Genomic DNA, 55976 nt, shown 5'->3' on the forward strand with positions numbered 1-55976 from the left:
GTGTCAGTGGAACTTTGGCAGCAGTGCGTGGAGCTTCTGCGCGATGAGCTGCCTGCCCAGCAATTCAACACTTGGATCCGTCCACTACAGGTCGAAGCCGAGGGCGATGAGTTGCGTGTTTACGCACCGAATCGTTTTGTTCTCGACTGGGTCAACGAAAAGTACCTGGGCCGCGTGCTCGAGTTGCTCGATGAGCATGGCAACGGCCTGGCGCCTTCGCTTTCCTTATTAATAGGCAGCAAGCGCAGTTCGGCACCTCGTGCGGCTCCTAATGCGCCTTTGGCGGCCGCGGCTTCTCAAGCGCAGGCTGCTGCTGCACCTGTGGCCAATGCTCCGGCCCCAAGTGCGCCCGCCAAACGGGCTACGCAAAAGACCGCCGAGGTCAGTGAAGAGCCCTCTCGCGACAGCTTCGACCCGATGGCGGGCGCCAGCTCGCAACAAGCCCCGGTACGCTCCGAACAGCGTACGGTGCAGGTTGAGGGCGCGCTCAAGCACACCAGCTACCTGAACCGCACCTTCACCTTCGAGAACTTCGTCGAAGGTAAGTCCAACCAGTTGGCCCGGGCTGCGGCCTGGCAGGTGGCCGACAATCCCAAGCATGGCTACAACCCACTGTTCCTTTATGGCGGTGTTGGCTTGGGTAAAACTCACTTGATGCACGCTGTGGGTAACCACCTATTAAAGAAGAACCCGAATGCCAAGGTCGTATACTTGCATTCCGAGCGCTTCGTGGCGGACATGGTCAAAGCGTTGCAGCTCAATGCGATCAATGAATTCAAGCGCTTCTACCGTTCGGTCGATGCGTTGCTGATCGATGACATTCAGTTCTTCGCCCGTAAGGAACGTTCCCAGGAAGAGTTCTTCCACACGTTCAACGCACTGCTTGAAGGTGGCCAGCAGGTCATTCTCACCAGTGACCGCTACCCGAAAGAAATCGAAGGCCTTGAAGAGCGCCTCAAATCCCGCTTCGGCTGGGGCCTGACGGTAGCCGTGGAGCCGCCGGAACTTGAAACCCGGGTTGCGATTCTGATGAAGAAGGCAGATCAGGCCAAAGTCGATCTGCCCCATGACGCTGCGTTCTTCATTGCCCAGCGTATTCGCTCCAACGTGCGTGAGCTCGAAGGTGCACTTAAACGTGTTATCGCCCACTCGCACTTCATGGGCCGCGACATCACCATCGAGTTGATCCGCGAATCCCTGAAGGACCTGCTGGCACTGCAGGATAAACTGGTCTCTGTGGATAACATTCAGCGCACGGTCGCCGAGTACTACAAGATCAAGATTTCCGACTTGCTGTCCAAGCGCCGTTCGCGCTCGGTCGCACGTCCACGTCAGGTAGCGATGGCATTGTCCAAAGAGCTGACCAACCACAGCCTGCCGGAAATCGGCGATGTGTTTGGTGGCCGAGATCACACCACGGTCTTGCACGCATGCCGCAAGATCAACGAGCTCAAGGAATCCGATGCGGACATCCGCGAGGACTACAAGAACCTGCTGCGTACACTGACCACTTGATGAACACCAGCGCAGCTTATTAAGGCAAGGGACGAGACCATGCATTTCACCATTCAACGCGAAGCCCTGTTGAAACCACTGCAACTGGTCGCAGGCGTCGTCGAGCGCCGCCAGACCTTGCCGGTGCTTTCCAACGTGCTGTTGGTTGTCGAAGGCCAGCAACTGTCGCTGACCGGTACTGACCTGGAAGTCGAGCTGGTCGGTCGCGTGCAACTCGAAGAGCCTGCCGAGCCAGGCGAGATCACCGTCCCGGCGCGCAAGCTGATGGACATCTGCAAGAGCCTGCCAAACGACGCCCTGATCGATATCAAGGTCGACGAGCAGAAACTGGTGGTTAAAGCCGGCCGTAGCCGCTTCACCTTGTCCACCTTGCCGGCCAACGATTTCCCTACGGTCGAAGAAGGCCCGGGTTCGCTGACCTGCACGCTTGCGCAAAGCAAACTGCGTCGTTTGATCGAACGCACCAGCTTCGCCATGGCTCAGCAGGACGTGCGCTACTACCTCAACGGCATGCTGCTGGAAGTGTCTGCCGGCATCATCCGCGCCGTAGCCACCGACGGTCACCGTCTGGCCATGTGCTCGATGCAGGCCGATATCGGTCAGCCGGACCGTCATCAGGTGATCGTGCCGCGCAAAGGTATCCTTGAACTGGCGCGCCTGCTGACTGAGCCGGAGGGTCTGGTCAGCATCGTCCTGGGTCAACACCACATCCGCGCCACCACGGGCGAGTTCACCTTCACCTCCAAGCTGGTTGATGGCAAGTTCCCGGATTACGAGCGTGTGCTGCCTAAAGGCGGTGACAAGCTGGTCCTCGGTGATCGTCAGGCACTGCGTGAAGCCTTCAGCCGTACCGCGATTCTCTCGAACGAGAAGTACCGTGGCATTCGTCTGCAACTGGCCAACGGTCAGCTGAAGATCCAGGCGAATAACCCTGAGCAGGAGGAAGCTGAAGAAGAAGTGGGAGTCGAATACAACGGTGGCTCGCTGGAGATTGGTTTCAACGTGAGCTATTTGCTCGATGTGCTGGGTGTGATGACTACCGAACAGGTCCGCCTGATTCTGTCCGACTCCAATAGCAGTGCATTGGTGCAAGAGTCTGACAACGACGACTCGGCTTACGTTGTAATGCCGATGCGCCTGTAACCATGCTCAGCAGAAGCTAGATGTCCCTCAGTCGCGTCTCGGTCACCGCGGTGCGCAATTTGCACCCGGTGACCTTCTCCCCTTCCCCCCGCATCAATATCCTGTACGGCGCCAACGGCAGCGGCAAAACCAGTGTTCTGGAAGCCATCCATCTGCTGGGGCTTGCCCGTTCGTTTCGTAGTGCCCGCTTATTGCCGGTCATTCAGTACGAGCAATTGGCATGCACCGTATTCGGCCAGGTTGAACTGGCTGAAGGTGGGCACAGCGCTTTGGGGATCTCACGTGATCGCCAAGGTGAGTTTCAGATTCGTATTGATGGACAGAACGCCCGCAGCGCGGCACAGCTGGCTGAAATACTGCCCCTGCAACTGATCAATCCCGATAGCTTCCGATTGTTGGAAGGTGCTCCGAAAATCCGTCGGCAGTTTCTGGACTGGGGTGTGTTCCACGTGGAACCACGTTTCATGTCCACGTGGCAGCGGCTGCAGAAGGCCCTTCGGCAGCGGAACTCATGGCTTCGGCATGGTACACTTGACGCCGTTTCACAAGCGGTTTGGGACAGGGAACTGTGTCAAGCCAGCGCTGATATTGATGAATACCGCCGCGCTTATATCAAAGCCTTGAAACCAGTCTTTGAACAGACCCTGAGCGAACTGGTTGAGCTCGAGGGCTTAACGCTTAGCTATTACCGGGGTTGGGACAAAGAGCGAGAGCTGAGTGCAGTGCTCGCCACGTCCCTTCACCGGGATCAGCAAATGGGCCACACCCAGGCCGGACCACAACGCGCTGATTTGCGTCTTAGATTGGGCGCACATAATGCCGCGGATATCTTGTCCCGTGGTCAGCAGAAGTTGGTGGTCTGTGCATTGCGAATCGCCCAAGGGCACTTGGTCAGCCAAGCCCGGCGTGGCCAGTGTATTTATCTAGTGGATGACTTGCCGTCCGAACTGGACGAGCAACACCGCCGCGCACTTTGCCGCTTGTTGGAAGACTTACGCTGCCAGGTGTTTATCACCTGTGTAGATCACGAATTATTGAGGGAAGGCTGGCAGACGGAAACGCCAGTCGCTTTGTTCCACGTGGAACAGGGCCGTATCACCCAGACCCACGACCATCGGGAGTGAAGGCATGAGCGAAGAAAATACGTACGACTCAACCAGCATTAAAGTGCTGAAAGGCCTGGATGCCGTACGCAAACGTCCCGGTATGTACATTGGTGACACCGACGATGGCAGCGGTCTGCACCACATGGTGTTCGAGGTGGTCGATAACTCGATCGACGAAGCTTTGGCCGGCCATTGCGACGACATCAGCATCATTATCCACCCGGATGAGTCCATCACCGTGCGCGACAACGGTCGCGGCATTCCGGTAGACGTGCATAAAGAGGAAGGCGTTTCGGCAGCCGAGGTCATCATGACCGTGCTGCACGCCGGCGGTAAGTTCGATGACAACTCCTACAAAGTATCCGGCGGTTTGCACGGTGTAGGTGTGTCGGTAGTGAACGCTCTTTCCGAATTGCTGGTGCTGACGGTTCGTCGCAGCGGCAAGATCTGGGAACAGACCTATGTCCACGGTGTTCCTCAAGAACCGATGAAAATCGTCGGTGAGACTGAATCCACCGGTACCCAGATTCACTTCAAACCTTCTGACCAGACCTTCAAGAATATCCACTTCAGCTGGGACATCCTGGCCAAGCGGATTCGTGAACTGTCTTTCCTGAACTCCGGTGTTGGTATCGTCCTCAAGGATGAACGCAGCGGTAAGGAAGAACTGTTCAAGTACGAAGGTGGTTTGCGTGCGTTCGTTGAATACCTGAACACCAACAAGACTGCGGTCAACCAGGTGTTCCACTTCAACATCCAGCGTGAAGACGGCATCGGTGTAGAAGTCGCTCTGCAGTGGAACGACAGCTTCAACGAGAACCTGCTGTGCTTCACCAACAACATCCCGCAGCGCGACGGTGGTACTCACCTGGTGGGCTTCCGTTCGGCGCTGACGCGTAACCTCAATACCTACATCGAAGCGGAAGGTCTGGCGAAGAAGCATAAAGTCGCGACCACCGGTGACGATGCCCGTGAAGGTTTGACGGCGATCATTTCGGTCAAGGTGCCGGATCCGAAGTTCAGTTCCCAGACCAAAGACAAGCTGGTTTCTTCTGAAGTGAAGACTGCTGTCGAACAGGAAATGGGCAAATACTTCTCCGACTTCCTGCTGGAAAACCCGAACGAAGCCAAGCTGGTTGTCGGCAAGATGATCGACGCGGCGCGTGCTCGTGAAGCGGCGCGTAAAGCCCGTGAGATGACCCGTCGTAAAGGCGCGCTGGATATCGCCGGCCTGCCGGGCAAACTGGCGGACTGCCAGGAAAAAGACCCTGCCCTTTCCGAACTGTACCTGGTGGAAGGTGACTCTGCTGGCGGTTCCGCCAAGCAGGGACGTAACCGCAAGACTCAAGCGATTCTGCCTCTGAAAGGTAAAATCCTTAACGTTGAGAAAGCCCGCTTCGACAAGATGATTTCCTCGCAAGAGGTTGGCACCTTGATCACTGCGCTGGGTTGCGGCATCGGTCGCGACGAGTACAACATCGAGAAACTGCGTTATCACAACATCATCATCATGACCGATGCTGACGTCGACGGTTCGCACATCCGTACCCTGCTGTTGACCTTCTTCTTCCGTCAGCTGCCTGAGTTGATCGAGCGTGGCTACATCTACATCGCTCAGCCACCGCTGTACAAAGTGAAGAAAGGCAAGCAAGAGCAATACATCAAAGACGACGACGCCATGGAAGAGTACATGACGCAGTCGGCCCTTGAAGATGCAAGCCTGCACCTGAATGAGGAAGCCCCGGGTATTTCCGGTGAGGCGCTGGAGCGCCTGGTAAATGACTTCCGCATGGTGATGAAGACCCTCAAGCGTTTGTCGCGTCTGTATCCACAGGAACTGACCGAGCACTTCATCTACCTGCCTGCCGTCAGCATGGAACAGCTGTCCGATCACGCTGCGATGCAGGATTGGCTGGCCCAGTACGAAGTCCGCCTGCGTACCGTGGAAAAATCCGGCCTGGTCTACAAAGCCAGCCTGCGTGAAGACCGTGAACGTAATGTCTGGCTGCCGGAGGTCGAACTGATCTCCCACGGTCTGTCGAACTACATCACCTTCAACCGCGATTTCTTCGGCAGCAATGACTACAAGACCGTCGTCACCCTTGGCGCTCAATTGAGCACCTTGCTGGACGAAGGCGCTTACATTCAGCGCGGCGAGCGCAAGAAGCCCGTCACCGAGTTCAAGGAAGCCCTGGAATGGCTGATGGCCGAAAGCACCAAGCGCCACACCATCCAGCGCTACAAAGGTCTCGGTGAGATGAACCCGGACCAACTCTGGGAAACCACCATGGACCCAAGCGTGCGCCGGATGCTCAAAGTGACGATCGAAGACGCCATCGGTGCCGACCAGATCTTCAACACCCTGATGGGTGATGCGGTCGAGCCACGTCGTGACTTCATCGAAACCAACGCCTTGGCGGTGTCCAACCTGGACTTCTGATCAGGTAGGTTTGCAAAAAATTCGGCCCGCCCTAGGCGGGCCTGAATGAAGGCCAGCGCAGAGCGCTGGCTTTTTTTTGCAAAAAAATTGCCATCGATAAATTGCGAATAGCGATAAATGAACCGCGGACCTGGGTTCGCGCCGATGCAGTTTCATCAGGTTCAAGCGGGTCGATGGGTCACTTATCGGCCCAATAAAAACCCGCTCAAGATCAGCTCGCTTGAGCCGATGAAGTGTTTATGAACGGGACTGCGGGGGTTCATTCATCAAAGTTCAAATCAAAGTGCTACCATCGCCCGCCGATAAATGCTCGAGGGCAGTTATCCCCTGAAAAAGCGAAACCGTCATTTTCCTTACCGCAACTCTATCGCTTGGATTTTATGCGACTCATTCTTGATCCCAAACGAGATATCGATGCTGCCTTGCTGCGTTATCAGCGCCTTTTCGGGGTGCTTGCATTATTCAGCGGGGTGATCAACTTGCTGATGCTGGTCCCCTCGATCTACATGATGCAGGTCTTCGACCGTGTCCTGACCAGCCGTAACGAAACCACTCTGCTGATGTTGAGCCTGATTCTGCTTGGGTTCTATGTGCTGAGCTGTGCGCTGGAGTGGGTCCGCGGCCAGGTGATGATCAAGATGAGCGCGGGCCTCGACGCCCAGCTCGGCGAGCGGGTATTCGGCGCGGCTTTCGAGCGCAGCCTGAAGGAACACAGCGCCAACCCGGCACAGGTGTTGAGTGATCTGAACAACCTTCGTCAGTTCGTCACGGGCCCAGGGCTGATTGCCCTGTTCGATGCACCCTGGCTGCCGATTTACCTGATCGTCACCTTTCTCTTTCACCCCTGGCTGGGGCTGTTTACGGTAGTGGGCTGCATCCTCCTCGCCGCTCTTGCCATCTGGAACGAGCTGACCACGCGCAAAAGCATGGCTGAAGCCAACCGACTATCCGTCGCCTCTGCCAACTATGTGAACAGTACTCTGCAGAACGCCGAAGTCATCCAGGCGATGGGGATGCTCACTGCACTGCGTCGCCGCTGGTTCAATGTGCAACAGCGCATCATCACGGCACAGGCCGAGGCCAGTAACCGCAGCGCACGGATTTCCGCAATGACCCGCTTTGTGCGAATGACCTGGCAATCCCTCTCGCTGGGGTTGGGCGCTGTGTTGGTGATGGAAAACCAGATATCGGCCGGGGTGATGATTGCCGTGTCGGTGCTGTTGGGACGGGCCATGGCGCCGGTGGAGGCGCTCATTGGCTCGTGGAAACAGATGGGCAATACCAAGAGCAGCTATGAGCGCCTGAATCGCCTGCTCAATGAGTTCCCCAAGCCTGAACCGCGAATGGCGCTGCCGGCGCCGACCGGTGCGGTGAGCATCGATAAACTGGTGGTCACCCCGCCCGGCATGCAACGGCCAGCAGTAAACGGGGTGACGATTACCTTGGCCAAAGGTGAGGTATTGGCGGTGATCGGCCCCAGTGCTTCGGGCAAGTCCTCTCTGGCCCGGGCCATGGTCGGTATCTGGCCAGCGAGCCACGGCTCGGTACGACTGGACAATGCAGAAGTCAGTCAGTGGTCACGTGAGACGCTTGGCCCTTATCTGGGCTACCTGCCGCAGGACATCGAGTTGTTCGACGGCACCATCGCCGAAAACATTGCACGTTTTGGCGAGGTGGACTCGCTCAAGGTGATCGAGGCTGCACGTCTGGCCGGCATTCACGAGATGATTCTGCACTTCCCCAAAGGCTACGACACGATGCTCGGCGTCGGCGGTCTGGGGCTGTCCGGTGGGCAGAAACAGCGTATTGGCCTGGCCCGTGCGCTCTATGGCCAGCCAGCGCTGGTGGTGCTGGATGAACCTAATTCCAATCTTGACGACGCCGGCGAAGCGGCCCTGGTACAGGCTGTCCGCCTGTTGAAGGCCGCCGGTTCTACCGTGGTGCTGGTGACGCATAGACCGAGCATTCTCGGCGTGGTCGACAAACTCTTGTTCCTCAGGGACGGTGTGCAGCAGCTGTACGGTCCTCGGGATCAGGTACTTAAAGCCCTCGTGCCACCACCGGTGCAGAAAGTCGCCGAATCCAGCAACCAAGAAGCCTGAGACCTCGATGCAACCCATTCAGAATGACATGTTGCCCGACACGCCGGCGCCCGATGCCGATGCCGCGGGCATTGCCCGAATCGGCATGTGGTTTTTGGCCGTTGGCTTGGGTGGATTTTTCCTCTGGGCCGGCCTCGCGCCGCTCGATCGAGGCGTGGTTGGCAGCGGCACCGTGGTGGTGTCCGGCGAGCGAAAGACCGTTCAGTCGCGCTCGGGGGGTGTGATCGAGCATATCCTGGTGCGTGAGGGTGACCTGGTGCAGCAAGGTCAGGTGGTGGTGCAACTCAATATTGTTCAGGCACAGTCCCAACTTGACGTGGCTCTGGGGCAATGGTCGAGCGCACGCGCCGTCGAGGCGCGACTGATGGCCGAACGTCTGGATCGCGACAGTATCGATTGGTTCCAGGATCTGCAGGTCAAGGCGAATGACCCGCACGTTCAGGCAGCAATGGAGTTGCAAGGCTATCTATTCGCCACCCGCCGCGCGGAACTCGCCAGCCGGCTGAAAATCAGCCAGCACGAAGTGGCTTCGCTAACCGAACAACTGGCCGGTTACCAAGAGATCAAGCGTAACCACTCGGTACAATTTCAGTATCAACAGCAAGAACTCAAGGGGCTGCGCGAACTGGCGCAGGAAGGTTATCTGCCACGCAACCGCCTGTTCGAAGCAGAGAGAAATGCAGCGCAACTAGGTGCTCAGCTGGCCTCGGCGATTTCCGATATCGGCCGCACGCGGCAGGCGATCAACGAAAGCAAGCTCAAGGCACTGCAGCAGACTCAGGCTTTCCGCAGCGAAGCCGAGTCACAACTGACTCAGGTCTCGGCGCAAACCTCGAGCCTCATAGAGCAGATCAAGGCGCTCGAGTTCGAAGTGCGCAATGCCTCCATCCTCGCACCGGTCGCCGGCCAGGTGATGGGGCTGGCTGTGCACACCGTCGGCGGTATCGCCCCGGCGGGCCAACGGCTGATGGACGTTGTCCCGCAAGGTTCCAGTTGGGTGGTCAAGGCGCAGTTTCCCCCCATGATGGCCGACCGACTTAAACCGGGACTGCCGGTTGATATCCGCTTTGGCTCGTTGCAGCGGGTCCACACCCCCGTCATCACCGGTACGGTCAGCACTGTGTCGGCTGACCAGCTGATCGACGAACATACCGGGGCGCCCTACTTCTCGGTCGAAGCGGCGGTCAACCCGCAAGACATTATCCAATTGCGCGATGCCGGGCTCGATATCAAGCCGGGGATGCAGGCCGAAGTGCTGGTCAAAACCGGTGAGCGGACGCTGGCGAACTACCTGATGCAACCCATTACCGAGCGTTTGGTTGGCGCCTTCAAGGAAGAATGACAGTGCGCGGACGTATAGCCTTACTCTCTCTATTCTGCTCATGCCGGCTCTGGGCCAGTGATGGTCAGTTGTCGCTGGTTGACCTCTATGACGCCTCCCGGCAAAACGATGCGACCTATCAGGTTGCCAACCACGACTATGAAGCGTCTCGCCAGGAACCGGCGATCGGCCGCAGCGGCTTGCTGCCGCAGGTTGGCATCAACTCCCGATATGGCCATGGCGGACAGTTCGAAAAAGAGACCCGGTCCAGCGGCCAAAACGATCAGTTTGCCGCTGATAGCATCACTCTGTCCGTCAGTCAGCCTTTGTTCGACAAAGGCCGCTGGGCGTCCTACGAGCAGGCCAAAGCTCGCGCAAAGTTGGGCGAAGTACAGTACGACGGCGCCGGGCAAGGAATTTTCGACCGTGTGGTAGAAGCTTATTTCGATGCCGCTCAAGTGGAAAACGAACTGAAGCTGACGGCCCAGCAAAAAGCCTCGATCGAAGCGCTGGCCAAACAATCCAAGCGTCTGTTCGAAGCCGGTGAAGGTACCATCACTGATATTGAAGAGGCCCAAGCCCGACTGGACCTGGTCCGCGCCCAGGAAATCGAATTGCAAGCCAGGCGCCTGGCGGCACTGCGCAAGCTCGCGGGGCGTGCCGGTATTGCCGTGGAAAATATCCCCGAGATGCAGGAGCAATCGCCTGTCACTGGCTTGTTGGCACCTGAGGAAGATCTCAACTATTGGATGCTCAAGGCCGACCAGGCCGGGCCAACGCTGGGGGCTAGTCGTGCCTCGATCCAACTGGCCGAGGCAAATCTCAAACTGCAAAAGTCCGGGCACTACCCGACCCTGGCACTGACCGGCCAACTCGCCCGTGTCGACCAGAGCGACCTCAATGAGTTTTCCCAGCGCCAATCCACTTACTATGTAGGCGTGGTGCTCGACATTCCTCTGTATCAGGGCGGAGGGGTCAGCGCCTCGACCGAGCGCGCTCGTTCGACCCTGGACAGCGCCCGCTCGGGGTACGACGCTCAAGTCCAGCAATCGGCCGAAGACATCGAGGCCAATTATCTCGGCGTGGTGGCAGGTTTCGAGAAGAGTAAGGCACTGGTGACCGCCGTGCGCTCTAACCAGAGCTCCCTGCAGTCGGCGGAAAAAGGCTACCAGGCCGGAGTACGTTCAACGGTGGACATTCTTGACGCACAGGAACGCCTGTACTCCGCCAAGCGTGACCTGCTCGATACCAAACTGGCAATGCTGCAAAGCTATGTCAACCTGCACACCCGCACCGGGCAAATGACCCGCAGCGAGCTGCAAAAGGTTCAGGGGTTGTTTTAACAACCCCCCTGCCCTTACGCGCTTCTTAGCGCGACGCTGCTGATCGAATTTTCGAAATCCTTGACGAAGCGTGGCATATCGAACAGCGGCGAATGCTCTCGCCCCTGATTGAGACGTTGGCGCAATCGCGGCAAAAGATCCGTTTGCGTCGCCAGTTGAACGGCGCGTTCCTCATATTCTTCCAAGGTGGTGGTAATAAGCTCCGGCAACTCAAGCGTGGTCAACAGACTGCCTGCCATGCGCGAGGCGAAGGTACGGCCCGAGCGCGTGAGTACTGGAAGGCCCATCCATAGCGCGTCATTGGCCGTAGTATCGGCGTTGAACGGGTAGGCGTCGAGAAACAGATCCGCAGCGGCGTAGCGAGCCAAGTATTCGGGCGGCGCCACGCGCGGGGCGAACAACAGACGTGCCGGGTCTACATCCTGTAGCTCAGCCCTGGCGCAGAGGTTGCTCTGCGCCCAAGGGTTGTCGGCCAGCAACCACAGCACACTGTCAGGCGCTCTCTGGAGAATACGCATCCAGCAATCGAACACCTCTTCACTGAATTTGTAATTGTTGTTGAACGAGCAGAAGACAAACCGGTTTTCCGGCAGCCCGCACTGAGCCCGGGTCGGCAGCGGCGCTACCGGGCGTTGCCGGTCGCTGCTTTGATAGATCTGAGGCAAGTACAGCGGTGTTTCGCTGTAATAGGATTTCTCGTTGTCGGGAATCAGGTAGCGGTCGGCGATGACGTAATCAATGCAGGGCAGCCCGGTTGAACCGGGAAAGCCGAGATAGGTCATCTGCACCGGAGCGGGTCGATAGGCCGGGATATTCGGCCGGGCACCGGAGGTCAGGCCATGCAGATCGATCAGAATATCAATCTCGTGATGACGGATGCATTGGGCTGCCGTTGCATCGTCCATATCGACGATCCGCACGAAATGGTCCATGGCGTTTTTCACTCGCTGACGCAATGGCGTGCCATCTTCCGGGCTCCAGCAAAAGCCATAGAGCCGGGTCGACTTCCAGGCTGGTCCGCAGTATGGCTTCGGCCGGTTGCAATTGGCGCGTTTCTTCCAGCAGCCGACCCAGGGCGTTGCAGACCATCAGGTACAACTCGCGGGTTTCTTGTGCGCTGACCAGTTTTTTGTCCAGCATCGACTGGCAGGTTGCCAAGGCGTCCTGAGGTTTTTTCTGACGCTCCAGTACTGACCCAAGGTTGAACCAGGCCTGGGCGAACTCCGGGCTCTGGGCAATGGCAGCGCGGTAGGCATTTTTGGCTGCCGACAGCTGCTCCAACTGCGAAAGCGTGACCCCCAGATTGAACTGAATGATGTAGTTGACCGACGATTGGCAGTGTCCGAGCCAACGCTGGTAAAGAGCAGCAGCATCGGCAAAGCGTAACGCGGTATTCAGCCGATCGACGGTCGAGAGCAACTTCAGAGGTTCCAGTGCAACACGTTCAGCCAACTGCAGGGCAGTCGCAAGCACGACATCGAGGTCCGGGCTGTCAAGATTGTCTGTAAGCATTCGCAGATAGGTCTCCACCAATAAAAAAATACCGAGCTCTTGCGAGCTCGGTATCGGGTCAATCAAGGTTTAACACTGAATTTTATTGAATCCAAGTGTTGACGTCCGTTGCGACCAGCAATTGAACCTCACCATCGTTGAATACGTTGTAGTTCGCGCCATCGACCGTAGCAGTGCCTCCCTCGTGCCACTGACCATTGGATCCGGCAATGTTCACCGCATCGTTTTGGTCACCGTTGATGATCATCTGCACAGGCGCTGCGGCCCCGCTTGCCGAGTCGACCTGACCGGCCTGACCGAACTGGCTGACGGCCTGGGCATCGACCGTCAATGTGCTCGCCTTGCCGTTATCGGCCGTGAGGTCGATTTGGCCGAGGCTATGAGCACCAACGATCTCCGGATTCAGCTTCGTCAGGTCGATGGACTGGCCATCGCTACCACCGGTGCGGAACCAGACATTGGCAATGGTGTGGGGTCTGACCATCGCTGGTTTCAAAGCTGCCCTCCAGCCCGATCAAATTCCCATGGTTGACCTGCGAGGTCTTGCCGGCATCGAGATTGATCTGGGTGATACCCAGATCGGTGAGGCTGTGCAATTCACCTTTTGCGCTGATCCCGTCCTGGTTCGTGTCGACCCAGACTTGCAGGGCCGAGAAGAGCGTGTCTGCCCCACTGACGACGCCGTCGTGGTTGCCGTCCAGGCTCTTCAACGCAGCGAAGCCATCGTGTGCCAGCGAGCCATCGGGCAGCTGGAAGGAGGAACCGAAGAGTTCGGAGCCATTGTTGATCTGACCATCGCCATTAAGATCAATGGAGAGCAGACCATCGCCCCCTGCAGTCCAGCCGGTGCTCTCCTTGCTGCCATCGGCGTTCAGGTCGAACTGAGTACCTGCGACCAGGTGCGAGGTTTGGATACCGTCACCATTGAGGTCCAGCACCAGCGGCGTGGACAGGGCCAACGCGTCGAGCTGGGTACCGGTCATTGCCCCGTACTGTGCGCCGGTGAACGCATCCACTTGGGTCATGCTCAGGTGAGACAGTTGCGCAGTGGTCAATACGGCCACTTGAGCGGTGGTCAACGCAGCCATGTCGGCCGTTTCGATAGCAACGATCTGAGCAGTCGTCAGTGCCGCTACGTCGGCAGTATGCAGCGATGCGAACTGGCCGGTAGTCATGGCCACGATCTGCGCGGTGGTCAGCGCGACGGTCTGCGCGGTAGTCAGAGCGCCGATCTGGTCACCCGTCAAGGCAGTGACTTGAGCGGTGGTCAATGCTGCCACATGCGCAGTGGTCAGCGCCGCGACATCCGCGCTTTCCAGTGACGCTACCTGAGCGGTCGTCAAGGCTACGACCTGGGCAGTGGTCAGCGCCTGGAGTTGAGTTGCGGTCAACGATGCGACTTGACCGGTGGTCAGGGCCACCACTTGTGCAGTGGTCAAGGCAACGACATCGGCGGTGGTCAAGGATTTGACCTGAGCCATAGTCAGGGCCTGAATCTGACCGGTGGTCAGCGCGGCGACCTGCGTCGCTTTCAAAGCACTGGCTTGAGCGGTGCTCAGGGCCACGACTTGGGCGGTGGTCAGGGCGGCCACGTCAGCGTTGGTCAGCGCACCTACCTGCGCGGTGGTCAGCGCCGCGACCTGTGCAGTCGTCAGCCCCGGGATGGCGGCAGTCGCCTTGGTAGCTGAAGATAAGTTGACCGATGAGGCCTACCTCTCGCCGGCCGGCCCGATTGCGCCGATCGACATCCTGTACGGCCACCGCCCGGCAATGGCCAACGGCAATCTGTACATGGCGCATCGTTGCGGCTTCACCAAGAAAGTCCTGACCGGCACCTTGCAGGCCGCAGGCTTTGAAATGGTGGTGCCATTTCAGCGAGCACACCCGGCCTATGATCTGTGGGCAATTGCGGCCATCCCACCGATGACCGGTGAGGAAATCGTGGCAATTGCCCAGGAACATTTTCCTGGCTGACCCTCGCTGACCGCATCCACGGCTAGACAAGCTGTTTTCAACAGGCAAAAAAAAACCGGCTATAAAAGCCGGTTTTTTTATCGTCATAAAAAACTTATGCACGTTTTTCGCTATTTTATGAGCTTAAGAAATATATATATAAATCATAGAGTTACATAAAGAATAAGCCGGTTTTCAACGAAGTTGCACACAGCTTATCCACAGACGCTCAGATAACCACTTTTTCCGGTTCCGCAGTGATAGGCGGCAACGAACCCATGTCCCGCTGAGCCTGCTCGTTCCAGGCGGCAACCCGGTCATTGAGCTCGGCGATAGCGCGCGGTCCGGTGCCTTCGGCATACATCGGCGCGCCGATCACCACGCTGATGGTGCCAGGCTTTTTAGCCCAGCCAGTCTTCGGCCAGAACTTTCCGGCGTTGTGCGCAATCGGCAGTATCGGCAACGCAGCGTTGACGGCCAATGCAGTACCACCACGCGAGAACTTGCCGACCTCACCAAAAGGAACCCGTGTGCCTTCCGGGAAGATCAATACCCAGACGCCATCCTTGAGCAGTTCGTCGCCCTTCTTCGCCACATGCTTGAGCGCCGCCTTGGGGTTGTCACGATCAATGGCGATCGGTCGCAGCATGGCCATCGCCCAACCGAAGAACGGCACGTAGAGCAGTTCGCGCTTGAGCACCTGGCTCAACGGCTCGAAGTAGGCCGAGAGAAAGAATGTCTCCCACGTGCTCTGGTGGTTCGCCAGAATCACGCAGGGTTGTTCAGGTACATTCTCGGCGCCCTGCACTTCATAGCGGATACCGAGGAATACTTTGCTCAGCCACAGCGCGCAACGGCACCAGTACACGTTGATAAAGCGATAACGTGCCTTGAACGGTAAAAAAGGAGCAATAAAAAAGCTCAGGCTGCACCAGAGCAACGAGGTGGTGCCCAGCAGCAGGTAAAAGAGAAAGGTCCTGATTGCCTGCAAGATCGACATAGCGGCATTTGCCTATTAAAAGCGCACTCCGGAACCCCTTGGTCAGGATGTCAGAAGAGCCCTATTTATTGATAAGTTCAGTTATTGATAAGTTCAGTGGTGGACAAGCTCAGCAGCAACCGCCGCCAGATCGTCAAAAATCAAGGTGCCTGCCGGTAGGGTTTTACCCAGGGTTTTTTCACCTTTCCCGGTTTTTACCAAAACTGGCTGACAGTCGACGGCTGTTGCGGCTTCCAGGTCACCGAGAGTGTCGCCGACAAACCATAGATGGGTCAGCGCCACGTCGTAATGCGCGGCAATGGCTTTCAGCATGCCGGGTTTAGGCTTACGGCAATCGCAACCATCATCGGGTCCGTGGGGACAATGAACGATCAGCCCGAGCTCGCCACCCTGCTCCGCCACCAGCGAGCGCAGGCGCTCGTGCATGGCATCCAGGGTCGCGACATCGTAGTAGCCGCGAGCGATGCCGGACTGGTTGGTAGCGACCGCTACCGTCCAGCCGGCCTTGCTCAACTGCGCGATGGCTTCGATCGAGCCTGGGAGTGGAATCCACTCCTCGACCGACTTGATATAAGCGTCGGAGTCGTAATTGATCACCCCGTCCCGATCGAGAATCAGCAGTTTCACACTTCGTCCCTTAAACAAATCAACCCAGCAGCGAAATATCGGCGACACCGAGGAACAGCCCACGCAGACGCGCCAGCAACGCATAACGGTTGGCACGTACCTTGGCATCTTCAGCGTTGACCATCACCGCTTCAAAGAACGCATCGACAGGCTCGCGCAACGCTGCCAGCCGGGCCAGCGATTCGCGGTACTGACGCGCCGCAGCCATAGGCTGGACGGCCTGGTCAGCCTGCTGGATCGCCGAGTACAGCGAAAACTCGTTGGCGTTGTCGAAGTATTTGGCTTCGACGACGCTCGGGATCGTGCCTTCGGCCTTGCTCAGCAGGTTCGATACACGCTTGTTCACTGCAGCCAGTGCCGCGGCCTCCGGCAGTTTGCGGAACGCCTCGACAGCTTGCACGCGTTGATCGAAGTCGAGTGCCGAACCCGGTTTCAGGGCACGAACCGACAGGTAGGTCCCCACATCCACGCCTTCGTCTTCGTAACGTGCACGCAGACGGTCGAAGATGAACTCCAGCACCAGGTCGGCCAGACCGGCCGACTTGACCTTGGTGCCGAATGCGTTGACGGCGGACGCTACCGCATCGGTCAGGTCCAGATCGAGTTTCTTGTCGATGAGGATCCGTAGTATGCCAAGGGCAGCACGGCGCAAGGCATAAGGGTCTTTGCTACCGGTCGGCAGCATGCCTATCCCGAAAATACCCACCAGAGTGTCGAGCTTGTCGGCGATCGCTACGGCCGCACCGGTAACAGTGGTCGGCAGTTCGGCGCCGGCACCGCGCGGCATGTATTGTTCGTTCAGCGCCAGGGCCACGTCTTGCGGCTCGCCGTCGTTGAGGGCGTAGTAGTAACCGGCGACACCTTGCATCTCCGGGAACTCACCGACCATCTCGGTCGCCAGGTCGCACTTGGACAGCAGGCCGGCGCGAGCTGCACGGGATGCGTCGCCGCCGATGCGTTGAGCGATGAACGCTGCCAGTTTGGAAACCCGCTCGGCTTTGTCGAACACACTGCCCAGTTTTTCCTGGAACACCACGTTCTGCAGGCGCAGGTTGAAGCTTTCGAGTTTCTGCTTCTTGTCTTGCTTGAAGAAGAACTCGGCGTCGGTCAGACGCGGGCGAACCACCTTCTCGTTGCCCGAAATGATCTGCTGCGGGTCTTTGCTTTCGATGTTGGCCACAGTGATGAAGCGTGGCAGCAACTTGCCGTCGGCATCCAGCAGGCAGAAATACTTCTGGTTGTCCTGCATGGTGGTGATCAGGGCTTCCTGCGGCACCTCGAGGAACCGCTCTTCGAACGAGCAGACCAGCGGCACCGGCCATTCCACCAGCGCGGTCACTTCGTCGAGCAGGCTCGGCGGAACGATCGCCGTACCTTCCTGCAGCGCGGCCAACTCGGCAGTGCGCTTGCTGATCAGCTCGCGACGCTCGTTGGAATCCGCCAGCACGTAAGCGCCACGCAGGTCTTGCAGGTAGTTGGCCGGCGCGGTGATACGCACGCTTTCAGGGTGATGGAAACGGTGGCCGCGGGAGTCGCGACCGGCTTTCTGGGCGAGGATGGTGCAATCGATAACCTGGTCACCGAGCAGCATGACCAGCCACTGGGTCGGGCGAACGAATTCTTCCTTGCGCGCGCCCCAGCGCATGCGCTTGGGAATCGGCAAGTCATTCAGGGAATCTTCGACGATGGTCGGCAGCAGACTGGCGGTCGGCTTGCCAGCGATGCGTTGGCTATAACGCAGTTTCGCGCCGCTCTGATCGATTTCGCTCAGATCAACGCCACATTTCTTGGCGAAACCCAGGGCGGCCTGGGTCGGATTGCCTTCGGCATCGAACGCAGCCTGACGTGGCGGGCCGTCGAGGTTGATGCTGCGATCCGGCTGGTGAGTGGCCAGTGCGGTGACCAGCACGGCCAGACGACGCGGCGCGGCGTAGACGGTTTTGGTCTCATAGTTCAGGCCAGCGGCCTGCAGACCTTTATCGATACCGGCAAGGAACGCCTCAGCCAGAGTATTCAGGGCTTTGGGTGGCAGTTCTTCGGTGCCCAGTTCGACCAGAAAATCTTGAGCACTCATTGTGCAGCCTCCAGCTTAGCCAACACTTCATCACGCAAATCCGGGGTCGCCATCGGGAAGCCCAGCTTGGCGCGAGCCAGCAGATAGGCTTGTGCAACGGAACGCGCCAGGGTGCGTACACGCAGAATGTATTGCTGACGCGCAGTGACCGAGATCGCCCGGCGAGCATCCAGCAGGTTGAAGGTATGGGAGGCCTTCAACACCATTTCGTAGCTCGGCAATGGCAGCGGCTGGTCGAGTTCGATCAGACGCTTGGCTTCGCTTTCATAGAAGTCGAACAGTTCGAAGAGCTTCTCGACGTTGGCGTGTTCGAAGTTGTAGGTCGACTGCTCCACTTCGTTCTGGTGGAACACGTCGCCGTAGGTCACTTTGCCGAACGGGCCGTCAGCCCAGACCAGGTCGTAGACCGAATCCACACCCTGCAGGTACATGGCCAGACGCTCGAGACCGTAAGTGATCTCGCCGGTCACTGGGTAGCACTCGATACCACCCGCCTGCTGGAAGTAAGTGAACTGAGTCACTTCCATGCCGTTGAGCCAGACTTCCCAGCCCAGACCCCAGGCACCGAGGGTCGGCGATTCCCAGTTGTCTTCGACGAAGCGGATGTCATGCACCAGCGGGTCGAGACCCACGTGCTTGAGCGAGCCCAGGTACAGTTCCTGGAAATTGTCCGGGTTCGGCTTCAGGACTACCTGGAACTGATAGTAGTGCTGCAGACGGTTCGGGTTTTCACCGTAGCGGCCGTCAGTCGGGCGGCGACTGGGCTGCACATAAGCGGCGTTCCAGGTTTCCGGGCCGATGGCGCGCAGAAACGTGGCGGTATGAAAAGTGCCGGCGCCTACTTCCATATCGTAGGGCTGAAGTACCACACAACCTTGCTCGGCCCAGTATTGCTGGAGGGCGAGGATCAAGTCTTGGAAGGTACGCACGGCTGGCGTAGGCTGGCTCACGAAATTCACCTGTTTCTTGGGCTGCGATTTAAAGAGCGGGAGTATACCCGATTCGGTCCTGCGCACGCCCCCTGGAGCCTTATGCCACGCTGCTTTTGGTGTTCCGAAGATCCGCTGTACATGGCTTATCACGATCAGGAGTGGGGCGTGCCGCTACAAGATGCGCAGCGCTTGTTCGAGTTGCTTTTGCTTGAAGGGTTCCAGGCGGGCCTATCGTGGATCACTGTGCTAAGGAAACGCGAGCGTTATCGTGAGGTGCTGTTTGGTTTCGACGTACAGCGCGTGGCACAGATGAGCGATGCCGAAATCGACGATTTGATGCTCGATCCGGGGATTATCCGCAATCGCCTGAAGCTCAACGCCGCCCGGCGCAATGCCCAGGCCTGGCTGGCGCTGGAGGACCCGGTGGCGCTGCTGTGGTCGTTCGTCGGCGGCCAGCCCAGGGTCAATCACTTCAAGGATCGCAGCGAAGTGCCGGCGGTAACGCCCGAGGCCGAGGCGATGAGCAAAGGCTTGAAGAAAGCCGGCTTCACTTTCGTCGGTCCCACCATCTGTTATGCATTGATGCAGGCGTCCGGGATGGTCATGGATCACACCACCGATTGTGATCGCTACGCCATCTTGCGCAGTGGGCGGTTAGAATAGCCGGCTCGCGACAAGGTTCATGACGTCGGTTTATAGATCAGGAGTGACCTGTGGATAAGTTGAAAGGCGCCTTGCTGGTAGGCGCTCTGCGGTTGTTTGCCCTGCTGCCCTGGCGCGCGGTGCAAGTGGTGGGTTCGGCCATTGGCTGGATGATGTGGAAATTGCCCAACCGCTCGCGCGATGTGGTGCGGATCAACCTGGCAAAGTGCTTTCCTGAAATGGACGCGGCTGAGCGCGAGCGTCTGGTCGGGCAGAGCCTGAAGGATATCGGCAAGTCGCTGACCGAAAGTGCCTGCGCCTGGATCTGGCCGGCCCAGCGCTCTATTGACCTGGTGCGGGAAGTCGAAGGTCTCGACGTGCTGAAGGAGGCGTTGGCCTCAGGCAAAGGGGTTGTTGGCATCACCAGTCACCTCGGCAACTGGGAAGTGTTGAACCACTTCTATTGCAGCCAGTGCAAACCGATCATTTTCTATCGTCCGCCCAAGCTCAAGGCGGTCGACGACTTGTTGCGCAAGCAGCGGGTGCAATTGGGTAACCGCGTCGCCGCGTCCACCAAGGAAGGCATTCTGAGCGTCATCAAGGAAGTGCGCAAAGGTGGTGCAGTGGGTATCCCGGCTGACCCGGAACCGTCCGAATCGGCCGGGATTTTCGTGCCATTCTTTGCCACCCAAGCCCTGACCAGCAAATTCGTACCGAACATGCTCGCCGGCGGCAAAGCCGTCGGGGTGTTCCTGCATGCCCTGCGCCTGCCCGACGGTTCGGGCTACAAAGTAATACTCGAAGCCGCGCCAGAGGCGATGTACAGCACCGATACCGAGACTTCATGTGCGGCAATGAGCCAGGTCGTCGAGAAATACGTGCGCGCTTATCCGAGCCAGTACATGTGGAGCATGAAGCGTTTCAAGAAACGTCCACCGGGCGAGGAGCGCTGGTACTGATCGAATTGGCATGATCTGTGGATAACCGCGTAGGAGCTGCCGCAGGCTGCGATCTTTTGATCCTGCTTCCCGTACGCAACGTTATCCACAACCGTTCAATCAAGGGCGCAGCAGATGTCCGAACAGCTCAAATCCTTTCGCATCAAAATCCAGCACGAAAGCTTTGGTGAATGCCTGGGCCAGACGCGCAACCTCTCGACCAGCGGGGTGTATGTGAAGCATCCGGCGCTATCGGCCTTGGCCACGGGCGCGGTAGTTTACGGTCAGGTGCAGGACCTGCCGGAGGCTGCGCCGCGGGTGCGCATGGAAGTGGTGCAGGTCGATGCCGAAGGCATAAGTCTGCGTTACCTCTAGCCTGGTTGTTTTTTGATCAGTTAACCTGACGATCCAGTTTTTTCAGAAACACCGTCATTTCTTTTTCCGCCTGCTTGTCGCCATGCGCCCGTGCAGCTTCGAGCCCTTGCTCCCAGGCGTGACGGGCAGCCGGATAATCGGCCAGCCCCAGATGCGCCTTGCCGAGTAGCTTCCAGGCCGCGGAATACTTCGGATCGAAATCGACACAGCGTTGAAAATGCTCGACCGCCTTGGCGTTCTCGCCCACATCCAGATAGCCCTTGCCCAGGCCGAAGCGCAGCAGCGAGTTATCCACACCCTTGGCGAGCATTTTTTCCAGGGATTCGAGCATCGGTGGGTTCCTTTCAGGGTGTTGAGTCGAAGATCAAGAGATCGCAGTCTGCGCCAGCTCCTACAGGATAGAGTGCTCCTGCAATGTCACAGGTGTACCCGGTCGGCGTAGGAGCTGGCGCAGCCTGCGATCTTTTGGCGGTTCTGGAGATGGCTCAGGAGCAAGATCAAAAGATCGCAGCCTGCGGCGATCCTGGCAATTGATGCCACAGTAAAAATTCTGGATCAGAAGAAGCTCAAGCCCACATGAAACAGCTTTTCCACATCCCGAATATGCTTTTTATCCACAAGGAACAGAATCACATGATCACCCGCCATGATCACCGTGTCATCGTGGGCGATGATGACTTCTTCATCACGGATGATCGCCCCGATGGTCGTGCCCGGCGGCAGGCCGATGTCTTCAATGGAGCGGCCGATCACTTTGCTCGATTTCTCATCACCATGGGCAATAGCCTCGATGGCCTCCGCTGCGCCGCGGCGCAACGAGTGCACGCTGACAATATCGCCGCGTCGCACGTGGGCCAGCAAGGTGCCGATAGTCGCCAGCTGCGGGCTGATGGCGATATCGATGTCGCCGCCCTGGATCAGGTCGACATAGGCCGGATTGTTGATGATGGTCATGACTTTTTTCGCGCCCAGGCGTTTGGCCAGTAGCGAGGACATGATGTTGGCTTCGTCGTCGTTGGTCAGCGCCAGGAAAATATCGGCGTCGGCAATGTTTTCTTCCAGCAGCAGGTCGCGGTCTGACGCGCTGCCCTGCAACACCACCGTGCTGTCGAGGTTGTCCGAAAGATGGCGGCAACGCGCCGGGTTCATCTCGATGATCTTCACCTGGTAGCGGCTTTCGATGGCTTCGGCCAGGCGTTCGCCGATCTGCCCGCCTCCGGCGATCACCACGCGCTTGTAGGTCTCATCGAGGCGACGCATCTCGCTCATTACCGCACGAATGTTCGCTTTGGCGGCGATGAAAAACACTTCATCGTCGGCTTCGATCACCGTGTCGCCTTTGGGCAGGATCGGCCGGTCGCGGCGGAAGATGGCGGCAACGCGGGTCTCGACATTCGGCATGTGCTCGCGCAACTGCCGCAATTGATGACCCACCAGCGGCCCGCCGTAGTAAGCCTTGATCGCCACCAGCTGGGCCTTGCCTTCGGCGAAGTCGATGACCTGCAAGGCGCCAGGGTGTTCGATCAGGCGCTTGATGTAGTTGGTGACCACCTGTTCCGGGCTGATCAGCACGTCGACCGGAATCGCATCGTTGTCGAACAGACCGGCGCGGGTCAGATAAGCCGCTTCGCGGACACGGGCGATCTTGGTCGGGGTGTGGAACAGGGTGTGGGCGACCTGACAGGCAACCATGTTGGTTTCGTCACTGTTGGTGACCGCCACCAGCATGTCGGCATCGTCCGCGCCCGCCTGACGCAGCACTGTCGGGAGTGAACCGCGGCCTTGAACGGTGCGAATATCGAGCCGGTCGCCGAGATCGCGCAGACGTTCGCCGTCGGTGTCGACCACCGTGATGTCATTGGCTTCACTGGCCAGGTGTTCCGCCAGCGAACCGCCGACCTGCCCTGCGCCGAGGATGATGATTTTCATCCAGTCACTCCCTTAAAACCGGTTAACCGCGCGCGGCGGCGATCTTGATCAACTTGGCGTAGTAGAAACCGTCATGCCCGCCCTCCTGGGCCAGTAACTGGCGGCCATGAGGCTGCTTGATACCGGCCGCAGGCTGCCCGAGCTGACCAGCGATGTCGAGCTCGCGGGCGCCTGGCGTGCGGGCCAGAAAGGCTTCGATGACTTCGGTGTTCTCGGTCGGCAAGGTCGAGCAGGTGGCATACAGCAGGATGCCGCCGACTTCGAGGGTCGGCCACAGCGCGTCCAGCAGTTCACCCTGCAGCACGGCCAGGGCGGCAATGTCGTCGGCTTGGCGAGTCAGTTTGATGTCCGGGTGACGGCGGATGACCCCGGTGGCCGAGCATGGCGCGTCCAGCAGGATCCGCTGGAACGGCTTGCCGTCCCACCAGGTCGCAGTATCGCGCCCATCGGCGGCAATCAGCTCGGCGCTCAGGCCAAGCCGCTCGAGATTTTCCCGTACCCGCACCAGGCGCTTGGCTTCCAGATCCACTGCCACCACGCTAGCCAGCGCCGGCTCGACCTCCATGATGTGGCAAGTCTTGCCACCCGGCGCGCAGCAGGCATCGAGCACCCGTTGCCCGGGCGCCAGATCCAGCAGGTCGGCGGCCAGTTGCGCGGCTTCGTCCTGCACGCTGATCCAGCCTTCGGCGAAGCCTGGCAAGTTGCGTACGTCGCCCGGCTCGTCGAGCACGATGCCGTCCTGGCTGTAGAGGCAGGCGTTGCCCGCCACACCGGCGTCGCTCAGCAATTTCAGGTAAGCATCGCGAGTATGGTGGCGGCGATTGACCCGCAGGATCATCGGCGGATGGGCGTTGTTCGCCGCGCAAATGGCTTCCCACTGCTGCGGCCAGAATGCCTTGAGGGACTTTTGCAGCCAGCGTGGATGCGCGGTTCGGACCACCGGGTCGTGTTCCAGCTCGCCGAGCAGCGCTTCGCTTTCCCGCTGGGCACGGCGCAGCACGGCATTGAGCAAGGCCTTGGCCCAAGGCTTTTTCAGCTTCTCGGCGCAACCGACAGTTTCACCGATGGCGGCGTGGGCCGGCACACGGGTGTAGAGCAGTTGGTAGAGACCCACCAGCAGCAACGCCTCGACATCGGCGTCGGCCGCTTTGAAGGGTTTTTGCAGCAGCTTGGCCGCCAGCGCCGATAAACGCGGCTGCCAGCGAGCGGTGCCGAAGGCCAGATCCTGGGTGAAACCACGATCACGAAGCTCAACCTTATCCAGTTGTGTCGGCAACGAACTGTTGAGTGACGCTTTACCGTTGAGTACTGCAGCCAAGGCCTTGGCGGCGGCCAGACGAGGGTTCATTGCGCGTCCATCGCTTGACCCAGCACGGTGCCGACGGCGAATTTCTCGCGGCGGCTGTTGAACAAGTCGCTGAAGTTCAGCGCTTTGCCCCCGGGCAATTGCAGGCGGGTCAGGCACAAGGCCTGTTCACCGCAAGCGACGATCAGGCCGTCCTTGCTGGCGCCGAGCACTTCACCCGGAGCGCCCTGGCCATCGGCGAGGTTCGCCGCGAGGACCTTCAGCGCTTCGCCGTTGAGGGTGCTGTGGCAGATCGGCCATGGATTGAACGCGCGGACCAGGCGTTCCAGTTCGACGGCCGGACGGCTCCAGTCGATGCGCGCTTCGTCCTTGTTCAGCTTGTGGGCGTAAGTGGCGAGGCTGTCGTCCTGCACTTCACCTTCGAGGGTTCCTGCCGCCAGCCTGGAAATGGCCTGGACCACGGCAGGCGGCCCCATTTCGGCGAGGCGGTCGTGGAGGCTGCCGCCGGTGTCGTCGGCGCTGATCGGGGTCGTGACCTTCAGCAGCATTGGCCCGGTGTCCAGACCCAGTTCCATGCGCATCACCGTCACACCGCTTTCGGCGTCACCCGCTTCGACGGCGCGCTGGATCGGCGCTGCACCGCGCCAGCGCGGCAACAGCGAAGCGTGACTATTGATGCAACCCAGGCGCGGAGTATCCAGCACCACTTGCGGCAGGATCAAGCCGTAGGCCACCACCACCAGCAAGTCGGGTTTGAGCGCTGCCAGTTCCGCCTGGGCCGCTGCGTCTCGCAGGGTCGGCGGCTGCAGAACGCTGATACTGTGCTGCTCGGCGAGTTGTTTGACCGGGCTCGGCATCAGCTTTTGCCCGCGCCCTGCCGGACGATCCGGCTGGGTGTAGACCGCCACGATCTCATACGGGCTGTCGAGCAAGGCCTTGAGGTGTTCGGCGGCGAATTCGGGGGTGCCGGCAAAGACGATGCGCAATGGCTCAGTCATGTGGATTCTCGGTTGAAAGCGCTCGGAAAAGAAAAAGGCTTGCTACAGCAAGCCTTTGGAAGAAGGGAATCAAGCGTGCTGGCGATGCAGTTTTTCCAGCTTCTTCTTGATCCGGTCACGTTTGAGCGTGGACAGGTAATCGACGAACAATTTGCCATTGAGGTGGTCGCATTCATGCTGAATGCACACCGCCAGCAGGCCCTCGGCGATTAGCTCATAAGGCTGGCCGTCACGGTCCAGCGCCTTGATTTTCACGCGCTGCGGCCGATCGACGTTTTCGTAGAAGCCCGGTACCGAGAGGCAGCCTTCCTGATACTGGCCCATCTCATCGGTCAGGACTTCAAACTCGGGGTTAATGAACACCCGTGGTTCGCTGCGGTCTTCAGAGAGGTCCATGACCACGATGCGTTTGTGCACGTCGACCTGGGTCGCAGCCAGGCCGATGCCAGGTGCTTCATACATTGTTTCAAACATGTCATCGACCAACTGACGCACTTCGTCGTCCACTACGGCCACAGGTTTGGCAATAGTGCGCAGGCGCGGGTCAGGGAATTCGAGGATGTCTAAAATGGCCATAAGCGTAATTGCTGCACGTGTGAGGTAAAGTCAGGGTCGGTTGCCGGACAAGTCAGGCTACCGTTGCAAAACGTTCTCCTGGAAGGGAGCGAGCCGCAGGGACTCTGGCGTTTCACGCGAACGTACATAATAAAGGGATTCACTGGATGAGGAAATCACTACTCGCCCTGCTGCTGTTGGCCTCGGTCGGTATTGCGCACGCGCAAGTGCAACTCAGGGACGGTTTTCCACAGCATTACACCGTGGTGGCGGGCGATACATTGTGGGACATTTCCGGGAAATTTCTCCGCGAACCCTGGAAGTGGCCGGAAATCTGGCAGGTCAACCCGCACATCGAAAACCCCAGTCTCATCTACCCGGGCGACTCGCTGTCGCTGGTCTACGTCAATGGTCAACCACGCCTGACCCTCAATCGCGGGGCCTCACGTGGCACCATCAAACTGTCGCCACGAATCCGCAGCACACCAGTGGCCGAGGCCATCCCGAGCATTCCGCTGCAAGCGATCAACAGTTTCTTGCTGAGTAACCGCATCGTCGACAAGGTCGAGGATTTCGACAAGGCGCCGTACATCGTCGCCGGCGATGCCGAGCGGGTGCTCAGTGGCACGGGTGACCGCATCTACGCTCGCGGTACATTCGCTGCGGACTCGTCGGTCTACGGCATCTTCCGTCAGGGCAAGGTCTACACCGACCCGCAGAGCAAGGAATTCCTCGGGATCAATGCCGATGATATCGGCGGCGGGGAAATCGTTGCCACCGAAGGTGATGTCGCCACGCTGGCCCTGCAACGCACCACTCAAGAGGTGCGGCTCGGCGACCGGTTGTTCAGCAGCGAAGAACGGGCGATCAACTCGACCTTCATGCCCAGTTCGCCACAAACCGAGATCAACGGCTTGATCATCGATGTGCCACGCGGGGTGACGCAGATCGGCGTGCTCGACGTGGTAACCCTGAATAAAGGCCGGCGTGATGGTCTGGCCGAAGGCAATGTGCTGGCAGTGATGAAAACCGGAGAAACGGTGCGTGACCGCGTAACCGGCAGCGAAGTGAAGATTCCTGATGAGCGCGCCGGGTTGCTGATGGTGTTCCGCACCTATGAAAAGCTCAGCTATGGCCTGGTGCTGAATGCATCGCGCTCTCTGGCGGTGCTGGACAAGGTTCGAAACCCCTAGAAAAAACGGAAACTCTCAACAAGTTACCAACAGACTTATCCACAGCTTATGCCTGCTTCGACAGGCCTTATAACGATCAAGGATGATCTATGTCGCTGTCTGCTATTGCCCAGGTTTCGCCTGCGGAACTGGAAGCCCGTTTGCGTTTGCATCGTCTGCCGGAACTCGGCCCCCGACGTTTTCAAAAGCTGCTCGAAGCCTTTGGCACAGCCTCGGCAGCCATCAGCGCGCCGGCCAGTGCCTGGCGCGCATTGGGCTTGCCGGCTGCGTGTGCAGAGGCCCGGCGCAGTGCCCAGATCCGTGATGGCGCCAGCCATGCATTGGCCTGGCTTGAGCGTCCGGGCCAGCATTTACTGATGCTGGACCAGCCCGGCTACCCCGCGCTGCTGGCGGAATTGGACGACGCCCCGCCGTTGTTATTCGTGGCGGGTGATCCGGGCATTCTGGAAAAACCTCAGCTGGCGATGGTCGGCAGCCGTCGGGCTTCGCGCCCTGGAATGGATACTGCAGCGGCGTTTTCCCGCAGCCTTGCCGGTGCTGGTTTTGTGATTACCAGCGGTTTGGCACTGGGGATCGACGGCGCCGCGCATCAGGCCGCCCTGGACATTGGCGGACAGACGGTCGGCGTGCTGGGCACCGGGCTGGAAAATTTTTATCCACAGCGCAATCGCCAGCTGGCCGAGTCGATGATTGCCCAGGGCAGTGCAGTGGTTTCCGAGTTTCCGCTGGACGCCGGGCCGCACCCCAGTAACTTCCCTCGGCGTAATCGAATCATCAGTGGTTTGTCCCTCGGTGTGCTGGTGGTCGAGGCCAGTGTGGCCAGCGGATCGTTGATCACCGCGCGGCTGGCAGCGGAGCAGGGCCGCGAGGTGTATGCCATTCCAGGTTCCATCCATCATCCCGGCGCCCGCGGTTGCCATCAGTTGATTCGCGATGGCGCGGTACTGGTCGAGACCATCGAACATATTCTCGAAGCCTTGCGCGGCTGGCAAAGGCTGCCGCCCGCCGCAGTGGCTGCGCCAGCGAAGGCCGATCATTCTTTGTTGCGCTTGTTGCATGCCGCGCCACAGACCAGTGAAGCCTTGGCTGGCGCCAGCGGCTGGGCCTTGCCCAAGGTCCTGGCGGCGCTGACGGAGCTGGAGATGGACGGTCGGGCCGTCTGCGAAAGCGGGCGCTGGTTTGCACGCATGAGTTAGGTTTTATAATGAACAGCGGTAAACTGGCCTTAGCCTTATTCCGGAGAGTCAGCAATGGTCAGTAGGTGGCGTGTGCAACAAGCCGCACGAGAAATTCGCGCAGGGGCGGTAATTGCCTATCCAACCGAAGCGGTCTGGGGCCTGGGTTGCGACCCATGGAACGAGGAAGCGGTGGATCGCCTGTTGGCGATCAAGTCACGGTCTGTGGATAAAGGTCTGATCCTCATCGCAGACAACATCCATCAATTCGATTTTCTCTTCGAAGACTTCCCGCAAAGCTGGATGGACCGCATGGTCAGTACCTGGCCCGGGCCCAATACCTGGCTGGTGCCGCACCAGGGCATGCTGCCAGAGTGGATCACCGGGGTTCATGACACCGTGGCCTTGCGGGTCAGTGATCACCCGCAAGTCCGCGAGTTATGTGCACTGATCGGCCCGTTGGTCTCGACCTCGGCCAACCCCCAGGGCCGACCGGCAGCGCGCACACGGATTCGCGTCGAGCAATATTTCCGCGGGCAGATCGATCTGGTACTGGGCGGCAATCTGGGCGGACGCAAGAACCCGAGCCTGATCCGCGATCTGGCGACCGGGAAAATCGTGCGCCCGGCTTGAGGTGAACCCTTGTGGCGAGGGGGCTTGCCCCCCGCTGGAGCGCGAAGCGGTCCTAAAACCGGCAACCGTGTTTTATCAGGTAAAACCCATCAGCCGGTTTACGACTGCTTCGCAGCCGAACGGGGGCAAGCCCCCTCGCCACCAAAAAGCTCTCCAGCCTTACGGCAACAAAATCGTCGACCCGGTCGTCCTCCGCGCCGATAACTCGGTCTGAGCCTTGGCCGCTTGCGCCAATGGATAACGCTGGTTGATATCCACCTTTATCTTGCCGCTAATGATCATCCCGAATAACTCATCGGCCATGCGTTGCAGGTTCTCGGCGTTGTTGGCGTAAGTCGCCAGAGTCGGCCGGGTCACGTACAACGAGCCCTTGGCCGACAGAATCCCCAGGTTCACCCCGTCCACCGCGCCCGAGGCGTTGCCGAAGCTCACCACCAGGCCGCGCGGTGCCGTGCTGTCCAGCGAGGTGAGCCAGGTGTCTTTGCCGACGCCGTCGTAGACCACCGGGCACTTCTTGCCGTCAGTCAATTCCAGCACCCGCTGAGCGACGTTTTCCTTGCTGTAATCAATGGTCTCCCACGCGCCAAGGGATTTGGCGAGAGCGGCCTTTTCAGGCGAGCTGACCGTACCAATCAGCTTCACCCCCAGTGCTTTGGCCCATTGGCAGGCAAGGGAGCCGACACCGCCAGCAGCGGCGTGGAACAAAATGGTTTCGCCACCCTTGAGCTCATAGGTCTGACGCAGCAGATACTGCACCGTCAGGCCTTTAAGCATCACGCCCGCCGCTTGTTCGAAGCTGATGGCGTCGGGCAGATGCACCAGATTGGCCGCCGGCAGCACATGCACATCACTGTAGGCGCCCAACGGACCGCTGCCATAGGCCACGCGGTCGCCGACCTTGAATTGAGTGACTTCACTGCCGACCGCCTCGACCACGCCGGCGCCTTCGGCACCCAGGCCCGAGGGCAAGGACGGCGGCGCATAGAGGCCGCTGCGAAAATAAGTGTCGATGAAGTTCAGGCCGATGGCCTTGTTACTGACGCGAACCTGTTGCGGACCCGGCGCTGCCGGTTGGTAATCGACATATTCAAGTACTTCGGGGCCGCCATGGGCACGGAACTGGATACGCTTGGCCATCTGCAATCTCCTTGGGGTCTTTTCGCGAAAGGTCCTATCGGACTCCTAAGCTTGACCTTCGTCAACTGCGATGGGGCTGGTTGCAGTGTTATGCTACGCGCCCATTTGCGCCGGCCTCACGCTCCGTTCGAAGTGCCGCGTAGCTTTGCCCGATTCAAGGTGATGCCATGACTACCCGCACCGAGGCCGTAAAAGCCTACCTGCTCGACCTGCAAGACCGCATCTGCACCGCTCTGGAAGCCGAAGACGGCAGCGCTCGCTTCGTCGAAGATGCCTGGACCCGGCCTGCCGGTGGTGGCGGTCGCACCCGGGTGATCGAGAACGCTCAGGTCATCGAAAAGGGCGGCGTCAACTTTTCCCACGTATTTGGTAGCGGTTTGCCACCATCTGCCAGCGCTCATCGCCCAGAATTGGCCGGTCGCGGTTTTGAAGCCCTCGGCGTGTCGCTGGTGATTCACCCGCACAACCCTCATGTGCCGACGTCCCACGCCAACGTGCGATTTTTCATCGCCGAGAAAGAAGGTGAAGAACCGGTCTGGTGGTTCGGCGGCGGCTTCGACCTGACCCCCTACTACGGCGTCGAAGAAGACTGCGTACACTGGCATCGGGTCGCCGAAAAAGCCTGTGCGCCATTCGGGCCGGACGTTTACCCGCGCTACAAAGCCTGGTGCGACAGCTATTTCTACATCAAGCATCGCAACGAGCCGCGGGGTATTGGCGGCCTGTTCTTCGATGACCTGAACGAGTGGGACTTCGACACCAGCTTTGCGTTCATTCGCGCTATCGGTGATGCCTATATCGAGGCCTACCTGCCGATCGTCCAGCGTCGCAAAGCGGATGCGTACACCGAGAAACAACGGGAATTCCAGGAGTTTCGCCGGGGTCGCTATGTTGAGTTCAACCTGGTTTATGACCGTGGCACACTATTCGGCCTGCAATCAGGCGGGCGTACCGAATCGATTCTGATGTCGCTGCCGCCGCAAGTGCGCTGGAGCTACGACTGGAAAGCCGAGCCGGGCAGCGAAGAAGCGCGGTTGACCGAATACTTTCTGCAAGATCGCGATTGGTTGGCTTAATCCCTGTAGGAGCCTGCGATCTGTTCAAGGAGTTGTGCCAATTCAGATCAACAGATCGCAGCCTTCGGCAGCTCCTGCATGAATGAGGAATGTTGATGGACCGTTACGTCGTATTCGGTAACCCGATCAGCCACAGTAAATCGCCGCTGATCCATCGCCTGTTTGCCGAGCAGACCGCTCAAAAACTGGATTACAGCACCTTGCTGGCGCCGCTCGACGATTTTTCCGGCTGCGCCAGGGCATTTTTTCTCGAGGGCCGTGGCGCCAACGTCACGGTACCCTTCAAGGAAGACGCCTATCGCCTCGCCGACAGCCTGACGGCCCGGGCGAAGCGGGCCGGGGCGGTCAACACCTTGAGCAAACTCGCGGATGGCAGCCTGCTGGGGGATAACACCGATGGCGCCGGGCTGGTGCGGGATCTGACGGTCAATGCCGGGTTCAGCCTCAAGGGCAAACGCATTCTGCTGCTGGGTGCCGGCGGCGCGGTGCGCGGTGCGCTGGAGCCATTACTGGCCGAGCAACCGTCGTCGGTGATCATCGCCAACCGTACGTTGGAAAAGGCTGAGTTGCTGGCTGAGCTGTTTGACGATCTAGGTCCGGTGTCCGCCAGCAGCTTCGACTGGCTGCAAGAGCCGGTGGATCTGATCATCAATGCGACGTCGGCAAGCCTGACAGGCGATGTACCGCCGATTGCCAGCAGCCTGATCGAACCGGGCAAGACCCTGTGCTACGACATGATGTACAGCAAGGAACCGACCGCCTTCTGCCGCTGGGCCAGTGAACACGGCGCCTCGGTGGCAATGGACGGTCTGGGGATGCTCGCGGAACAGGCCGCCGAAGCCTTTTACCTGTGGCGCGGCGTGCGGCCGGATACTGCGCCGGTGCTGGCGGAATTGCGTAGACAGCTGGCGTTGTAATACGAGCTGGCCGCAAAAAGATCGCAGCCTGCGGCAGCTCCTACGGAATTTGTGTCGTAAATGCGGTCGGTGTAGGAGCTGCCGCAGGCTGCGATCTTTTCGGCCGCGCCTCGGTTAATCTTCAAACCGAATCGGGCACTTCTGCGCCCCTTCGAGCTTCCTCAACTCTTCCACCACCTGCGGCCGTGCCCGGCGCAGCGTCAGGCTGCGATTCTGCTGCAACAGCCGCCGCGCTTCCTGATGGAGCATTTCCACTCCGGAATAGTCGATGAAGTTGATCTGCTGCGCATCGATCACTACCCGTTCACCGTGCATGCGTTGCAAACGCACTTGCAGGTAATGGCTGGCGCCGAAGAAGATCGAGCCGCCGACCCGCAGAATGTCTTCATCACCGTCGCGCCACTGGTGTACTCGCGGTTGTGAGGTGCGTTTGAGGTAGAAGAACAGCGATGCGAGCACCCCGGCGTAGATCGCCGTTTGTAGTTCCAGCAGCAGGGTGGCGACGCAAGTCAGCGCCATGACCGCGAACTCGGAGCGGCTGACCCGGAACAACGACCGGATACCGCGATGGTCAACCAGCCCCCAACAGATCAGCAGAATACTGCCAGCCATCGCCGGGATCGGGATGTGGGCGATCAGCTTCGCGCCGGTCACGGCAAATAGCGCCACCCATAGTGCCGAAAAAACCCCGGTCAACGGCGAGCAGGCCCCGGCTTCATAGCTGAGACCAGAGCGGGTAAAAGAGCCGGCCGACAATGAGCCCGAGAAAAAACTGCCGACAGTATTCGACAGCCCTTGGGCGCGAATTTCCTGGTTAGCGTCGAGTAGTTGCTGCGAACGTGCCGATAACGAGCGGGCAATCGACAGGCTGGTGACCAGCCCGAGCATCCCCACCGCTACCGCGCTGGGCAGCAGGCGCAGCACCAGTTCCAGATCCAGTGGCAGCGGGCTGAAGGGTGGCAGCTTGCCAATGAATGAACTGACCAGCTTCACATGGCCGAACATCGTCGGCCACAGCCAGACCAGCAGGCCGCTCAGCGTCAAGGTAATCAACAAGGTTGGCCAGCGTGGCAGCAGGAGTTTGAGAATGATGCCGAGCACCAGAGTGCCAAGACCCAAGGCCAGCGAAGGTTTATCCAGCGCGCCGATATGGTTGATCAGCGATAGCAAACTGTTCAGGGCGGTCGCCTGGCTCGGCAGATCCAGCCCCAGCAGATTGGGCAATTGCCCAAGGGCGATCACCACCGCGGCGCCAAGGGTGAAGCCCAGCACCACTGAGTGAGAGACGAAATTCACCAGCGCGCCGAAGCGCAGCATGCCCAACAACCACTGGAAAACCCCGGCGAGGAAGGTCAAAAGCAGGATCAGCGTGATGTAGTCCTGGGAGCCGGGCACGGCCAACGGGCTGACGCTGGCATACAGCACAATCGAAATCGCCGCTGTCGGGCCACAGATCAGGTGCCAGGATGAGCCCCAAAGGCAGGCAATCAGCACTGGAACAATCGCCGCATACAAACCGTACTCGGGCGGCAGGCCGGCAATCAGCGCGTAGGCGATGGACTGCGGCAACGCCAGAATCGCCCCGCTCAAGCCGACGATCAGATCGCGGCCGACGCTGGCGCGGGTTTGCCGGGGCAGCCAGCTCAGGAAGGGGAAGAGTTTATGGCGATTGGGCCAGGCCATGGGTCCTCTCGGTCGGGATGTGGGAAAAGCGTAAGGGTGGGGTTTCAGGGGGATGGGTGCAAGGTTGAGTTCTCGAGACTGTGGCGTGTCTTTTACATCCACCCCTCACAAAGACTCACCTCAAAGCTTCGCCTTCACCGCCGCCAAAGCATCCTTGCCATCCACCGTCTTCACCCCATCCAGCCACCTGTCCAGCACCGCCGGGTTGGCTTTGATCCAGGCTTTGGCGGCGTCGGCGTTGCTGACTTTCTTGTTAACCACCTCGGCCATGATGCTGTTTTCCATGTCCTGGGTGAAACTCAGGTTGGTCAGCAGCTTGCCGATGTTCGGGCAGGCCTGTGCATAACCTTTGCGGGTCAGGGTATAGACGCTGCCGGTGTCGCCGAAATATTTCTCGCCGCCTTTCAGATAGTGCATTTTCAATTGCACGTTCATGGGGTGTGGAGTCCAGCCGAGGAAGGTCACGAACTTCTGTTTCTTCACCGCCCGGGACACTTCAGCCAGCATCGCCTGTTCGCTGGACTCGATCAGTTTCCACTGGCCCAGTTCGAAGTCGTTTTTCTTGATGATGTTCTGCAACGAGATGTTTGCCGGCGCGCCAGAGCCGATGCCAAAGATCTTTTTATCGAACTTGTCAGCGTATTTGTTCAAGTCGGAAAAGTTACGCACACCCGCGTCCCAGACATAGTCCGGCACCGCCAGAGTGAATTCGGTGCCGTCGAGGTTCTTCGCCAGTTGGGTGACATCACCGTTGGCCACGAACTTGTCATAGAAGCCCTGCTGTGCCGGCATCCAGTTGCCAAGGAAGACATCCACCTGGCCGTCCTTGAGCCCGCCAAAGGTAATCGGCACCGCCAAGGTATCGATCTTGGCCTTGTAACCCATGCCGTCCAACAGAAAACCGGTGACGGCATTGGTCGCGGCAATGTCGCTCCAGCCCGGGTCCGCCATTTTCACGGTGTTGCAGCTTTGCTCGGCATAGGCCGACACGCTGCTCAGCGCCAATAGCCCTGCGGTCAGTGCTGTGGATAACCTTTGCATGTTCTTCCCCTTACATTATTGGTTTTGGCAGGGTTGTGGATAACGTGCTTTGCGCTCCAGATCGTCGAGGTCGATGTGGTTACGCATGTACTGCTGACTGGCGTCGACCAGCGGCTGGTGATCCCAGCTCTTCAGCTTGCCGATGGTCAGCGACTCGGCGACAAAGCGCCGACGCCGCTGGCTGGCGAGCACCTGTTGGTGGATTGCCGGGATATCCCATTTCGCCCGGGCTTCGGCCAGGAAGTCATCGAACAGCCGCCGATGCTGCGGCGAGTGGCTGAGTTCTTCCTGTTCACGCGGGTCGTTATGTACGTCGAAGAGCAGGCACGGATCGTCTTCGCTATAGATGAATTTGTAGTTGCCACGGCGAATCATCATCAGCGGGCTGATGGTGCCTTCGGCCATGTATTCGCCAAAGACTTCGTCGTGACCGCCCTGCCCTTGCAGGTGCGGGACCAGCGAGCGACCGTCCAGGGGCAAGCCCGGTTCGAGTTTGCCGCCGGCCAGTTCCACGAAGGTTGGCAACAGGTCCGCGGTGGAGACTGCGGCGCTGACACGGCCTGCGCCGAACTGCCCTGGCGCGCTGATCAGCAGCGGCACGCGGGCGGCCATTTCGAACCAGTGCATTTTGTACCAGAGCCCGCGTTCGCCGAGCATGTCGCCGTGGTCGCCGGAGAAGACAATAATGGTGTCGTCGATCAGCCCGGTATCCTCGAGTGTTTGCAGGAGTTTGCCGACGTTACTGTCAATATAGCTACAGGCGCCGAAGTAGGCGCGGCGCGCATCGCGGATTTTATCCACAGGCAGCGGCTTGCCCCACAAGTCGTAGACCTTGAGTAACCGCTGGGAATGCGGATCGAGCCCGGTCTGTGCGGGTGTTTCCGGCAGCGGGATATCTTCGTCGCGGTACAGGTCCCAGAACGCTTTGGGAATGGTGTACGGGTCGTGGGGGTGGGTCATCGACACCGTCAGGCAGAACGGCTGATCGCCCTCTTCGCGGATGTGGTCGAACAGGTACTGCCGGGCCTTGAACACCACCTCTTCATCGAAATCCAGCTGGTTGGTGCGCACACACGGCCCGGCCTGCAACACCGAGGACATGTTGTGGTACCAGGTTGGGCGCACGTCCGGCTCGTCCCAGTTCACCGACCAGCCGTAATCGGCCGGATAGATGTCGCTGGTCAGGCGTTCTTCATAACCGTGCAACTGATCCGGGCCGCAAAAGTGCATCTTGCCCGACAGTGCCGTGCGGTAGCCGAGACGGCGCAGGTAGTGGGCATAAGTCGGTACGTCGGCGGGAAAATCGGCGGCGTTGTCGTAGGCGCCGATCTTGCTGGGTAACTGCCCACTGACCAGGGTAAAGCGCGAAGGTGCACAGAGCGGGCTGTTGCAGTAGGCGGCATCGAACACCACGCCTTGGGCAGCCAGGCGGCTCAGGTTGGGCAATTTGATGGGCGATGGACCGTAGAAAGGCAACATTGGCGCGGCCATTTGATCGGCCATGATAAAAAGAATGTTCTTGCGCTTCATGGGATCGCGGCATTCCATAGTGAATATTTATGCGAAAGTGCTGTGATCGAGAATGGAGCCCACGAAGCGGGTGGTAAAGCCCATGCACGGCAATGACTAGGATAAGCACAGCTTATGTATGACGCTCTTGGTGATTTATCCCTGGACCTGTTCCGCGCCTTCGAAGCCGCCGGCCGCCACCGCAGCTTTACTGCGGCGGCGGTGGAACTCGGGACCACCCAGCCGGCCGTCAGCCAGCAGATCAAACGGCTCGAGGAGCAGCTTGGCACGCGCTTGTTCGACCGGATTTATCGCGGTATCGAACTGACCGAAGCCGGGATGATTCTGTTCGAACAGGTGCAGGCTGGATTGCAGAGCATGGATGCCGGGTTGATCGCGATCAGCACTCAGCATCAGCATGAGGTGTTACAGGTCGCCACCGACTTCGCCTTTGCGGCTTACTGGCTGATGCCGCGCCTGCACCGCTTTCACGCAGCGAACCCACAGGTCGATGTCAGCCTGGTCACCAGCGAGCGCAACCACAACATGCTGCGCCCCGATATCGACGTTGCCGTGTGGTTCGGTGATGGCCGCTTCAAACAGGGTGAAAGCCACTGGCTGTTCAGCGAAGAAGTGTTCCCGGTGTGCAGCCCGCAACTGTTGAAGGATCGTCCGACGCCCTTGCCGGCTCATTCGCTGCTGGAGTTTCCCTTGCTGCACTTGCGCGGAGAAAACAGCAGCCACTGGTTCGACTGGACGGGAGTATTTCGCCAGCTGGGCATTGCTTCCGCGCCCGCTCCGGGGCCCTTGCGCTTCGACAACTACACGCTGTTGATTCAAGCGGCGATTGCCGGCCAGGGCGTGGCCATCGGCTGGCGGCACCTTGTGGATAACTTGTTGGAGCAGGGCTGGCTCTGTCGGCCGATCGCCGAAACGGCGATCTCCAGCTTCGGCTATTACGTCGTCTTGCCCCAGCGCAAACGCCGCGGACCGCTGATCCAGCAATTCGTCGACTGGCTGATGGCCGAGCAGGCCAGCAGTGCTGAATCGCTGACGGGGGTCCCTCTACCCTCTATTGCGGTGTAGGGTCCGTCGCGACGAAGGTCACGTGTTGGCCGATGTGCAGGTTCAGCCGCAGTTCGTCGGCAATCCCGATCGCGACGCGATTGAGCCGCTCAAGCACCTCGGCCAGACCCGGCTCAAGGCTACTGCTGACCTGGCTGAAATGTTCGATGGTCAGCCCGGCAATGCTCTGCGGCGCGTTGACCAGGGTCCAGTGCAAGGTGCTGGTTTGCAGGGCGTCGAGGATTTCTTCGGCGGCGTGAAGTTGCAGACGGTCCTCCACCTCGGGGTCATCGAGCACGGAAAAGTCGCCCACTAGAAACAGCCTGTGGATACCCATCGCCTGCATGCCGGCAATCAACGCGTCAACGGCACGGACTTGCTCGACCGGCCCGGGCACCAGGGCTTTTTCCACATGCTCATGGTTCATCGGCAGCCCCGGCGCATCCAGCAGGCAGATCACCGCGGAGCAGCCGGCAACGCTTTGCTTGACCCGTTCGGCATCGAACAGGTTTCCGCTTTTGGTGCGCAAACCCGGACGCGGCGCCAGTGCCGTCAGGTCATCGAGAATCGCGATGACTTCATGTTGGCGCCGCAGCATCTCAGCCATCAGCGCACTGCCAAGGCTACTCATGGCACCATAGAGCACCAGTTTGACCACCGGCGTTTCGGCGTTTTTCATGGCTGGATTTCCTTATTTACTGCATGTATTAATTTTGACCTATAGGTAGCCGGAAGGGTTCGACATAGTCGCGAGGGTTTCAGATGCAACGGATCAAGGGCTACCACGCCCACGTCTATTTCGACGCCAGCACCATCGACCAGGCCCGGGCCTTGTGCGAACAGGCGGCTCACTTGTTCCCGCTGAAGATGGGACGTGTGCATGAACGGCCAGTGGGCCCGCATCCGGACTGGAGCTGCCAGCTGGCCTTCGAGCCCGAACAGTTCGGCGTCGTCGTGCCGTGGCTGGCGCTCAATCGCAAAGGCCTGGTGGTGTTTGTGCACCCCGATACCGGGGATGATCTGGTCGACCATACCGAGCATGCGATCTGGATGGGCGCGGTGAGGCCGTTGGATGTGTCGATTTTTTGAGGCACATCCTCCGTAGCAGCTGCCGAAGGCTGCGTTGGGCCGCGCAGCGGTCGTAAAACTTTCTACCGCGCATTGCCTTAGGAGTCGTATTAGCCCCCATTTGCGAGGGCTTCGCCCTCGAACGCAGCCTTCGGCAGCTGCTACGGGTGGGTGGTTTGCTCTCGGAAATTTCCTTCAACTTGTAGCGGCATCGGTGAACTTGTTGAGCCTTGGGTCGGGCACTAATCTGCGTTCGTCACCGCAAAATCGGTGACACGGACGTGCAAGTCCGGGTAAAACAACAACTTAGCAAAAGCCTTTAGCTATTCAACGGGCGTTTTTTTATGCTCGCTGTTTTATGCTTTATGGCGGCTGTGTGCGGGAGACCTTTGGGTCTGCCGGGGTTTTTGGGTTTGTTTACCTGGTCTTGCACCCCGCACATGGCTGCCACCTTCAATCGCGTGCAAGCGAGTTGGGTCAGCCTCCAAAAACAAACGAGGTTAGATCATGTTCAAACCAACACCCAATCCCCCCGCAACCTCTGAAATTTCCCCTTACGACGCCCTCGACCCAACCAGGCTCAATGAAGCCGCCGAACGCGCCCTTGATCATCACCTGGGCCCTAAACCCGACACCCCGCGCTTCGCCGACTCCCGCCCAAGCGCCCTCTTCAGCGTTTCCCCCGACGCCAGCAACGAAACCCTGCTGGCCAACGCCTACGAGACCTTGACCTCGGCCAGTGTCATGGCCAGTGATCTGGCTTTTGACCTCGAAGGTTCGCGCCGCCATGTGGCGTTGGCGATCCAGCAGATGGTCGAGTTGGGTCAGTTGCTGGTGAACCGGGCGCTGGACCTGGAAAACCCGGTGCACTGACGGGCGGGGTTTGTCTGGGTGACCGCGTTATCGTTCATCGCGAGCCCGACTAACGCAAAAATCGAAACGAAAAAAAAAGGGGTTCAGACACTCGGTCCAAACCCCTTTTTTATACAGCGCCGCTTACTTAGCCAACGCGAGCACCACGCACCCCTTCAGCCAGCGCCGCGCACAAGCTCAGCACGCCATCCACGGCCTGCTCGGACGTTGTGGCATTGGCGATATGGTCGATCAGCGCCGAACCCACCACCACACCGTCGGCCAGGCGAGCGATGGCCGCCGCTTGCTCCGGAGTGCGGATGCCGAAACCAATGCTGATCGGCAGGTCGGTATGACGACGCAACCGTGCAACGGCTTCTTCGACGTGTTCCAGGGTCGCCGCACCGGCACCGGTCACACCGGCTACCGACACGTAGTAGACGAAACCCGAGCTGCCGTTGAGGACGGTTGGCAGACGCGCATCATCGGTGGTCGGCGTGGTCAGGCGGATGAAGTCCAGGCCCGCGGCCTGGGCCGGGTCGCAAAGTTCGCTGTTATGTTCCGGCGGCAGGTCGACCACGATCAGGCCATCGACGCCTGCTTCTTTGGCTTCAGCGATGAAGCGCGGTACGCCGTAATGGTGGATCGGGTTGAAGTAGCCCATCAGCACCAGCGGAGTGTCGCTATTGCCGGCGCGGAACTCGCGAACCATTTGCAGGGTTTTTGCCAGGTTCTGCTTGGCACCCAGGGCGCGGATGTTGGCCAGCTGAATCGCCGGGCCATCGGCCATCGGGTCGGTGAAGGGCATGCCCAGCTCGATCACATCGGCGCCAGCTGCCGGCAAACCTTTGAGGATCGCCAGCGAGGTGTCATAGCTCGGGTCGCCGGCAGTGACGAAGGTCACCAGGGCGGCGCGGTTCTGTTCTTTGAGTTCGGCAAAACGCGTTTGCAGGCGGCTCATCAGTGTTTCTCCTGCTGGGACTGTTCCATGTGGTGCATCACGGTTTGCATGTCTTTGTCGCCACGACCGGACAGGTTGACCACCATCAGGTGATCTTTGGGCAGGGTCGGCGCGCGTTTGAACACTTCGGCCAGGGCGTGGGCACTTTCCAGCGCCGGGATGATGCCTTCCAGGCGGCAGCATTTGTGGAATGCATCGAGCGCTTCGTGGTCGGTGACCGAGGTGTATTCGACGCGACCGATGTCATGCAACCAGGCGTGCTCAGGGCCGATGCCAGGGTAGTCGAGGCCGGCGGAAATCGAGTGGGCGTCGATGATCTGGCCGTCGTCGTCCTGCAGCAGGAAGGTCCGGTTGCCGTGCAGCACGCCCGGCTCGCCGCCATTGAGGCTGGCGGCGTGTTTGCCGGTTTCGATGCCGTGACCGGCGGCTTCAACGCCGATGATCTGCACGCTGGTGTCATCGAGGAATGGGTGGAACAAGCCCATGGCGTTGGAACCGCCACCGATGCACGCCACCAGGCTGTCCGGCAGACGGCCTTCCTGAGCTTGCAGTTGGTCGCGGGTTTCCTTGCCGATCACCGCCTGGAAGTCGCGAACCATAGCAGGATAAGGGTGTGGACCGGCCACAGTGCCAATCAGGTAGAAAGTGCTGTCAACGTTTGTCACCCAGTCACGCAGGGCTTCGTTCATCGCGTCTTTCAGGGTGCCGGTGCCGGCGACTACTGGAATCACTTCAGCGCCCAGCAGTTTCATGCGGAATACGTTGGCTTGCTGGCGCTCGATGTCGGTGGTGCCCATGTAGATCACGCAATCAAGGCCGAAACGCGCAGCCACGGTGGCAGTCGCCACGCCGTGCATGCCGGCGCCAGTCTCGGCGATGATGCGTTTCTTGCCCATGCGCCGCGCCAGCAGGATCTGGCCGATGCAGTTGTTGATCTTGTGCGCGCCGGTGTGGTTCAGCTCTTCACGCTTGAGGTAGATCTTCGCGCCGCCGCAGAACTCGGTCAGACGCTCGGCGTAATACAGCGGGCTTGGACGACCGACATAGTCGCGCTGGAAGTAGGCCAATTCCTTGAGAAAGGCCGGATCTTCCTTGGCCGCTTCGTATTCACGGGCCAGGTCGAGGATCAACGGCATCAGGGTTTCGGCTACGTAACGGCCGCCGAACGCGCCAAACAGACCGTTGGCATCGGGGCCGTTGCGCAGATTGGATGGGGTCGTAGTCTGGGTCATGGGGCGCTCCAGCTGAATTCATGGAAAGGCAATGGCGTTCACTCTACCCCTGACGTACGCGCCTGAAAACCGATAAGATCGCCATAACCTGTCAGGAAAACTCACAGATCAAATGAGCCATGACCTCCCCCCGCTGAATGCATTGCGCGCCTTCGAAGCCACGGCCCGGCTGAACAGTGTTAGCCAGGCGGCTGAACAACTGCATGTGACCCATGGTGCGGTTAGCCGGCAGTTGAAAGTGCTGGAAGAACACCTGGGCGTGAGCCTTTTCATCAAGGACGGGCGCGGCCTTAAACTCACAGATTCCGGCATACGACTACGTGATGCCAGTACTGAAGCCTTCGAGCGATTGCGCACAGTGTGCGCCGAACTGACGCAAAGCACGGCTGACGCACCGTTCGTGCTCGGCTGTTCAGGCAGCTTGCTGGCGCGCTGGTTTATCCCGCGCTTGGGGCGCTTGAATGCCGATTTGCCGGACCTGCGCCTGCACCTGTCGGCCGGTGAGGGCGATCTTGATCCTCGGCGACCGGGGCTGGACGCCTTGCTGGTGTTCGCCGAGCCACCGTGGCCGGCGGACATGCAGGTGTATGAACTGGCCAGCGAGCGCATCGGCCCGGTCATGAGCCCGCGTTTCGCCGGTTATGAGCGGTTGCGCGAGGCACCGGCCGAGGCGTTGTTGAGCGAGGCGTTATTGCACACCACTTCCCGTCCGCAGGCTTGGCCCAGCTGGGCACGGCAAAGCGCCATCTCTGCCGGCGCATTGAAGTACGGTCAGGGTTTCGAGCATTTGTATTATTTGCTGGAAGCCGCGGTGGCCGGGCTTGGGGTGGCCATTGCCCCTGAACCGCTGGTGACTGAGGACTTGCGCGCCGGTCGCCTGGTTGCGCCTTGGGGTTTTTGTGAAACCCCGGCGCAACTGGCGTTGTGGCTACCCAAGCGCGCCGCGGACGGGCGCGCTCGGCAGTTGGCGCAGTGGCTCAAACATGAGCTGCGCCAAACGAGTTAATCCCCGCGTTTGAACAGCAGATAAGCCGCCAACAATCCCAGGGCACCGACCGCGACACCGGCGGTGGTCCAAGGGTGTTCCTGGGCGTAATCGCGAGTGGCAATCCCGGTTTCACGGGTTTTGACTTTGACATCCTCATAAGCATCGCTGAGCAGATGGCGCGAGTGTCTCAGCGCGTTTTCGGCGTTGCTTTTCAGCGCTTTGAGGGTTCTACGCGACTCGTCCGAGGTGTCATCTTTAAGGCTTTCCAGCGACTTGAGCAGACTCTCGATCTCGGCTTCCATGCTTTGCAATGAGGCTTTACGTAAAGAAGTGGTGGCCATGGCTGGCTCTCCTGCATTGATGATGAGTGACGTGTGAAGGTTGGGACTCCAGGGGTTCGGGAAAGTGCAGTAAATCTGAACCTTCCCGAGGCAATAACCGACAGAAGTAATACGAAAAATCGCTGCTAGGCTGTATTCACACCCTAAGGAGAACGCCATGACTGACCATCACACCTACAAGAAAGTCGAGCTGGTTGGCTCTTCCCCCACCAGCATCGAAGACGCCATCAACAACGCGCTGGCCGAGGCCAGCAAAAGCCTGAAGTATCTGGAATGGTTCGAGGTGACGGAGACTCGCGGACATATCAAGGACGGCAAGGCCGCGCATTTTCAGGTAACACTCAAAGTCGGGTTCCGGATTGCCAGTAGCTGAGATTCAACTAGGCTTTTGAACTTGTGCGCTGGCTGATTGCCATAGGGAATGGCAAAGCGCCGCAGTCTTGGGCGCGTCCGCGAAAAACGTCGACGCCCCGTTTTGATTCGACCAGGGGAAGCGAGCGATGAAAAAATTCATATTGGCGGTGGGTTTGTTGAGCATTGCGGGAACAGCCCTTGCAGCCAGCAAGCCGTGCGAAGAGTTGAAAGCAGAGATTGCAGCGAAGCTCGATGCCAAAGGCATCGCGAACTACTCGCTGGAAATCGTCGATAAAGGCACACAAGCTGGCGGTAAAGTGGTCGGCACCTGTGATCAGGGTTCCAAGGTCATTGTCTACACGCAAGGTTAATCTTGCCGGGACAAAAAAACCGACGCGGTCAGCGTCGGCTTTTTCATGGACGCACTCTAAAGGTCAGCCCTTCATCACTTGCGCCAGCAGCTCGTAGGAATGTACCCGATCGGCATGCTCATACAGGTCGCAGGTGAAAATCAGCTCATCGGCTCCCGTCTGCTCGATCAGCACCTCCAGTTTGGCGCGGATTTTCTCCGGACTGCCGACCATCGCCAAACCAAGGAAGCTGGCCACCGCTTCTTTCTCGTGGGGCAGCCACAGGCCGTCCATGCTTTTCACCGGTGGGCGCTGCACCAGGCTCTGGCCGCGCATCAGGGCGAGAATCCGTTGATAGACCGAGGTCGCCAGGTAATCGGCCTGCTCGTCGGTGTCCGCGGCTACCAGCGGCACGCCGAGCATCACGTACGGTTTGTCGAGCACCGCCGAAGGCTTGAAGTGATTGCGGTAGACGCGAATCGCTTCGTGCATGTAGCGCGGAGCGAAATGTGAGGCGAAGGCGTAGGGCAAACCGCGCTCCCCGGCCAGTTGCGCACTGAACAGGCTGGAACCCAGCAACCAGACCGGCACGTTGGTGCCGGTGCCCGGAACGGCGATCACTTTTTGATCAGGTGTACGCGGGCCGAGGTAGCGCATCAGTTCAGCCACATCTTCGGGAAAATCATCGGCGCTGCCGGAGCGTTCACGGCGCAGGGCGCGAGCGGTCATCTGATCGGAACCCGGTGCACGGCCCAGGCCAAGGTCGATCCGTCCCGGGTACAGGCTTTCCAGGGTGCCGAACTGCTCGGCAATCACCAACGGCGCGTGGTTGGGCAGCATCACACCGCCGGAGCCGACCCGAATGGTCGAGGTGCCACCTGCCAGATAGCCCAGAAGGACCGCGGTCGCGGAGCTGGCGATGCCATCCATGTTGTGGTGTTCGGCGACCCAGAAGCGCTGGTAGCCGAATTTCTCGACCTGTTGCGCCAGGTCCAGCGAGTTGTGCAGCGATTGCGCCGCGCTGCCGTTCTCACGAACAGGCACCAGGTCGAGGGTCGAGAACTTGATATCGGACAGTTGCTTCATAAACCTGCTTCTCCAATGGGTGCGCAGGCTTTTGTCACGAGCCAAAACCTGCCGATGTCTACTAGCCTGACCTATAAAATGTGGGCATATACCCGAGATTCAATAGCTGAAGTGAATTTGCCTACCAGATAAGCGGTTCGATCCGACAAGGTGAACTTTGCCAGTCGTTCTATCCTCAGAACCCTAGTAATGGAAAACCATGAAGGCGCGACCTCCTCGCGCCGGATCTTGAGGAGACAGAGATGAGTATCAAAAAGAAAGCATCGGCTCATTGGGTCGGTGATCTGAAAACCGGCGTGGGTGCTATTTCGACTGAAACCGGGGCCCTGAAGAATGCACCTTATGGCTTCAAGGCGCGTTTCGAGGGCGGACCGGGCACCAATCCGGAAGAGCTGATCGGCGCCGCTCACGCGGGTTGTTTCTCCATGGCGTTTTCGATGATTCTCGGCGAGGCCAGCCTGAAAGCCACCAGCATCGATACTAATGCCGAGGTGACTCTGGACCAGGTCGACGGTGGTTTTGCGATTACTGCCGTGCACCTGACGCTCAAGGCGAAAATTCCTGGTGCCACTCAGCAGCAATTCGACGAACTGAGCAAAAAAGCCAAAGAAGGCTGCCCGGTGTCGAAGGTGTTGAATGCCAAGATCACGCTGGATGGGGAGTTGGTGAGCTGATCCCGGGATTTAGCGCGCCGCAAAAGATCGCAGCCTATCGGCAGTTCCTACAGAGGGTTTACACCCGGGAGAATAAGGATCTACGCGGTCAATGTAGGAACTGCCGCAGGCTGCGATCTTTAGGGGTCAATGCCGGACGTGAGCCAAATCAGAACTCGATGTGCAAAACTGTGGTCGAATGAGTGACTGCGGCTGTAGCGCATGCTTTTGCGCGCCGTATCAAGGGGGCTTTAACCATGAGACGTTTTGCTTTGGCGGTAATCTGTTGCGCACTGGCCACTTCGGCTCTGGCGGCACCGAAATCCTGTGAAGAGCTCAAGGCCGAGATCGAAGCGAAGATCCAGGCTAACAACGTGACGTCCTACACCCTGGAAATTGTCAGCAATGACGAGGTGCACGACAAAAACATGGTGGTCGGTAGCTGCGCATATGGCACCAAGAAAATCATCTATCAAAGAAACGATAAATAGCTGCCGATCAAGGCACGCAGTTCACCATCCGATCTTCTGCGACAATTTCGCGCTTGGCGTTATACAGCCGGGCACTGGCATTGAAGGCCAGCGAGCGGGCTTCCAGGCGATAACGCTGGCCTGCTTCGAAGTGGTCATAGCGCACCGTCAGGTAACACATACGCTCCTGCGGGGTGGCCATCACGTTCACCCCACCGCCGTAAATTTCGAAGTCGAAGCGTACTTGCAGTTCATGGCTGCCGGGAGTGACCTGGAAAAACCGCCCATCACGCAGCTTTTGCTTGTCCAGGCGCTCCGCCATGACCATTTTGCCGCCCGGGGTCGGAGTGGCGAGGTCGACCCAGGCCATTTGTGGATCGACCGCCGGCAATGAGCTGGAGCAGGCGGCGAGCGAGCCGAGGGCAAGTAACAGCAGTGGCGTGCGCATGATGAAATCCCGCAGGGTCAGGCTTTCAGCATAGCGCCGATCAGGTGCGCTGACAGCCTGCCGGCTTTCCTTGGCTAACCACTTTTCGCTGATGGTCGTAGAGCTTGGCCCACGGCCGGAAACCGATGTTCCCCGCTTGCAGCTGATAACGCTGGCCTGCGTTGAAGTCCTTGAATTTCACACTCAACTGACAGTCACGCCAAAGCGTTTCGGTACCCGGACCGCCAATGTTGGTCGGTTCCACCGGGAATTGATAACGCACGACCAGCTCATGACTGCCGGGCGGGACCTCGAAAAAGCGTCTGTCGGTCGAGGTTTTATCGTCGACTTCCAGAGCTTGCAGTGCCGTGTCCTGATGAGTCTCTAGATCGATCCAGGCTTGTGTCGGGTCGGGGTCGGGCAGTCCGGCGCAGCCAGCTAACATCAGCAGGCCACCAGTCAGCATTAACGTGCGCATAGCGAAGCTCCGGGTGGGCGAGATAGTCTTGCAAGCAGACACTCACAGGACGATTCGATTTGGATAGGCAGCGTATGAGCCATGGGGTACTCGACCGTAAGTTTGGCCTTTGGTTTCCCGGGTTGCTGCTTTTACTGCTGAACGGTTGTTCGAGCGTCAGCTATTACAGCCAATTGGCCAACGGTCAGTGGCAGTTGCTGCGCGCGCGTGAGCCGGTGACTGAAGTGATTGCCGATCCGGGTCGCGACCCAATGCTGCGCGAGCATCTGGCCCAGTCGCAGAAGGCCCGCGAATTCGCCAGCCGGCACCTGCACCTGCCGGACAATAAAAGTTACCGGCTGTACGCCGATATCGGGCGGCCGTTTGTGGTGTGGAATGTGTTCGCCACGCCCGAGTTTTCCCTGACACCGCAAAATCATTGTTTCCCGATTGCCGGTTGTGTGGCCTATCGAGGTTATTACAGTCTGGGCGCGGCGCGGGGTGAGGCCGCGTTGCAGCGCCAGCAAGGCATGGACGTGTCGGTCGGTGGCGTGGAGGCCTATTCGACCCTGGGCTGGTTCAACGACCCGATCATCAGCTCGATGCTGCACTGGGGCGATGAGCGCTTGGCGACGCTGATCTTCCATGAACTGGCGCATCAGCGTTGTTACGTGAAGGACGACACCGAGTTCAATGAATCCTTCGCCACTTTCGTCGAGCAGGAGGGGACTCGTCAGTGGCGTGCGGCCCGTGGTTTGCCACCGGCCAGCGGGGCTGAGGTACGCCAGCGCGAGCAATTCATTCAGCTTGTTCTTGAGACGCGCACGCGGCTTGAACAACTGTATGCATCGCCGCTGTCGACTGAACAGATGCGCCAGCGCAAAGCCGCCGAGTTTGAGCGGTTGCGCAGCGAGTATCGTCAGTTGCGCGATAGCCAATGGGCCGGCGCGAACCGTTACGATGCCTGGATCAATGCGCCAATGAACAACGCCAAATTGCTGCCCTTTGGTTTGTACGACCAATGGGTACCGGCGTTTGCCGAATTGTTCCGGCAGTCAGGAGGTGATTGGCCGAGGTTTTATGCCGAGGTGGAAAAGCTCGGCCTGTTACCGCTGCTGCAGCGTAAGGCGGTGTTGGCCAGGCTGGCGCAGCCCAGCGCCGTAGCTGGCTGAACCGCACACCCAAACCCGCTCTGGCTGCCTGGTCCTGGATTAACCGAAGAACCAGTAACACACCAGGATCGCCGCCACCACGCCGGCAAATTCCGCCAGCAGTGCGCAACCTACCGCATGGCGGGCACGTTGAATGCCGACGGCGCCGAAGTACACCGCCAGTACATAGAAGGTGGTTTCGGTACTGCCCTGAATGATTGCGGCCGCCAGCGCCGGGAAGCTGTCCACGCCCTGGGTCTGCATGGTTTCGATCAACATGGCGCGGGCGGCACTGCCAGAGAAGGGTTTGACCAGCGCCGTAGGCAAGGCATCGACGAAGCGAGTATCCCAGCCGAACCATTCCACCAGGTGACGAATCCCGTCCAGGCCGAAGTCCAGCGCCCCGGACGCCCTCAGCACGCCCACCGCACAGAGCATCGCCACCAGGTAGGGCAGCAGGTTCTTGGCAACATCGAAGCCTTCTTTGGCACCTTCGATGAATGCTTCGTAGACCTTGACCTTTCTCAGTGCGCCGATCACCAAAAACAGCATGATCAAGCCGAACAATGTCAGGTTGCCGAGAATCGATGACAGGCTGGCCAGCGCTGTCGCGGACAGTGTCGCCAGCAAAGCCATGAAACTGCCCAGCAGCAAGGCACCCGGGATCAGGTAAGCCAGCACCACCGGGTCCCACAGCCGCAGGCGCTGCATGACCGCCACCGACAACAGGCCGACCAGCGTCGAGGCGCTAGTGGCCAGCAGGATCGGCAGGAACACCAGTGTCGGGTCCGGAGCGCCTTGCTGGGCGCGGTACATGAAGATCGTCACCGGCAGCAGGGTCAGCGACGAGGCATTGAGCACCAGAAACAGAATCTGCGCGTTGCTCGCCGTGGTCTCGCTGGGGTTGATGTCCTGCAAGGCGCGCATGGCCTTCAGGCCGATCGGCGTGGCCGCATTGTCCAGGCCCAGGCCGTTGGCGGCGAAGTTCAGGGTGATCAAGCCAATGGCCGGGTGACCGGCGGGTACTTCCGGCATCAGGCGCAAGAACAGTGGGCCGAGGGCCTTGGCCAGCCAGTCAACGATCCCGGCCTTTTCGGCGATCCGCAAAAAACCCAGCCAGAGGGTCAGGGTGCCGAACAGCAGGACCATGACCTCCACCGACAACTTGGCCATGCCGAAGATGCTTTCCACCATCGCCGAGAAGATCCCGGCGTTGCCCCCAATCAACCACTGCGCCAGTGCCGAAACGGCAGCCACGATGAAGAAGCTAAGCCATAGGCCGTTGAGCATCAGGTAAATCCCCCAAAAGATGCGGCGAATGATAGCGGTCGATTGCCAGAAACAACAAACCCCGGTTTCCCGGGGTCTGGTTTGGTCAGCCTCTATAGGGCCTTAGTTAGTGGACGTCTCGCCAGCTGGCAGCGGCTCTTTGCTGCGCCAGTGTGGCAGGGAGTTCCAGTAGCGTTGACCTTTGGCGTCGTCGTACATGCCTTCCCAGCGTGAGATGACCAGTACGGCGAGGGCATTGCCGATCACGTTCAGCGCGGTGCGGGCCATGTCCATGATGCGGTCGACACCGGCGATGAACGCCAGTCCTTCCAATGGAATCCCGACACTGCCCAGGGTCGCCAGCAGCACCACGAAGGACACGCCCGGTACCCCGGCGATGCCTTTGGAGGTGACCATCAGGGTCAGCACCAGCAGCAATTGCTGGCTGATCGACAGGTCGATGCCGTACAGCTGGGCGATAAAGATCGCCGCGATGCTTTGATACAGGGTCGAGCCGTCGAGGTTGAAGGAGTATCCGGTTGGCACCACGAAGCTGCAGATGGCTTTCGGCGCGCCGTAGGCTTCCATCTTCTCGATGACGCGCGGCAACACGGTTTCGGAACTGGCGGTGGAGTAAGCCAGTACCAGCTCATCCTTGAAGATGCGCATCAGCTTGAGCACCGAGAAGCCAAACAGACGAGCGATCAGCCCCAGCACCACGAAGGCGAAGAAGGCAATTGCCACGTAAACCAGGATCACCAGCTTGGCCAGCGGCAACAGGGAAGCGAAGCCGAAGTTGGCGACGGTCACCGCGATCAGGGCGAATACGCCGATCGGGGCGTAGTTCATGATCATGTGGGTGACCTTGAACATGCTTTCCGACACGCCCTGGAACATTTTCACCAGCGGGTCGCGCAAATCGGACTGCAGGCTCGACAGGCCAAGACCGAAGAGTACGGAGAAGAAGATGATCGGCAGCATCTCGCCACGGGCAATGGCGGCAAAGATGTTCGAAGGAATCAGGTTGAGGATGGTTTCGATGAGCGCATGTTCATGCTGGACCTCGGCGGCCGTGGCCTGGTACTTGGAAATATCCACCGTACCCAGGGTGCTCATGTCGATACCCGCGCCCGGATGGAACACGTTGGCCAACATCAGGCCGACAACGATAGCGATGGTGGTCACCACTTCGAAGTAAAGAATGGTCTTGAGACCAATGCTCCCGAGTTTCTTCGCATCCCCTACGCCAGCAATGCCGACAATCAGCGACGAGACCACGATCGGGATCACGATCATCTTGATCAGACGGATAAAGATATCGCCCGCCGGTTGCAGGACGTTGCTGATCCACCAGGCTTTTTCGGCACTGAAATGGTTGAGCAGCGCCCCGATTGCAATCCCCAATACCAGACCGATGAGGATCTGCCAGGCGAGGCTTAGTCTTGCCTTCTTCATATCATTACCCTTATTTTCAAGTGGACTCGGGAAAATGCACAAACTGGAACGCTCAATCGCGAAAAAGTCGGTGCATCCACCCCCGTATAAGGTCACCGCGAGCGAGCGTTTACGGCTCTTCGGCAGGCGAAAAAAGGCGCAACTATTCCGATGCAAGAGGGGCGCGTCTAATGCCGTAAACGCCTACCCTATGCCGAATCGGCATGAGATTTCTCAAACGACACTATCGTCCCAACCGGTTCGAATACGACATATCGGCAGGCATAAGTGCCGTGAACCGGCCATCACCGGGGAAATCCAGGGTTTATTGACGGTATGAATAACTACGAAAATCAGAGAAATAAGCTACAAAGAAGGACGAAATAAACGCTGGAATCAGCGCCAAGTTTCTCGATATACGGTCGCGATGAAACACCGCGAAACGGTTGAGAGGAACAACGGGAGCGTTTTTTCACAGGATGAGTGCGTGAGGATCCAGCGGATCGCTCAAGGACAAGCCTTTGGCTTTTCAAGCACGCTGCAAGCCCGCCAAATGCTGAATGACTGGCGAGCTTGCGTCGCACTTTACCTGACCCGGCCCTTGCGGAGGCACCCCATGTACCCCTAGGTCACTCCGATCCTGGATCGATCAGAACGTCCCGGCCCCTTGGTCATGCGCCTGCCCTCCTCGGGTGGTGCAATAGAAAGAAGTTAATGTCCCGGCTTCTTTCTCGTAATGAATTGGGTACCCATCAGGGTCTGTCTTTTCTTCAGCAAGACCTGCAATGCCATCGTTCAGCCGCCTGACCGTCATTGGCAGCCATCGCCATGGCACTGCCGCCCAGGAGAGGGCGGCTGCCAGTGTCTTGAATCTACCCTCATATTCAGCCTCGGCCGCGACGGCCAAAGAAGAAGGAAGCAATAAACATCACCAGGAACACGACAAAGAGAATCTTGGCGATACCCGTGGCGGTGCCTGCGATACCACCGAAGCCCAATACCGCAGCGATGATGGCAATGATCAAGAATGTGATTGCCCAGCTCAACATGGTGATTCTCCTTGCGCATTTAATAAAAGGTCTTGCGTTTACTTCTTGCGATTCCCGGCGCCGAGCAACAGGCGCCAAGTACCGGCTCTAGAACACCCAACGTTCCTGAGAGGCCGTCTCGGTCACAGGCTGCGCCTGGTCAACGTCCATCAGATGCAGGGGCACAGAATCGGCAAACTGATCGCTGACTGCGCTGAAATGAGTTTGTGGGGTGTGTTGGGTCGGCGAGCGTAACGCCACTTCCTGTTGGCTCTGGTCCCAATGCTGGAACTGCTGTCCCCCTATCAGCGTTAGCAGCAACGCCAGACTGGCGAACAACCCTTGTTGCAGATGCAGAGGGGCGACAAGCAATTTGGCGAGACGTTGGCGAATCATCCTGAAGCTCCTCCCACACAAGTGATCATTTGAAGGCACTCAATAAACAGTTAAGCGCCTCTGGTTACTCAGACCATTGCAGCCTGCATGCCAGCTTTCTTCTTGAAATAAGTTCAATAAAATCAGCAAGTTGTAACTTAGTGAAAAACACTTTCAAACGCATCTTGCACGATGGCACCCTACGCATCGTGCGCAATGCACGATCGATGGTAAGGCGATCGAAAAATTTTTGGAGACAACGCAGATCGTGGGTGTCACAAGGGAGTGTGTGAGCGTTGTAAATTCTTGGCTGTCTTTTAAAAAGCCAAATGAATCATATGGTTAGCCAAATCTTGAAGAGACAGCTAACCCGGACTCTGCAGATGGGATCAAGATTGACCATGCAACTTGCCCGATTTTTTCGGGACTAACATAAGATCATTCATTAAGGAGGGCAGGAAATGGAATCAGCCACGGAGCATCAGGGCCGTATTCTTCTAGTGGATGATGAATCCGCCATCCTTCGCACCTTCCGCTACTGCCTGGAAGATGAAGGCTATACCGTGGCCACTGCCAACAGCGCGGCTCAAGCTGACGCGTTGTTGCAGCGCCAGGTATTCGACTTGTGTTTTCTCGACCTGCGACTGGGCGAAGACAATGGCCTGGACGTTTTGGCACAGATGCGTATCCAGGCGCCGTGGATGCGGGTGGTCATCGTCACTGCCCACTCCGCCGTGGACACCGCCGTCGATGCAATCCAGGCCGGGGCCGCGGATTATCTGGTCAAGCCTTGCAGCCCGGATCAATTGCGCCTCGCCACGGCCAAGCAACTGGAAGTGCGTCAGCTATCGGCACGGCTGGAGGCGCTCGAAGGCGAGGTACGCAAACCCAAGGACGGCCTGGACTCGCACAGCCCGGCGATGAAAGTGGTGCTGGAAACCGCACGCCAGGTGGCCAATACCGATGCCAATATTCTGATTCTCGGTGAGTCTGGCACCGGTAAAGGCGAGCTGTCCCAAGCCATTCACGGTTGGAGCAAGCGCGCGAAAAAATCCTGTGTCACCATCAATTGCCCGTCGCTGAGTGCCGAGCTGACGGAAAGCGAGCTCTTCGGTCACAGCCGTGGTGCTTTCACCGGCGCCAGTGAAAGCACGCTGGGGCGGGTCAATCAGGCCGACGGCGGAACACTCTTTCTCGATGAAATCGGTGACTTCCCCCTGTCCTTGCAACCCAAGCTGTTGCGCTTCATTCAGGACAAGGAATACGAACGGGTGGGTGACCCGGTGACTCGTCGAGCCGATGTACGGATCCTTGCCGCCACCAATCTCAATCTCGAAGACATGGTCCGCGACGGGCGTTTCCGTGAAGATTTGCTCTATCGGTTGAATGTCATCACCTTGCACCTGCCGCCCCTGCGCGAGCGCAGCGAGGACATTCTGGCCCTGGCTGATCGTTTCCTGGCCCGCTTCGTCAAGGAGTACGCACGGCCGGCTCGCGGTTTCAGCGATGAAGCCCGCGAGGCGCTGCTCAACTATCGCTGGCCAGGCAACATTCGCGAACTGCGCAATGTGGTCGAGCGCGCAAGCATCATCTGCCCGCAGGAGCGGGTAGAAATCAGCCACTTGGGCATGGCCGAGCAGCCCACCAACAACACTCCGCGCATTGGTGCGGCATTGAGTCTGGAGGAGCTGGAAAAAGCCCATATAGGTGCGGTGCTGGCCACCAGCGACACCCTTGATCAGGCCGCCAAAACCCTCGGCATCGATGCCTCGACGCTGTACCGAAAACGCAAACAGTACAATTTATGAGCGGCGCCCAATGAAGCTCGCGATGAAACTGCGTACGCGGCTGTTTCTGAGTATTTCGGCGCTGATCACCGTCGCCTTGCTCGGGCTAGTGCTTGGGCTCGTCAGCGTGATGCAGATGGCCAGTACCCAGGAGACGCTGATCCGCGGCAACTTCGTCACCCTCGATCTGGAGCTGAAGCTGCGACAGAGTCTGGGCGATCAGTTTATGTTGATGCTTAACGAGAAGCCTGACCTGATAGCGTTGGAGGCGGCCAGGCAGCATTACTTCGAGTTACTCGATCAAGGCATTCAGCACGATCAAGGCATGGATGATCAGCACCGCGGCTTCAGCCAGATCCGTGGCGACTACCTGAGCTTTCTCGACGAGTTCGACCGCTCCATGGGGCAGTCGCAAAGCCTGAGGGACAACCAGGACCTGAGCGAAAAATTCAATTCGCTACGCAATGGCTTGATCGCCGAACACAAGCGCGCACTGGACAACATTGTTCAAACCCAACGCCAGGCCAGAGAGCGTGCGCTGTTGATCAGCGGGTTGCTCGGGCTGGTGGGACTGGCGGTGCTGATCATCGGCTTTATCACCGCCCACGGCATCGCTCAACGCTTCGGCGCCCCCATCGAGGCGCTGGCCAAGGCCGCGGATAATATCGGCCAGGGCAATTTCGAAGTGACTCTGCCGATTTCCTCGGCGGCGGAAATGAATCTGCTGACCCGTCGCTTCGGGATCATGGCCGAAGCCCTGCGTCAGCATCAGGCAACCAATGTCGATGAGTTGCTCGCAGGTCAGCAACGCTTGCAAGCGGTGCTCGACAGCATCGACGACGGCCTGCTGATGATTGACCGCCAAGGGCGCCTGGAGCATCTCAACCCCGTTGCACAACGACAATTGGGTTGGGACGAGGATCGATTGGGTCAGGGGTTAGGCGCGGCCCTTGAACGTCCAGAGCTTGATCAGGAACTGCAATTGGTGCTGCGCGGCGGCAGTCTGGAGCGAGCACCCGAGGATCTGAGTATTGAGGTGGATGGCGAGTCGCGACTACTGACCTACAGCCTGACACCGGTCAGCCATACCGAGGGGCACATCCTCGGCGCGGTCATGGTGCTGCACGATGTTACGGAACAGCGCACCTTTGAACGAGTTCGCAGTGAGTTCGTGTTGCGTGCCTCTCATGAACTGCGCACACCAGTCACCGGCATGCACATGGCCTTTGGTTTGCTCCAGGAGCGAGTGCACTTTGCCGCCGACTCCCGCGAGGCCGACCTGCTCAACACGGTCAATGAAGAAATGCAGCGCTTGATGCAGTTGATCAACGACCTGCTGAACTTCTCGCGGTATCAGAATGGGCTGCAAAAGCTCGCGCTGGCGCCCTGCGCTATAGTCGAATTGCTTGAACAGGCTCAAGGTCGTTTCGCTGTTCAGGCCGGTGAGCAAGGCATCGATTTGCGGGTGGAAGTGCAATCGTCCCTGCCCTGGCTGCAAGCTGACCAGGCGCAACTCGAGCGGGTGCTGGATAACCTGATTGGCAATGCGTTGCGCCATACCGCCCGGGACGGGCAGATCCGATTGCAGGCCCGTCGACACGGCGAACGGGTGATTATCAGCGTCGAGGACAACGGCGAAGGCATTGCTTACGGCCAACAGGGGCGGATTTTCGAGCCTTTCGTTCAGGTCGGGCGCAAGAAAGGTGGTGCCGGTCTGGGTCTGGCATTGTGCAAGGAGATCGTGCAACTGCACGGTGGGCGCATGGGCGTCTACTCACGACCCGGGCAAGGCACGCAGTTTTACATGGCGCTGCCGTTGTAGCCCCACGGCGCGCAATCAGGCTTCGTCATCCATGCGCCGCGACGCCATTCGGCGCCCCCGGGTGATCAACTCGGTAAACTGCACAGCACTCAAGGCATGGGCAAACAACCAGCCCTGTCCGAAGTTGACCCCTTCGCTGCTCAACAGAGTGGCCTGGGATTCGGACTCGATCCCTTCGGCAATCACCTTGAGCTCCAGGGCATGCGCCATGCGAATGATGTGCGGAGCGACGCCACTGCTCGCGGCATCATGCCCAAGGGCATCAATAAAAGCTTTATCGATTTTCAGGCAGTCCACGGGCAGGGTTTGCAGGTAGGCAAGACTGCAATAGCCGGTACCAAAGTCATCGATCAGCACTTGATGGCCGACATCGCGTAGCGCCTGCAGGTTGTCCCGGGCGACGACCACGTCGATCAACCCACGCTCGGTCACTTCAAAGGCAATCTGTCGTGCTGCCACCCGATGCAGGGCCAGCAAGCGGGCCATGACCTGGCCCACACGGGGCACCATCACATCGCAGGCCGCCAGGTTCACCGAGATGTACAACTGCGGATTGGCCCGTAACAGCTGACCCAGTTGTTCAAGCAGGCGCTGCAATACAAAGTCGGTGATCTGGCGTATCTGCCCGGTA

General features: G+C 59.1%; 56 protein-coding genes (1 of these 56 running past the window's edge). 27 read left to right on the forward strand and 29 right to left on the reverse strand.

What is annotated here, in order from left to right:
- The 7 genes from dnaA (at nt 1) to AC3IUA_RS00035 (ending at nt 10970) form a co-directional block, all read left to right on the forward strand.
- A complete protein-coding gene (dnaA, locus tag AC3IUA_RS00005) occupies nt 1–1515 on the forward strand; it encodes a chromosomal replication initiator protein DnaA (protein WP_489358489.1) in 1515 nt (504 codons plus the stop codon).
- Between the two features lie 39 nt (nt 1516–1554).
- A complete protein-coding gene (gene dnaN / locus AC3IUA_RS00010; protein ID WP_489358490.1) occupies nt 1555–2658 on the forward strand; it encodes a DNA polymerase III subunit beta in 1104 nt (367 codons plus the stop codon).
- Between the two features lie 20 nt (nt 2659–2678).
- Nucleotides 2679–3782 carry a DNA replication/repair protein RecF gene (gene recF, locus AC3IUA_RS00015; RefSeq protein ID WP_489358491.1) on the forward strand — a complete coding sequence of 368 codons (1104 nt, stop codon included), beginning with the start codon at nt 2679–2681 and terminating at the stop codon, nt 3780–3782.
- Nucleotides 3783–3786: 4 nt separating this feature from the next.
- Complete coding sequence (gene gyrB / locus AC3IUA_RS00020; RefSeq protein ID WP_489358492.1) at nt 3787–6204, forward strand: DNA topoisomerase (ATP-hydrolyzing) subunit B; 2418 nt, start codon at nt 3787–3789, stop codon at nt 6202–6204.
- Nucleotides 6205–6584: 380 nt separating this feature from the next.
- A complete protein-coding gene (locus AC3IUA_RS00025) occupies nt 6585–8306 on the forward strand; it encodes a type I secretion system permease/ATPase (protein WP_489358493.1) in 1722 nt (573 codons plus the stop codon).
- A gap of 7 nt (nt 8307–8313) precedes the next feature.
- The gene (locus AC3IUA_RS00030) at nt 8314–9648 is read left to right on the forward strand and encodes an HlyD family type I secretion periplasmic adaptor subunit (RefSeq protein WP_489358494.1); all 1335 of its coding nucleotides are present in this window, start codon (nt 8314–8316) and stop codon (nt 9646–9648) included.
- The gene (locus tag AC3IUA_RS00035) at nt 9645–10970 is read left to right on the forward strand and encodes a TolC family outer membrane protein (RefSeq protein WP_489358495.1); all 1326 of its coding nucleotides are present in this window, start codon (nt 9645–9647) and stop codon (nt 10968–10970) included. Before AC3IUA_RS00030 ends, AC3IUA_RS00035 begins: the two co-directional genes overlap by 4 nt.
- Before the next feature lie 14 nt (nt 10971–10984).
- Here the strand turns inward: AC3IUA_RS00035 and AC3IUA_RS00040 are convergent, their stop codons facing one another.
- The 4 genes from AC3IUA_RS00040 to AC3IUA_RS00055 all read right to left on the reverse strand — a co-directional run bounded on the left by AC3IUA_RS00040 (nt 10985) and on the right by AC3IUA_RS00055 (nt 14146).
- The gene (locus tag AC3IUA_RS00040; protein WP_489358496.1) at nt 10985–11914 is read right to left on the reverse strand and encodes an O-linked N-acetylglucosamine transferase, SPINDLY family protein; all 930 of its coding nucleotides are present in this window, start codon (nt 11912–11914) and stop codon (nt 10985–10987) included.
- Complete coding sequence (locus AC3IUA_RS00045) at nt 11829–12482, reverse strand: tetratricopeptide repeat protein (protein WP_489358497.1); 654 nt, start codon at nt 12480–12482, stop codon at nt 11829–11831. Before AC3IUA_RS00045 ends, AC3IUA_RS00040 begins: the two co-directional genes overlap by 86 nt.
- Nucleotides 12483–12564: 82 nt before the next feature.
- The gene (locus AC3IUA_RS00050; RefSeq protein ID WP_489358498.1) at nt 12565–12978 is read right to left on the reverse strand and encodes a hypothetical protein; all 414 of its coding nucleotides are present in this window, start codon (nt 12976–12978) and stop codon (nt 12565–12567) included.
- Nucleotides 12917–14146: a hypothetical protein gene (locus AC3IUA_RS00055; RefSeq protein WP_489362534.1), complete on the reverse strand. Its 1230-nt coding sequence runs from the start codon at nt 14144–14146 to the stop codon at nt 12917–12919. The genes AC3IUA_RS00050 and AC3IUA_RS00055 overlap by 62 nt, the downstream gene beginning before the upstream one ends.
- Between AC3IUA_RS00055 and AC3IUA_RS00060 the strand changes: the two genes are divergently transcribed.
- The gene (locus AC3IUA_RS00060) at nt 14058–14456 is read left to right on the forward strand and encodes a hypothetical protein (RefSeq protein WP_489358499.1); all 399 of its coding nucleotides are present in this window, start codon (nt 14058–14060) and stop codon (nt 14454–14456) included. The genes AC3IUA_RS00055 and AC3IUA_RS00060 overlap by 89 nt on opposite strands.
- Before the next feature lie 208 nt (nt 14457–14664).
- Here AC3IUA_RS00060 and AC3IUA_RS00065 read toward each other — a convergent pair whose 3' ends face one another.
- The 4 genes from AC3IUA_RS00065 to glyQ form a co-directional block, all read right to left on the reverse strand.
- On the reverse strand, nt 14665–15435 hold the full coding sequence (locus AC3IUA_RS00065) for a lysophospholipid acyltransferase family protein (RefSeq protein ID WP_489358500.1): 771 nt from the start codon (nt 15433–15435) through the stop codon (nt 14665–14667).
- Between the two features lie 93 nt (nt 15436–15528).
- A complete protein-coding gene (gmhB, locus tag AC3IUA_RS00070) occupies nt 15529–16062 on the reverse strand; it encodes a D-glycero-beta-D-manno-heptose 1,7-bisphosphate 7-phosphatase (protein WP_489358501.1) in 534 nt (177 codons plus the stop codon).
- Nucleotides 16063–16081: 19 nt separating this feature from the next.
- Nucleotides 16082–18136, reverse strand: a complete 2055-nt coding sequence (glyS, locus tag AC3IUA_RS00075) for a glycine--tRNA ligase subunit beta (protein ID WP_489358502.1) — start codon at nt 18134–18136, stop codon at nt 16082–16084.
- Entirely contained in the window at nt 18133–19086 is a 954-nt protein-coding gene (gene glyQ, locus AC3IUA_RS00080; RefSeq protein ID WP_003213601.1) for a glycine--tRNA ligase subunit alpha, read from the reverse strand. Before glyQ ends, glyS begins: the two co-directional genes overlap by 4 nt.
- Before the next feature lie 81 nt (nt 19087–19167).
- Between glyQ and AC3IUA_RS00085 the strand changes: the two genes are divergently transcribed.
- From AC3IUA_RS00085 to AC3IUA_RS00095, 3 genes are all read left to right on the forward strand, one after another.
- Nucleotides 19168–19731 carry a DNA-3-methyladenine glycosylase I gene (locus AC3IUA_RS00085; RefSeq protein ID WP_489358503.1) on the forward strand — a complete coding sequence of 188 codons (564 nt, stop codon included), beginning with the start codon at nt 19168–19170 and terminating at the stop codon, nt 19729–19731.
- Between the two features lie 50 nt (nt 19732–19781).
- On the forward strand, nt 19782–20669 hold the full coding sequence (locus AC3IUA_RS00090; protein ID WP_489358504.1) for a lysophospholipid acyltransferase: 888 nt from the start codon (nt 19782–19784) through the stop codon (nt 20667–20669).
- 114 nt (nt 20670–20783) lie between these two features.
- Complete coding sequence (locus AC3IUA_RS00095; protein ID WP_489358505.1) at nt 20784–21023, forward strand: PilZ domain-containing protein; 240 nt, start codon at nt 20784–20786, stop codon at nt 21021–21023.
- Between the two features lie 16 nt (nt 21024–21039).
- Here the strand turns inward: AC3IUA_RS00095 and AC3IUA_RS00100 are convergent, their stop codons facing one another.
- The 5 genes from AC3IUA_RS00100 to def all read right to left on the reverse strand — a co-directional run bounded on the left by AC3IUA_RS00100 (nt 21040) and on the right by def (nt 25832).
- The gene (locus AC3IUA_RS00100; protein WP_489358506.1) at nt 21040–21354 is read right to left on the reverse strand and encodes a hypothetical protein; all 315 of its coding nucleotides are present in this window, start codon (nt 21352–21354) and stop codon (nt 21040–21042) included.
- A gap of 224 nt (nt 21355–21578) precedes the next feature.
- Nucleotides 21579–22952, reverse strand: coding sequence for a Trk system potassium transporter TrkA (gene trkA, locus AC3IUA_RS00105; RefSeq protein ID WP_489358507.1), 1374 nt, complete (start codon nt 22950–22952; stop codon nt 21579–21581).
- Nucleotides 22953–22974: 22 nt separating this feature from the next.
- On the reverse strand, nt 22975–24300 hold the full coding sequence (rsmB, locus tag AC3IUA_RS00110) for a 16S rRNA (cytosine(967)-C(5))-methyltransferase RsmB (protein ID WP_489358508.1): 1326 nt from the start codon (nt 24298–24300) through the stop codon (nt 22975–22977).
- Nucleotides 24297–25256, reverse strand: a complete 960-nt coding sequence (fmt, locus tag AC3IUA_RS00115; RefSeq protein WP_489358509.1) for a methionyl-tRNA formyltransferase — start codon at nt 25254–25256, stop codon at nt 24297–24299. Before fmt ends, rsmB begins: the two co-directional genes overlap by 4 nt.
- A gap of 69 nt (nt 25257–25325) precedes the next feature.
- Nucleotides 25326–25832, reverse strand: a complete 507-nt coding sequence (gene def, locus AC3IUA_RS00120; protein WP_489358510.1) for a peptide deformylase — start codon at nt 25830–25832, stop codon at nt 25326–25328.
- A 146-nt stretch (nt 25833–25978) separates the two neighbouring features.
- Between def and AC3IUA_RS00125 the strand changes: the two genes are divergently transcribed.
- From AC3IUA_RS00125 to tsaC, 3 genes are all read left to right on the forward strand, one after another.
- Nucleotides 25979–27004: a LysM peptidoglycan-binding domain-containing protein gene (locus tag AC3IUA_RS00125; RefSeq protein ID WP_489358511.1), complete on the forward strand. Its 1026-nt coding sequence runs from the start codon at nt 25979–25981 to the stop codon at nt 27002–27004.
- 89 nt (nt 27005–27093) lie between these two features.
- Nucleotides 27094–28200: a DNA-processing protein DprA gene (gene dprA, locus AC3IUA_RS00130; RefSeq protein WP_489358512.1), complete on the forward strand. Its 1107-nt coding sequence runs from the start codon at nt 27094–27096 to the stop codon at nt 28198–28200.
- A gap of 54 nt (nt 28201–28254) precedes the next feature.
- Complete coding sequence (tsaC, locus tag AC3IUA_RS00135) at nt 28255–28812, forward strand: L-threonylcarbamoyladenylate synthase type 1 TsaC (RefSeq protein ID WP_489358513.1); 558 nt, start codon at nt 28255–28257, stop codon at nt 28810–28812.
- 159 nt (nt 28813–28971) lie between these two features.
- Here the strand turns inward: tsaC and AC3IUA_RS00140 are convergent, their stop codons facing one another.
- Nucleotides 28972–29949, reverse strand: coding sequence for an NADPH:quinone reductase (locus AC3IUA_RS00140; protein WP_489358514.1), 978 nt, complete (start codon nt 29947–29949; stop codon nt 28972–28974).
- Nucleotides 29950–30116: 167 nt separating this feature from the next.
- On the opposite strand from AC3IUA_RS00140, the gene hemF reads away from it, so the two are divergent.
- Complete coding sequence (gene hemF / locus AC3IUA_RS00145) at nt 30117–31025, forward strand: oxygen-dependent coproporphyrinogen oxidase (protein ID WP_489358515.1); 909 nt, start codon at nt 30117–30119, stop codon at nt 31023–31025.
- Between the two features lie 95 nt (nt 31026–31120).
- A complete protein-coding gene (aroE, locus tag AC3IUA_RS00150) occupies nt 31121–31942 on the forward strand; it encodes a shikimate dehydrogenase (protein ID WP_489358516.1) in 822 nt (273 codons plus the stop codon).
- A gap of 114 nt (nt 31943–32056) precedes the next feature.
- Here aroE and AC3IUA_RS00155 read toward each other — a convergent pair whose 3' ends face one another.
- The 3 genes from AC3IUA_RS00155 to betC form a co-directional block, all read right to left on the reverse strand.
- On the reverse strand, nt 32057–33625 hold the full coding sequence (locus tag AC3IUA_RS00155) for a SulP family inorganic anion transporter (protein WP_489358517.1): 1569 nt from the start codon (nt 33623–33625) through the stop codon (nt 32057–32059).
- Nucleotides 33626–33745: 120 nt separating this feature from the next.
- Nucleotides 33746–34666, reverse strand: coding sequence for a choline ABC transporter substrate-binding protein (gene choX, locus AC3IUA_RS00160; protein ID WP_489358518.1), 921 nt, complete (start codon nt 34664–34666; stop codon nt 33746–33748).
- Between the two features lie 15 nt (nt 34667–34681).
- The gene (betC, locus tag AC3IUA_RS00165; RefSeq protein ID WP_489358519.1) at nt 34682–36196 is read right to left on the reverse strand and encodes a choline-sulfatase; all 1515 of its coding nucleotides are present in this window, start codon (nt 36194–36196) and stop codon (nt 34682–34684) included.
- A 114-nt stretch (nt 36197–36310) separates the two neighbouring features.
- Here betC and AC3IUA_RS00170 point away from each other — a divergent pair, with 114 nt between their 5' ends.
- Entirely contained in the window at nt 36311–37261 is a 951-nt protein-coding gene (locus AC3IUA_RS00170; RefSeq protein ID WP_489358520.1) for a choline sulfate utilization transcriptional regulator, read from the forward strand.
- On the opposite strand, the gene AC3IUA_RS00175 is transcribed toward AC3IUA_RS00170, so the two are convergent.
- Nucleotides 37248–37919, reverse strand: coding sequence for an NAD(P)-dependent oxidoreductase (locus AC3IUA_RS00175; protein ID WP_489358521.1), 672 nt, complete (start codon nt 37917–37919; stop codon nt 37248–37250). The genes AC3IUA_RS00170 and AC3IUA_RS00175 overlap by 14 nt on opposite strands.
- Before the next feature lie 83 nt (nt 37920–38002).
- Here AC3IUA_RS00175 and AC3IUA_RS00180 point away from each other — a divergent pair, with 83 nt between their 5' ends.
- Both AC3IUA_RS00180 and AC3IUA_RS00185 read left to right on the forward strand, forming a co-directional pair.
- Nucleotides 38003–38329: a DOPA 4,5-dioxygenase family protein gene (locus AC3IUA_RS00180; protein WP_489358522.1), complete on the forward strand. Its 327-nt coding sequence runs from the start codon at nt 38003–38005 to the stop codon at nt 38327–38329.
- Nucleotides 38330–38815: 486 nt separating this feature from the next.
- Nucleotides 38816–39181 carry a DUF6124 family protein gene (locus AC3IUA_RS00185; RefSeq protein WP_489358523.1) on the forward strand — a complete coding sequence of 122 codons (366 nt, stop codon included), beginning with the start codon at nt 38816–38818 and terminating at the stop codon, nt 39179–39181.
- Nucleotides 39182–39308: 127 nt separating this feature from the next.
- On the opposite strand, the gene trpA is transcribed toward AC3IUA_RS00185, so the two are convergent.
- Entirely contained in the window at nt 39309–40121 is an 813-nt protein-coding gene (trpA, locus tag AC3IUA_RS00190; protein WP_489358524.1) for a tryptophan synthase subunit alpha, read from the reverse strand.
- A complete protein-coding gene (gene trpB, locus AC3IUA_RS00195) occupies nt 40121–41353 on the reverse strand; it encodes a tryptophan synthase subunit beta (protein ID WP_489358525.1) in 1233 nt (410 codons plus the stop codon). The genes trpA and trpB overlap by 1 nt, the downstream gene beginning before the upstream one ends.
- A gap of 112 nt (nt 41354–41465) precedes the next feature.
- On the opposite strand from trpB, the gene AC3IUA_RS00200 reads away from it, so the two are divergent.
- Nucleotides 41466–42359 (forward strand): LysR family transcriptional regulator, encoded by an 894-nt coding sequence (locus AC3IUA_RS00200; RefSeq protein WP_489358526.1) that lies wholly within the window; start codon nt 41466–41468, stop codon nt 42357–42359.
- Here the strand turns inward: AC3IUA_RS00200 and AC3IUA_RS00205 are convergent.
- Complete coding sequence (locus AC3IUA_RS00205) at nt 42356–42682, reverse strand: ElaB/YgaM/YqjD family protein (protein WP_489358528.1); 327 nt, start codon at nt 42680–42682, stop codon at nt 42356–42358. The two genes, AC3IUA_RS00200 and AC3IUA_RS00205, sit on opposite strands and share 4 nt — an antisense overlap.
- Nucleotides 42683–42839: 157 nt before the next feature.
- Here AC3IUA_RS00205 and AC3IUA_RS00210 point away from each other — a divergent pair, with 157 nt between their 5' ends.
- A complete protein-coding gene (locus AC3IUA_RS00210; protein WP_489358529.1) occupies nt 42840–43055 on the forward strand; it encodes a dodecin in 216 nt (71 codons plus the stop codon).
- A 127-nt stretch (nt 43056–43182) separates the two neighbouring features.
- On the forward strand, nt 43183–43407 hold the full coding sequence (locus AC3IUA_RS00215) for a DUF1161 domain-containing protein (RefSeq protein ID WP_489358530.1): 225 nt from the start codon (nt 43183–43185) through the stop codon (nt 43405–43407).
- Between the two features lie 63 nt (nt 43408–43470).
- On the opposite strand, the gene AC3IUA_RS00220 is transcribed toward AC3IUA_RS00215, so the two are convergent.
- Nucleotides 43471–44472, reverse strand: a complete 1002-nt coding sequence (locus AC3IUA_RS00220) for an LLM class flavin-dependent oxidoreductase (protein WP_489358531.1) — start codon at nt 44470–44472, stop codon at nt 43471–43473.
- A 242-nt stretch (nt 44473–44714) separates the two neighbouring features.
- On the opposite strand from AC3IUA_RS00220, the gene AC3IUA_RS00225 reads away from it, so the two are divergent.
- Nucleotides 44715–45146: an OsmC family protein gene (locus AC3IUA_RS00225; RefSeq protein WP_489358532.1), complete on the forward strand. Its 432-nt coding sequence runs from the start codon at nt 44715–44717 to the stop codon at nt 45144–45146.
- A gap of 236 nt (nt 45147–45382) precedes the next feature.
- Entirely contained in the window at nt 45383–45616 is a 234-nt protein-coding gene (locus tag AC3IUA_RS00230; protein ID WP_489358533.1) for a DUF1161 domain-containing protein, read from the forward strand.
- A 7-nt stretch (nt 45617–45623) separates the two neighbouring features.
- Here the strand turns inward: AC3IUA_RS00230 and AC3IUA_RS00235 are convergent, their stop codons facing one another.
- A complete protein-coding gene (locus AC3IUA_RS00235) occupies nt 45624–46043 on the reverse strand; it encodes a PA0061/PA0062 family lipoprotein (protein ID WP_489358534.1) in 420 nt (139 codons plus the stop codon).
- A gap of 40 nt (nt 46044–46083) precedes the next feature.
- Nucleotides 46084–46500: a PA0061/PA0062 family lipoprotein gene (locus tag AC3IUA_RS00240; RefSeq protein ID WP_489358535.1), complete on the reverse strand. Its 417-nt coding sequence runs from the start codon at nt 46498–46500 to the stop codon at nt 46084–46086.
- 74 nt (nt 46501–46574) lie between these two features.
- Here AC3IUA_RS00240 and AC3IUA_RS00245 point away from each other — a divergent pair, with 74 nt between their 5' ends.
- Nucleotides 46575–47651, forward strand: coding sequence for an aminopeptidase (locus AC3IUA_RS00245; RefSeq protein ID WP_489358536.1), 1077 nt, complete (start codon nt 46575–46577; stop codon nt 47649–47651).
- Nucleotides 47652–47690: 39 nt separating this feature from the next.
- Here AC3IUA_RS00245 and AC3IUA_RS00250 read toward each other — a convergent pair whose 3' ends face one another.
- The 4 genes from AC3IUA_RS00250 to AC3IUA_RS00265 form a co-directional block, all read right to left on the reverse strand.
- Complete coding sequence (locus AC3IUA_RS00250) at nt 47691–48920, reverse strand: nucleoside recognition domain-containing protein (RefSeq protein ID WP_489358537.1); 1230 nt, start codon at nt 48918–48920, stop codon at nt 47691–47693.
- 102 nt (nt 48921–49022) lie between these two features.
- The gene (gene gltP / locus AC3IUA_RS00255; RefSeq protein WP_489358538.1) at nt 49023–50354 is read right to left on the reverse strand and encodes a glutamate/aspartate:proton symporter GltP; all 1332 of its coding nucleotides are present in this window, start codon (nt 50352–50354) and stop codon (nt 49023–49025) included.
- A gap of 863 nt (nt 50355–51217) precedes the next feature.
- The gene (locus tag AC3IUA_RS00260; RefSeq protein ID WP_003177151.1) at nt 51218–51382 is read right to left on the reverse strand and encodes a DUF1328 domain-containing protein; all 165 of its coding nucleotides are present in this window, start codon (nt 51380–51382) and stop codon (nt 51218–51220) included.
- An 87-nt stretch (nt 51383–51469) separates the two neighbouring features.
- Nucleotides 51470–51757 (reverse strand): hypothetical protein, encoded by a 288-nt coding sequence (locus AC3IUA_RS00265; RefSeq protein WP_489358539.1) that lies wholly within the window; start codon nt 51755–51757, stop codon nt 51470–51472.
- Nucleotides 51758–52197: 440 nt separating this feature from the next.
- Here AC3IUA_RS00265 and algB point away from each other — a divergent pair, with 440 nt between their 5' ends.
- A complete protein-coding gene (gene algB, locus AC3IUA_RS00270) occupies nt 52198–53544 on the forward strand; it encodes a sigma-54-dependent response regulator transcription factor AlgB (protein WP_489358540.1) in 1347 nt (448 codons plus the stop codon).
- Between the two features lie 10 nt (nt 53545–53554).
- Entirely contained in the window at nt 53555–55345 is a 1791-nt protein-coding gene (locus AC3IUA_RS00275) for an ATP-binding protein (protein WP_489358541.1), read from the forward strand.
- A gap of 15 nt (nt 55346–55360) precedes the next feature.
- Here AC3IUA_RS00275 and AC3IUA_RS00280 read toward each other — a convergent pair whose 3' ends face one another.
- Nucleotides 55361–55976: the final stretch of an EAL domain-containing protein gene (locus AC3IUA_RS00280; RefSeq protein WP_489358542.1), read on the reverse strand. It continues 1007 nt past the right edge of the window; 616 of the gene's 1623 nt are visible here — the last part of the coding sequence; the start codon falls outside the window, past its right edge — the gene reads right to left on this strand; the stop codon is at nt 55361–55363.

The sequence above is a fragment of the Pseudomonas sp. KH_050 genome, assembly GCF_057838875.1.

Coding starts and splice junctions, on each gene's coding strand:
- dnaN (WP_489358490.1), top strand. CDS start 1,555: ATGCATTTCACCATTCAACGCGAAGCCCTGTTGAAACCACTGCAACTG.
- recF (WP_489358491.1), top strand. CDS start 2,679: ATGTCCCTCAGTCGCGTCTCGGTCACCGCGGTGCGCAATTTGCACCCG.
- gyrB (WP_489358492.1), top strand. CDS start 3,787: ATGAGCGAAGAAAATACGTACGACTCAACCAGCATTAAAGTGCTGAAA.
- AC3IUA_RS00025 (WP_489358493.1), top strand. CDS start 6,585: ATGCGACTCATTCTTGATCCCAAACGAGATATCGATGCTGCCTTGCTG.
- AC3IUA_RS00030 (WP_489358494.1), top strand. CDS start 8,314: ATGCAACCCATTCAGAATGACATGTTGCCCGACACGCCGGCGCCCGAT.
- AC3IUA_RS00035 (WP_489358495.1), top strand. CDS start 9,645: ATGACAGTGCGCGGACGTATAGCCTTACTCTCTCTATTCTGCTCATGC.
- AC3IUA_RS00045 (WP_489358497.1), bottom strand. CDS start 12,482: ATGCTTACAGACAATCTTGACAGCCCGGACCTCGATGTCGTGCTTGCG.
- AC3IUA_RS00065 (WP_489358500.1), bottom strand. CDS start 15,435: ATGTCGATCTTGCAGGCAATCAGGACCTTTCTCTTTTACCTGCTGCTG.
- glyS (WP_489358502.1), bottom strand. CDS start 18,136: ATGAGTGCTCAAGATTTTCTGGTCGAACTGGGCACCGAAGAACTGCCA.
- AC3IUA_RS00085 (WP_489358503.1), top strand. CDS start 19,168: ATGCCACGCTGCTTTTGGTGTTCCGAAGATCCGCTGTACATGGCTTAT.
- AC3IUA_RS00095 (WP_489358505.1), top strand. CDS start 20,784: ATGTCCGAACAGCTCAAATCCTTTCGCATCAAAATCCAGCACGAAAGC.
- AC3IUA_RS00100 (WP_489358506.1), bottom strand. CDS start 21,354: ATGCTCGAATCCCTGGAAAAAATGCTCGCCAAGGGTGTGGATAACTCG.
- trkA (WP_489358507.1), bottom strand. CDS start 22,952: ATGAAAATCATCATCCTCGGCGCAGGGCAGGTCGGCGGTTCGCTGGCG.
- rsmB (WP_489358508.1), bottom strand. CDS start 24,300: ATGAACCCTCGTCTGGCCGCCGCCAAGGCCTTGGCTGCAGTACTCAAC.
- fmt (WP_489358509.1), bottom strand. CDS start 25,256: ATGACTGAGCCATTGCGCATCGTCTTTGCCGGCACCCCCGAATTCGCC.
- def (WP_489358510.1), bottom strand. CDS start 25,832: ATGGCCATTTTAGACATCCTCGAATTCCCTGACCCGCGCCTGCGCACT.
- AC3IUA_RS00125 (WP_489358511.1), top strand. CDS start 25,979: ATGAGGAAATCACTACTCGCCCTGCTGCTGTTGGCCTCGGTCGGTATT.
- dprA (WP_489358512.1), top strand. CDS start 27,094: ATGTCGCTGTCTGCTATTGCCCAGGTTTCGCCTGCGGAACTGGAAGCC.
- tsaC (WP_489358513.1), top strand. CDS start 28,255: ATGGTCAGTAGGTGGCGTGTGCAACAAGCCGCACGAGAAATTCGCGCA.
- AC3IUA_RS00140 (WP_489358514.1), bottom strand. CDS start 29,949: ATGGCCAAGCGTATCCAGTTCCGTGCCCATGGCGGCCCCGAAGTACTT.
- hemF (WP_489358515.1), top strand. CDS start 30,117: ATGACTACCCGCACCGAGGCCGTAAAAGCCTACCTGCTCGACCTGCAA.
- aroE (WP_489358516.1), top strand. CDS start 31,121: ATGGACCGTTACGTCGTATTCGGTAACCCGATCAGCCACAGTAAATCG.
- AC3IUA_RS00155 (WP_489358517.1), bottom strand. CDS start 33,625: ATGGCCTGGCCCAATCGCCATAAACTCTTCCCCTTCCTGAGCTGGCTG.
- choX (WP_489358518.1), bottom strand. CDS start 34,666: ATGCAAAGGTTATCCACAGCACTGACCGCAGGGCTATTGGCGCTGAGC.
- betC (WP_489358519.1), bottom strand. CDS start 36,196: ATGAAGCGCAAGAACATTCTTTTTATCATGGCCGATCAAATGGCCGCG.
- AC3IUA_RS00170 (WP_489358520.1), top strand. CDS start 36,311: ATGTATGACGCTCTTGGTGATTTATCCCTGGACCTGTTCCGCGCCTTC.
- AC3IUA_RS00175 (WP_489358521.1), bottom strand. CDS start 37,919: ATGAAAAACGCCGAAACGCCGGTGGTCAAACTGGTGCTCTATGGTGCC.
- AC3IUA_RS00180 (WP_489358522.1), top strand. CDS start 38,003: ATGCAACGGATCAAGGGCTACCACGCCCACGTCTATTTCGACGCCAGC.
- AC3IUA_RS00185 (WP_489358523.1), top strand. CDS start 38,816: ATGTTCAAACCAACACCCAATCCCCCCGCAACCTCTGAAATTTCCCCT.
- trpA (WP_489358524.1), bottom strand. CDS start 40,121: ATGAGCCGCCTGCAAACGCGTTTTGCCGAACTCAAAGAACAGAACCGC.
- trpB (WP_489358525.1), bottom strand. CDS start 41,353: ATGACCCAGACTACGACCCCATCCAATCTGCGCAACGGCCCCGATGCC.
- AC3IUA_RS00200 (WP_489358526.1), top strand. CDS start 41,466: ATGAGCCATGACCTCCCCCCGCTGAATGCATTGCGCGCCTTCGAAGCC.
- AC3IUA_RS00205 (WP_489358528.1), bottom strand. CDS start 42,682: ATGGCCACCACTTCTTTACGTAAAGCCTCATTGCAAAGCATGGAAGCC.
- AC3IUA_RS00210 (WP_489358529.1), top strand. CDS start 42,840: ATGACTGACCATCACACCTACAAGAAAGTCGAGCTGGTTGGCTCTTCC.
- AC3IUA_RS00215 (WP_489358530.1), top strand. CDS start 43,183: ATGAAAAAATTCATATTGGCGGTGGGTTTGTTGAGCATTGCGGGAACA.
- AC3IUA_RS00220 (WP_489358531.1), bottom strand. CDS start 44,472: ATGAAGCAACTGTCCGATATCAAGTTCTCGACCCTCGACCTGGTGCCT.
- AC3IUA_RS00225 (WP_489358532.1), top strand. CDS start 44,715: ATGAGTATCAAAAAGAAAGCATCGGCTCATTGGGTCGGTGATCTGAAA.
- AC3IUA_RS00230 (WP_489358533.1), top strand. CDS start 45,383: ATGAGACGTTTTGCTTTGGCGGTAATCTGTTGCGCACTGGCCACTTCG.
- AC3IUA_RS00235 (WP_489358534.1), bottom strand. CDS start 46,043: ATGCGCACGCCACTGCTGTTACTTGCCCTCGGCTCGCTCGCCGCCTGC.
- AC3IUA_RS00240 (WP_489358535.1), bottom strand. CDS start 46,500: ATGCGCACGTTAATGCTGACTGGTGGCCTGCTGATGTTAGCTGGCTGC.
- AC3IUA_RS00245 (WP_489358536.1), top strand. CDS start 46,575: ATGAGCCATGGGGTACTCGACCGTAAGTTTGGCCTTTGGTTTCCCGGG.
- AC3IUA_RS00250 (WP_489358537.1), bottom strand. CDS start 48,920: ATGCTCAACGGCCTATGGCTTAGCTTCTTCATCGTGGCTGCCGTTTCG.
- gltP (WP_489358538.1), bottom strand. CDS start 50,354: ATGAAGAAGGCAAGACTAAGCCTCGCCTGGCAGATCCTCATCGGTCTG.
- AC3IUA_RS00260 (WP_003177151.1), bottom strand. CDS start 51,382: ATGTTGAGCTGGGCAATCACATTCTTGATCATTGCCATCATCGCTGCG.
- AC3IUA_RS00265 (WP_489358539.1), bottom strand. CDS start 51,757: ATGATTCGCCAACGTCTCGCCAAATTGCTTGTCGCCCCTCTGCATCTG.
- algB (WP_489358540.1), top strand. CDS start 52,198: ATGGAATCAGCCACGGAGCATCAGGGCCGTATTCTTCTAGTGGATGAT.
- AC3IUA_RS00275 (WP_489358541.1), top strand. CDS start 53,555: ATGAAGCTCGCGATGAAACTGCGTACGCGGCTGTTTCTGAGTATTTCG.